Annotated in this window: 51 protein-coding genes (1 of these 51 running past the window's edge); 36 read left to right on the top strand and 15 right to left on the bottom strand. The window is 72.4% G+C overall.

The window, feature by feature from the left end; translation table 11 throughout:
* The 7 genes from EST54_RS03660 to EST54_RS03630 all read left to right on the top strand — a co-directional run.
* Window positions 1-1,007 carry the final stretch of a type I polyketide synthase gene (locus EST54_RS03660; protein WP_129244936.1) on the top strand. 5,833 nt of this gene lie to the left of the window's left edge, so only the last 1,007 of its 6,840 coding nucleotides appear in the window; its start codon lies beyond the left edge, outside the window; its stop codon occupies window positions 1,005-1,007.
* A gap of 1 nt (window position 1,008) precedes the next feature.
* The gene (locus EST54_RS03655) at window positions 1,009-5,595 is read left to right on the top strand and encodes a type I polyketide synthase (RefSeq protein WP_129244934.1); all 4,587 of its coding nucleotides are present in this window, start codon (window positions 1,009-1,011) and stop codon (window positions 5,593-5,595) included.
* Between the two features lie 65 nt (window positions 5,596-5,660).
* A complete protein-coding gene (locus EST54_RS03650) occupies window positions 5,661-5,915 on the top strand; it encodes an acyl carrier protein (RefSeq protein ID WP_239012217.1) in 255 nt (84 codons plus the stop codon).
* A 3-nt stretch (window positions 5,916-5,918) separates the two neighbouring features.
* Window positions 5,919-6,740: an alpha/beta fold hydrolase gene (locus EST54_RS03645; RefSeq protein WP_129244932.1), complete on the top strand. Its 822-nt coding sequence runs from the start codon at window positions 5,919-5,921 to the stop codon at window positions 6,738-6,740.
* On the top strand, window positions 6,737-7,918 hold the full coding sequence (locus EST54_RS03640) for a glycosyltransferase (protein ID WP_129244930.1): 1,182 nt from the start codon (window positions 6,737-6,739) through the stop codon (window positions 7,916-7,918). Before EST54_RS03645 ends, EST54_RS03640 begins: the two co-directional genes overlap by 4 nt.
* Window positions 7,918-8,985 (top strand): class I SAM-dependent methyltransferase, encoded by a 1,068-nt coding sequence (locus tag EST54_RS03635; RefSeq protein WP_129244928.1) that lies wholly within the window; start codon window positions 7,918-7,920, stop codon window positions 8,983-8,985. The genes EST54_RS03640 and EST54_RS03635 overlap by 1 nt, the downstream gene beginning before the upstream one ends.
* Window positions 8,986-9,227: 242 nt before the next feature.
* A complete protein-coding gene (locus tag EST54_RS03630) occupies window positions 9,228-10,319 on the top strand; it encodes a PP2C family protein-serine/threonine phosphatase (RefSeq protein ID WP_129244926.1) in 1,092 nt (363 codons plus the stop codon).
* A gap of 16 nt (window positions 10,320-10,335) precedes the next feature.
* Here EST54_RS03630 and EST54_RS03625 read toward each other — a convergent pair whose 3' ends face one another.
* Window positions 10,336-11,043: an AAA family ATPase gene (locus EST54_RS03625; RefSeq protein ID WP_129244924.1), complete on the bottom strand. Its 708-nt coding sequence runs from the start codon at window positions 11,041-11,043 to the stop codon at window positions 10,336-10,338.
* 137 nt (window positions 11,044-11,180) lie between these two features.
* Between EST54_RS03625 and EST54_RS03620 the strand changes: the two genes are divergently transcribed.
* Both EST54_RS03620 and EST54_RS03615 read left to right on the top strand, forming a co-directional pair.
* Window positions 11,181-12,887 (top strand): sensor histidine kinase, encoded by a 1,707-nt coding sequence (locus tag EST54_RS03620; protein ID WP_129244922.1) that lies wholly within the window; start codon window positions 11,181-11,183, stop codon window positions 12,885-12,887.
* On the top strand, window positions 12,880-13,572 hold the full coding sequence (locus tag EST54_RS03615) for a response regulator (protein ID WP_129244920.1): 693 nt from the start codon (window positions 12,880-12,882) through the stop codon (window positions 13,570-13,572). The genes EST54_RS03620 and EST54_RS03615 overlap by 8 nt, the downstream gene beginning before the upstream one ends.
* 94 nt (window positions 13,573-13,666) lie before the next feature.
* Here the strand turns inward: EST54_RS03615 and EST54_RS03610 are convergent, their stop codons facing one another.
* The 3 genes from EST54_RS03610 to EST54_RS03600 all read right to left on the bottom strand — a co-directional run bounded on the left by EST54_RS03610 (window position 13,667) and on the right by EST54_RS03600 (window position 16,717).
* Complete coding sequence (locus EST54_RS03610) at window positions 13,667-14,680, bottom strand: serine hydrolase (protein WP_244942432.1); 1,014 nt, start codon at window positions 14,678-14,680, stop codon at window positions 13,667-13,669.
* 361 nt (window positions 14,681-15,041) lie between these two features.
* Window positions 15,042-15,635 carry an HAD family hydrolase gene (locus EST54_RS03605; RefSeq protein WP_129244918.1) on the bottom strand — a complete coding sequence of 198 codons (594 nt, stop codon included), beginning with the start codon at window positions 15,633-15,635 and terminating at the stop codon, window positions 15,042-15,044.
* On the bottom strand, window positions 15,623-16,717 hold the full coding sequence (locus EST54_RS03600) for a zinc-dependent alcohol dehydrogenase (RefSeq protein ID WP_129244916.1): 1,095 nt from the start codon (window positions 16,715-16,717) through the stop codon (window positions 15,623-15,625). Before EST54_RS03600 ends, EST54_RS03605 begins: the two co-directional genes overlap by 13 nt.
* A 147-nt stretch (window positions 16,718-16,864) precedes the next feature.
* Between EST54_RS03600 and EST54_RS03595 the strand changes: the two genes are divergently transcribed.
* The 16 genes from EST54_RS03595 (at window position 16,865) to EST54_RS03520 (ending at window position 37,737) form a co-directional block, all read left to right on the top strand.
* Window positions 16,865-17,701, top strand: a complete 837-nt coding sequence (locus tag EST54_RS03595; protein WP_129244914.1) for an SDR family oxidoreductase — start codon at window positions 16,865-16,867, stop codon at window positions 17,699-17,701.
* Between the two features lie 355 nt (window positions 17,702-18,056).
* Window positions 18,057-20,132 carry an aminotransferase class III-fold pyridoxal phosphate-dependent enzyme gene (locus EST54_RS03590; RefSeq protein ID WP_161989250.1) on the top strand — a complete coding sequence of 692 codons (2,076 nt, stop codon included), beginning with the start codon at window positions 18,057-18,059 and terminating at the stop codon, window positions 20,130-20,132.
* Window positions 20,129-21,037 carry an inositol monophosphatase family protein gene (locus EST54_RS03585; RefSeq protein ID WP_129244912.1) on the top strand — a complete coding sequence of 303 codons (909 nt, stop codon included), beginning with the start codon at window positions 20,129-20,131 and terminating at the stop codon, window positions 21,035-21,037. The genes EST54_RS03590 and EST54_RS03585 overlap by 4 nt, the downstream gene beginning before the upstream one ends.
* Before the next feature lie 22 nt (window positions 21,038-21,059).
* Window positions 21,060-22,457 (top strand): hypothetical protein, encoded by a 1,398-nt coding sequence (locus EST54_RS03580; RefSeq protein ID WP_129244911.1) that lies wholly within the window; start codon window positions 21,060-21,062, stop codon window positions 22,455-22,457.
* The gene (locus EST54_RS03575) at window positions 22,454-23,407 is read left to right on the top strand and encodes a PfkB family carbohydrate kinase (RefSeq protein WP_129244910.1); all 954 of its coding nucleotides are present in this window, start codon (window positions 22,454-22,456) and stop codon (window positions 23,405-23,407) included. Before EST54_RS03580 ends, EST54_RS03575 begins: the two co-directional genes overlap by 4 nt.
* A complete protein-coding gene (locus EST54_RS03570) occupies window positions 23,365-24,180 on the top strand; it encodes an HAD family hydrolase (RefSeq protein ID WP_129244909.1) in 816 nt (271 codons plus the stop codon). The genes EST54_RS03575 and EST54_RS03570 overlap by 43 nt, the downstream gene beginning before the upstream one ends.
* Entirely contained in the window at window positions 24,177-25,151 is a 975-nt protein-coding gene (locus tag EST54_RS03565; protein ID WP_129244908.1) for a glycosyltransferase, read from the top strand. Before EST54_RS03570 ends, EST54_RS03565 begins: the two co-directional genes overlap by 4 nt.
* A gap of 65 nt (window positions 25,152-25,216) precedes the next feature.
* Window positions 25,217-26,275: an ROK family protein gene (locus tag EST54_RS03560; protein ID WP_129244906.1), complete on the top strand. Its 1,059-nt coding sequence runs from the start codon at window positions 25,217-25,219 to the stop codon at window positions 26,273-26,275.
* 113 nt (window positions 26,276-26,388) lie between these two features.
* Entirely contained in the window at window positions 26,389-27,579 is a 1,191-nt protein-coding gene (locus tag EST54_RS03555; RefSeq protein ID WP_129244904.1) for an MFS transporter, read from the top strand.
* Window positions 27,580-27,827: 248 nt separating this feature from the next.
* Window positions 27,828-30,761: a helix-turn-helix transcriptional regulator gene (locus tag EST54_RS03550; protein ID WP_129244903.1), complete on the top strand. Its 2,934-nt coding sequence runs from the start codon at window positions 27,828-27,830 to the stop codon at window positions 30,759-30,761.
* A gap of 554 nt (window positions 30,762-31,315) precedes the next feature.
* The gene (locus EST54_RS03545) at window positions 31,316-31,786 is read left to right on the top strand and encodes a hypothetical protein (protein WP_239013636.1); all 471 of its coding nucleotides are present in this window, start codon (window positions 31,316-31,318) and stop codon (window positions 31,784-31,786) included.
* An 11-nt stretch (window positions 31,787-31,797) separates the two neighbouring features.
* Complete coding sequence (locus tag EST54_RS03540) at window positions 31,798-32,319, top strand: hypothetical protein (protein ID WP_129244901.1); 522 nt, start codon at window positions 31,798-31,800, stop codon at window positions 32,317-32,319.
* Window positions 32,320-32,342: 23 nt separating this feature from the next.
* Window positions 32,343-33,476, top strand: a complete 1,134-nt coding sequence (locus EST54_RS03535) for an MAB_1171c family putative transporter (RefSeq protein WP_167511472.1) — start codon at window positions 32,343-32,345, stop codon at window positions 33,474-33,476.
* The gene (locus tag EST54_RS03530; RefSeq protein WP_129244898.1) at window positions 33,451-34,635 is read left to right on the top strand and encodes an amidohydrolase family protein; all 1,185 of its coding nucleotides are present in this window, start codon (window positions 33,451-33,453) and stop codon (window positions 34,633-34,635) included. Before EST54_RS03535 ends, EST54_RS03530 begins: the two co-directional genes overlap by 26 nt.
* Window positions 34,636-34,795: 160 nt before the next feature.
* On the top strand, window positions 34,796-35,335 hold the full coding sequence (locus EST54_RS03525; RefSeq protein ID WP_129244896.1) for a hypothetical protein: 540 nt from the start codon (window positions 34,796-34,798) through the stop codon (window positions 35,333-35,335).
* Between the two features lie 182 nt (window positions 35,336-35,517).
* On the top strand, window positions 35,518-37,737 hold the full coding sequence (locus EST54_RS03520; protein WP_129244894.1) for an NADP-dependent isocitrate dehydrogenase: 2,220 nt from the start codon (window positions 35,518-35,520) through the stop codon (window positions 37,735-37,737).
* Between the two features lie 147 nt (window positions 37,738-37,884).
* Here EST54_RS03520 and EST54_RS03515 read toward each other — a convergent pair whose 3' ends face one another.
* The 5 genes from EST54_RS03515 to EST54_RS03495 form a co-directional block, all read right to left on the bottom strand.
* On the bottom strand, window positions 37,885-38,592 hold the full coding sequence (locus EST54_RS03515) for an HAD family hydrolase (protein WP_129244892.1): 708 nt from the start codon (window positions 38,590-38,592) through the stop codon (window positions 37,885-37,887).
* Complete coding sequence (locus EST54_RS03510; RefSeq protein WP_129244890.1) at window positions 38,580-39,323, bottom strand: phosphatase PAP2 family protein; 744 nt, start codon at window positions 39,321-39,323, stop codon at window positions 38,580-38,582. Before EST54_RS03510 ends, EST54_RS03515 begins: the two co-directional genes overlap by 13 nt.
* A 94-nt stretch (window positions 39,324-39,417) precedes the next feature.
* Window positions 39,418-40,353 (bottom strand): M56 family metallopeptidase, encoded by a 936-nt coding sequence (locus EST54_RS03505; protein ID WP_129244888.1) that lies wholly within the window; start codon window positions 40,351-40,353, stop codon window positions 39,418-39,420.
* 138 nt (window positions 40,354-40,491) lie between these two features.
* Entirely contained in the window at window positions 40,492-41,061 is a 570-nt protein-coding gene (locus tag EST54_RS03500) for a DUF5134 domain-containing protein (protein ID WP_129244886.1), read from the bottom strand.
* Between the two features lie 223 nt (window positions 41,062-41,284).
* Window positions 41,285-41,671 (bottom strand): VOC family protein, encoded by a 387-nt coding sequence (locus EST54_RS03495; protein ID WP_129244884.1) that lies wholly within the window; start codon window positions 41,669-41,671, stop codon window positions 41,285-41,287.
* 141 nt (window positions 41,672-41,812) lie between these two features.
* On the opposite strand from EST54_RS03495, the gene EST54_RS03490 reads away from it, so the two are divergent.
* Window positions 41,813-42,346: a GNAT family N-acetyltransferase gene (locus EST54_RS03490; protein WP_129244882.1), complete on the top strand. Its 534-nt coding sequence runs from the start codon at window positions 41,813-41,815 to the stop codon at window positions 42,344-42,346.
* 82 nt (window positions 42,347-42,428) lie between these two features.
* On the opposite strand, the gene EST54_RS03485 is transcribed toward EST54_RS03490, so the two are convergent.
* From EST54_RS03485 to EST54_RS03470, 4 genes are all read right to left on the bottom strand, one after another.
* A complete protein-coding gene (locus EST54_RS03485) occupies window positions 42,429-43,241 on the bottom strand; it encodes an amino acid ABC transporter ATP-binding protein (RefSeq protein WP_244942431.1) in 813 nt (270 codons plus the stop codon).
* The gene (locus EST54_RS03480; protein ID WP_174857383.1) at window positions 43,238-44,128 is read right to left on the bottom strand and encodes an amino acid ABC transporter permease; all 891 of its coding nucleotides are present in this window, start codon (window positions 44,126-44,128) and stop codon (window positions 43,238-43,240) included. Before EST54_RS03480 ends, EST54_RS03485 begins: the two co-directional genes overlap by 4 nt.
* Window positions 44,125-45,006, bottom strand: coding sequence for an ABC transporter substrate-binding protein (locus EST54_RS03475; RefSeq protein WP_129245041.1), 882 nt, complete (start codon window positions 45,004-45,006; stop codon window positions 44,125-44,127). The genes EST54_RS03480 and EST54_RS03475 overlap by 4 nt, the downstream gene beginning before the upstream one ends.
* 214 nt (window positions 45,007-45,220) lie before the next feature.
* Window positions 45,221-45,904, bottom strand: coding sequence for a glycerophosphodiester phosphodiesterase (locus tag EST54_RS03470; protein ID WP_129244878.1), 684 nt, complete (start codon window positions 45,902-45,904; stop codon window positions 45,221-45,223).
* 643 nt (window positions 45,905-46,547) lie between these two features.
* On the opposite strand from EST54_RS03470, the gene EST54_RS03465 reads away from it, so the two are divergent.
* From EST54_RS03465 to EST54_RS03445, 5 genes are all read left to right on the top strand, one after another.
* Complete coding sequence (locus tag EST54_RS03465; protein ID WP_129244876.1) at window positions 46,548-47,945, top strand: DUF6421 family protein; 1,398 nt, start codon at window positions 46,548-46,550, stop codon at window positions 47,943-47,945.
* Window positions 47,942-48,766, top strand: coding sequence for an SDR family NAD(P)-dependent oxidoreductase (locus EST54_RS03460; protein WP_129244874.1), 825 nt, complete (start codon window positions 47,942-47,944; stop codon window positions 48,764-48,766). Before EST54_RS03465 ends, EST54_RS03460 begins: the two co-directional genes overlap by 4 nt.
* The gene (locus EST54_RS03455; RefSeq protein WP_167511471.1) at window positions 48,745-49,833 is read left to right on the top strand and encodes a threonine aldolase family protein; all 1,089 of its coding nucleotides are present in this window, start codon (window positions 48,745-48,747) and stop codon (window positions 49,831-49,833) included. Before EST54_RS03460 ends, EST54_RS03455 begins: the two co-directional genes overlap by 22 nt.
* Before the next feature lie 85 nt (window positions 49,834-49,918).
* Window positions 49,919-50,497, top strand: a complete 579-nt coding sequence (locus EST54_RS03450; protein ID WP_129244869.1) for a transglutaminase domain-containing protein — start codon at window positions 49,919-49,921, stop codon at window positions 50,495-50,497.
* 43 nt (window positions 50,498-50,540) lie between these two features.
* Complete coding sequence (locus EST54_RS03445; RefSeq protein WP_129245040.1) at window positions 50,541-51,239, top strand: B3/B4 domain-containing protein; 699 nt, start codon at window positions 50,541-50,543, stop codon at window positions 51,237-51,239.
* A 67-nt stretch (window positions 51,240-51,306) separates the two neighbouring features.
* Here EST54_RS03445 and EST54_RS03440 read toward each other — a convergent pair whose 3' ends face one another.
* Window positions 51,307-52,023 carry a lysophospholipid acyltransferase family protein gene (locus EST54_RS03440; protein ID WP_129244866.1) on the bottom strand — a complete coding sequence of 239 codons (717 nt, stop codon included), beginning with the start codon at window positions 52,021-52,023 and terminating at the stop codon, window positions 51,307-51,309.
* A 430-nt stretch (window positions 52,024-52,453) separates the two neighbouring features.
* Here EST54_RS03440 and EST54_RS03435 point away from each other — a divergent pair, with 430 nt between their 5' ends.
* The 4 genes from EST54_RS03435 (at window position 52,454) to EST54_RS03420 (ending at window position 55,536) form a co-directional block, all read left to right on the top strand.
* Window positions 52,454-52,795 (top strand): TlpA family protein disulfide reductase, encoded by a 342-nt coding sequence (locus EST54_RS03435; protein ID WP_129244864.1) that lies wholly within the window; start codon window positions 52,454-52,456, stop codon window positions 52,793-52,795.
* A gap of 224 nt (window positions 52,796-53,019) precedes the next feature.
* Window positions 53,020-53,526 carry a flavin reductase family protein gene (locus tag EST54_RS03430; protein WP_129244862.1) on the top strand — a complete coding sequence of 169 codons (507 nt, stop codon included), beginning with the start codon at window positions 53,020-53,022 and terminating at the stop codon, window positions 53,524-53,526.
* A gap of 212 nt (window positions 53,527-53,738) precedes the next feature.
* The gene (locus EST54_RS03425; protein ID WP_006607345.1) at window positions 53,739-54,524 is read left to right on the top strand and encodes an electron transfer flavoprotein subunit beta/FixA family protein; all 786 of its coding nucleotides are present in this window, start codon (window positions 53,739-53,741) and stop codon (window positions 54,522-54,524) included.
* A gap of 49 nt (window positions 54,525-54,573) precedes the next feature.
* Window positions 54,574-55,536 (top strand): electron transfer flavoprotein subunit alpha/FixB family protein, encoded by a 963-nt coding sequence (locus EST54_RS03420; RefSeq protein WP_129244860.1) that lies wholly within the window; start codon window positions 54,574-54,576, stop codon window positions 55,534-55,536.
* A 109-nt stretch (window positions 55,537-55,645) separates the two neighbouring features.
* Here the strand turns inward: EST54_RS03420 and EST54_RS03415 are convergent, their stop codons facing one another.
* Window positions 55,646-56,161: a DinB family protein gene (locus tag EST54_RS03415; protein WP_129244858.1), complete on the bottom strand. Its 516-nt coding sequence runs from the start codon at window positions 56,159-56,161 to the stop codon at window positions 55,646-55,648.
* 197 nt (window positions 56,162-56,358) lie between these two features.
* Here EST54_RS03415 and EST54_RS03410 point away from each other — a divergent pair, with 197 nt between their 5' ends.
* A complete protein-coding gene (locus EST54_RS03410) occupies window positions 56,359-57,669 on the top strand; it encodes a DUF6986 family protein (protein ID WP_129244856.1) in 1,311 nt (436 codons plus the stop codon).
* Window positions 57,670-57,671 lie beyond the last annotated feature (2 nt).

Genomic DNA, 57,671 nt, shown 5'->3' with positions numbered 1-57,671 from the left:
TGGCCGGCGAGTTGCCGGCCACCGACCGCGCCCCGGTCGTCCTCCGGTCCGCCGGCGCTCGGTACGGCTTCGAGCTGACCGAGACCGCCCTCGGCCGGCTGGGCACCACGGGAGCCGGGCCGGCCGGCGACGGTGCGGCCGAGGCCACGGCGATCGGCCTGGACCGGGACGCCGTGGTGCTGTTGGTGGGCGGAGCCCGGGGCATCACGGCACGCTTCGCCGCGACGCTGGCGGCGGCCGCCGGCTGCCGGATCGAGCTGGTCGGCAGGACCGCCGCGCCGAGCGGCCCGGAAGACCCGGCCACGCGGTCGGCGCCCGACCGCGCGACGCTCCGGGCCACCCTGGCGGCGCTCGGAAACCGCACGCCGGCCGAGATCGAGCGGACCGTCGGGCAGATCCTCGCGCAGCGCGAGATCAGCGCCACGGTCGAGGAACTGCGCTCCCTCGGCAGCGCGGTGCGCTACCACTCGGCGGACACCCGGGACACCGAGGCGGTGCACCGGGTGGTGAAGGACATCTACGCCGAGCACGGCCGGCTGGACGGTGTGGTGTACGCCGCCGGGGTGATCGAGGACCGGATGCTGGCGGAGAAGGACACCGAGTCCTTCCGCCGGGTGTTCGACACCAAGGTCGACGGCGCCCGCACGCTGCTGGAGGCGGTGGAGGGCCTGCCGACCCCCCCGCGCTTCACGGTGTTCTTCGGCAGCATCTCGGCCGTTCTGGGCAGCCGCGGCCAGGTGGACTACGCCGCCGCGAACGACGCCTTGCAGAGCATGGGCAGCCGCTGGGCCGCCCGCACCGGCTGCCGGCTCCTCACGGTCCACTGGGGACCGTGGGCCCCCACCGGGCAGCACGCGGGCATGGTGACCCCCGAGCTGGCGCGGGAGTACGCCCGCCGGGGCATCCGGCTGATCGACCCCGAGGAAGGCACCCTCTGCCTGCTGCGCGAGCTCGCCTGGGGCGAGGAGTCGGCCCGTGCCGTCGTCTACACCGCGTCGGGGTGGTGAGATGACCAGGGGGGAAGACGGCGCGGGCGCACAGATCGCCATCGTCGGCATGGCGGTCCTGCTGCCGGGCGCGGCAGACCTCGACGCGTACTGGCGCAACCTGGTCGCCGGGGTGGACGCGATCACCGACGTCCCGGCCGGCCGCTGGGACGCCAGCTTCTACGATCCGCAGGCGGTGGGGCGCTCGGACCGCGTCTACTGCCGGCGGGGTGGATTCGTCGACGAGCTGGCCGAGGTCGAGGTGACCCAGTTCGGGATCATGCCCAACTCGGTCGCGGGCACCGAACCCGACCAGCTCATCGCGCTGAAGGTGGTCGCGGACGCGATCGCCGACGCGGGCGGCGAGGACCGGTTGCCCGACCGCGACCGGATCGGCGTGATCCTGGGGCGCGGGGGCTACCTGACCCCCGGACTGTCCCGCGGGTCCCAGCGGGTGCGCACGGCCAACCAGCTCGTGCGCACGCTCGGGGAGTTGCTGCCCGACCTCGGCGGTGACCACATCGAGCGGGTACGGCAGGCCTTCGTCCAGCAGCTCGGACCGGACGACCCCGAGCAGGCGATCGGCCTGGTGCCGAACCTCACCGCCTCCCGGGTCGCCAACCGGCTCGACCTGCGCGGCCCCGCGTACACCGTGGACGCCGCCTGCGCGTCCTCGCTGGTCGCGGTCGACCAGGCGGTGGCCGAACTGGCCGGTGGGCGCTGCGACCTGATGCTCGCCGGCGGCGTCCACCACTGCCACGACATCACGCTGTGGAGCGTGTTCGCCCAGCTGCGCGCGCTCTCCCCCAGCCAGCGGATCCGCCCCTTCGACCGGGCCGCGGACGGCCTGCTCATCGGTGAGGGCTCCGGCGTCGTGGTGCTCAAGCGGCTCAGCGACGCGCAACGCGACGGTGACCGGGTCTACGCCGTGATCCGCGGCACCGGAGTGGCGAGCGACGGCCGCAGCGGCAGCCTCGTCAACCCGGACTCCGGGGGGCAGGTGAAGGCGGTACGACAGGCGTGGCGCGCGGCCGGTCTCGACCCCACCCGGCCGGGTTCGATCGGGTTGCTGGAGGCCCACGGGACCGCGACCCCTTCCGGCGACGGCGCCGAACTGGCCACCGTGCAGGAGGTGTTCGGCACCGCTGACGGCGCGGACCGGGCGGTCATCGGCTCGGTGAAGTCGATGATCGGCCACACCATGCCGGCGGCGGGCGTGGCCGGCCTGGCCAAGGCGGCGCTCGCCGTCCACCACGCGGTGCTGCCGCCCACGCTGCACTGCGACGATCCGCACCCCGCGCTGGAGCGGACCCGGTTCCGGACGATCCCCGCGGCGCAGGCGTGGCAGACCGAGGGCGCGGACGGGGTCCGGCGGGCCGCGGTGAACGCCTTCGGCTTCGGCGGCATCAACGCGCACGTGGTGCTCGAAGCCCCGCCCGAGGGCGCGGCGGGCCGGCGGAACCGGCCCGCGGTGTCGGTGCGGGAGCAGGAACGCGTGCTGCGGCTCACCGCCGACAGCCCCGAGCGGCTGGCCGGCCTGCTGGACGCCGACGACTCGGCGGTGCTCGCGGCGGGTCTCGACGACCGGGATCCCGGCGAGGGGCGCAGCCGGCTCGGCATCGTCGACCCGACGGCCAAGAGCCTCGCCCTGGCGCGCAGGGTGCTGGCCAAGGGCCGCCCGTGGCGGGGCCGCGGCGATGTGTGGTTCACCGCCGATCCGCTGCTCGGCGGGGACGGCGGTTCCCAGGTGGCCTTCGTCTTTCCGGGGCTGGAGGCCGAGTTCCGGCCGCACGTCTCCGACGTCGCCCGGCACTTCGGGCTGGGCGCCCTGCTCCCCACCCTCCCCGCCGGGCAGCCGACCGAGGTGGCGGACGTCGGGCGGCACGGGGGCGAGGTGGTCGCGGTGGGCCGGGTGCTGGACGCCGCCCTGCGCCGGATGGCCATCGTGCCGGACGCGGTCGCCGGCCACAGCGTGGGCGAGTGGACCGCCATGGTCACCGGCGGGTTGTTCGCCGGCCGTGCGGTGGACGAGTTCATGGCGGACTTCGACCCGGACGAATTGCGGGTGCCGGGCCTGGCCTTCGCCGTCCTGGGCGCCCCGGCCGACCGGGTCGCGGCCGCCCTCGCGGACCGTCCCGAGATCGTGCTGTCCCACGACAACGCGCCGGACCAGGCCATGGTGTGCGGTCCGCCGGGCCCGGTGGACGAGCTCGTGCGCTGGTTCCGTGCGCGGAACGTCGTCGGCCAGGTCCTGCCGTTCCAATCCGGCTTCCACACCCCCATGCTGGCCCCCTACCTCGACCCGATCCGCCGTGCCGCGAGCCAGTTCGCGCTGTATCCGCCCACCGTTCCGGTGTGGTCGGCGACCACGGCGTCGGTGTACCCGCCCACCGAGGCCGAGGTCCGCGAGCTGTTCCTGCGGCATCTGCTGGAGCCCGTGCGCTTCCGCCCGCTGATCGAGGCGATGTACGCGGCCGGCGTCCGGGTCTTCGTTCAGGCGGGAACGGGCCAGGTCGGCACGCTGATCGGCAACACGCTGCACGGCCGGCCGCACCTGGCGGTGGCCGCCAACTCCCCGCACCGCAGCGGACTCGCACAGCTGCACCGGGTCGCCACCGCCCTGTGGGCGGAGGGCGGCGCGCCGGACTTCCGGCCGCTGCGGGCCGGCCGCGGCGCGGCGTCGAAGCGCCCGCCGGTCCGGCTGGACCTCGGAGGACCGCTGGTCTCCTTCGACGAGGAGACGCTGGGCGGCCTCCGCTCGGCACTGGCGGCCCGGCCCGCGGTGCGCACGGGGGGCGAACTGTCCGCCCTGGAGGCGGTGGCCGACCGGATTCCGGTAGCCGGCGAACTGAGCGCGCTGCTGAGGGACACCGCGGACACCGCCACGGCGGTGCTCGGCGCCGCCCGCACGGCGGCCGGGAGGCCCGCGGCGGCGACCTCCGTACCGGCGACCCCGGTATCGGCGCCCGCTGTACCGACGGCTCCCGTACCGACGGCTCCCGTACCGGCGACGGTACCCGGCTCGCCGTCCCCCGGCGGGGGAGAGTTCCGCACCGTGCTGCGGGTGTCCACGGACACCATGCCGTACCTGCTGGACCACTGCTTCTTCGCGCAGCGCCCCGGCTGGCCGGACGAGGCCGACCGCTGGCCGGTGGTCCCGGCCACCACGGTGATCCACCACATGATGGAGTGCGCCGAGCAGGCCGCGCCCGGCTCCTCCGCCGTCGCGGTGCACGGGGTGCAGCTGAACCGGTGGGTGACCGTCAGCCCGTCCGCCGACGTGCCCGTCACCGTGGCACCGCAGGGGCCCCGGCGGGTCGGCGTGACCTTCGGCCGGTTCGCCCGCGCCGAGGTCGAACTCGCGGCGGGCCACCTGGAGTCGCCGCCCCGCCCGTGGACCTGGGACCCCGCATCAGAACGGACCCCGGAGATCACCGCCGAGGAACTCTACGCGGACCGCTGGATGTTCCACGGCCCGCTGTTCCAGGGCGTCACCGAGCTCACCGCGGTCGGCCCCCGCCACGTACGCGGGAAGCTCACCACCCCGCCCGCCCCCGGCGCCCTGCTGGACAACGTCGGTCAGCTGCTCGGCTACTGGATCATCAGCACCCTGACCGAGCGGACCGTGGTGTTCCCGGTCCGCATGCGGCGGATGCGCTTCTTCGGCCCGCACCCCGCGACCGGCACCACGCTGGACTGCCTCGTCACCATCTCCTCCGTCACCGAGACCGCGGTCGAGGCGGACATCCAGCTCGTCGCCGACGGCCGGGTGTGGGCGGAGATCCACGGCTGGCAGGACCGCCGCTTCGACAACCGCGAGGAGACCAGGGTCCAGGAACGGTTCCCCGAGCGGAACACCCTCTCCCGCGTCCAGGAGGGCGGCTGGTCGCTCGTCCACGACCGGTGGCCGGACCTGGCCTCGCGCGACCTCGTCATGCGCAACCACCTGAGCAGCGCGGAGCGCGAGGACTACGAGCGGCGCCCGCCGCGCGGCCGTGCGCAGTGGCTGCTGGGCAGGATCGCGGTCAAGGACGCCGTCCGCCAGTGGCTGTGGGATCACGGCGAGGGGCCTGTCTTCCCCGCGGAGATCCGGGTCGGCAACGACGAGGCCGGCCGTCCGCGGGTCGCCGGCCTCCACGGCCGGGACCTGCCCGAGCTGGACGTCTCGCTGGCGCACTGCGCGGAGACCGGCGTGGCCATGGTGCGCCCCCGTTCCGGGCACGGCCCCGGCGGGATCGGCATCGATGTGGAGGAGATCACCGAACGCCCGGAGCCGGCCCGGGCGATGGCGCTCGGCCCGGCCGAGCGCGCGCTCCTCGGCGCGCAACGGACCGAAGCGGGTGAGCCCGAAGGCCTGTGGTTCACCAGGTTCTGGGCGGCCAAGGAAGCGGTGGCCAAGGCGCGCGGCACCGGTCTGCAAGGGCGGCCGAAGGACTTCGCGGTGGTCGCCGCGCAGCCGGAAGAACTGCTGGTGGAGGCGGCAGGCCGGCTGCACCGGGTGTGGTGCCGCCGGATCGGCAACCCGGCGGACCTGCCGGGCAGGGAGTACGTCGTCGCATGGACGACGGAATCGACGGAATCGATGGACGAACGGGAGACGACGCGGTGAACAGCGGTCAGACACAGCCACCGGTGCGCGCGGACGAGACAGTGGTGTTCGACGAGATCACCGGAATGCTGCGGGCCGTGCTCGACGATCAGGGGCTGGACGAGGTCGAGATGACCCGGGACACCCGGTTCCACGACGACCTGGACCTGGAGAGCATCGACCTGGTCACCCTCGGCGGCCAGTTGGGGGCGCGGTACGGGGAGCGGGTGAACTTCGCCGAGTTCCTGGCCGGCCTCGAACTCGAAGAGATCATCTACCTCACGATCGGCCGGCTCGTGGACTACGTGGTCGGATGCCTGCGCCAGACGGGGGAGTGCTGAACGGTGGCGGTGATCAACGCCAACGGCATCGCCCTGCACGTGGAGCAGATGCCCGCCCGGGACCCCGCGGACACCGCGCCGCCGCCCACGGTGGTGTTCGTCCACGGCATGCTCGTGGACAGCCTCGTCAGCTACTACTTCACCCTGGCCCCGGCCTTCGCCGCCGAGGGGATGGACGTGATCATGTACGACCTGCGCGGTCATGGTCACAGCGAGCGGGTGTCCAGCGGCTACCTGCTGGAGGACTTCGTCGGGGACCTCGACGCGCTGCTCGACCGGCTGGAGGTGGCCGGACCGGTCCACCTGGTCGGCAACTCCTACGGCGGCACCATCGCGTTCAGCTACGCGGCCCGCCGCCCCGAGCGGGTGGCCAGCGTCGCGATGATCGAATCGGAGCCGGCCACCGAGTCCTGGTCGCGCAAGATGGCCGTCAACCTCCGGCGCGCGGCCGACGAGTTCGCCCGTACCGACCTCCACGAGCAGCTGACCCGGGAGCACGGGGCGCATGTGACCCGCCGGGTGAAGTCGGCGTCGCGGCTGCTGAATTCCAGCACCATGGCCCGGGACATCCCGGCCAGCCGGCTGCTGGACGAGGACGAGATCCGCGCGCTGCGCTGCCCGGTGCTGGCCGTCTACGGCAGCGAGTCGGAACTCGCGGCCCAGGAACCGTGGCTGAAGTCGCTGCTCCCCGACTGCCGGACCGTCGTGGTGCCGGACCAGGAGCACTGGGTCCTGATGGGAGCCACGGACCTGGTGCGCGACCTGATCACCGAGTGGGTCCGCGCGCACGACGCGGCCGGGGCGGCGGAGGTCGGCGGCCGGTGAGCAGATTCCTGTTCGTGGTGCCGCCGCTGGTCGGCCACATCAACCCCACGCTCGGCGTCGGGGCGGAGCTGGTCCGGCGGGGGCACGAGGTGGCCTGGGCCGGACTGCCGGACGTGCTGCGACCGTTGGCCGGCGAGCGGGCCACGGTGTTCCCGTGCGCCGCGCCGCCGCTCGACGACCCTGCCCTGCTGCGGCCGCTCTCGCTGCGGGGACCGGCGGCGCTGAAGTTCCTCTGGGAGGAGTTCCTCGTCCCTCTGGCGGAGGAGATGGCCCCGGGGGTGCGGACCGCGGCGGAGGACTTCCGTCCGGACGTCCTGATCGCCGACCAGCAGGCCGTCGCCGGCGGGCTGCTGGCCGAGCGGCTGCGCATCCCCTGGGCCACGTCGGCGACCACCTCGGCGGGGTTCACCGCCCTGGCCGACATGCCCAAGGTGGAGGAGTGGATCACCGACGTGCTGCACGCCCTGCGGCAGCGGATCGGCGATCCGGCGAGCGAGGTGGACCCGCGGCTGTCCGACCGGCTCGTGCTGACCTTCAGCACCGAGGAACTGGTCGGGCCGGCGGATTCCTTCGGCGACCAGGTGCGGTTCGTCGGCCCGTCCCTCGCCTCCCGGCCGGCCGCCGACGACTTTCCGTGGGACCGGCTGGACCCCGGGCGCGCCACGGTCCTGATCACCCTCGGCACGGCCAACGCCGAGGTCGGGGCGCGCTTCCTCGACGCGTGCGCGCAGGCGGTGCGGTCCCGGTCGGACCGGCTGCAGGCAGTGGTCGTCGACCCGTCGGGAACCCTGGACGGCAGCGGCGACGGGCTGCTGGTGCGCCCGAGCGTGCCCCAACTGGCGCTGCTGGAGCGGTGCGACGCCGTGGTCTGCCACGGCGGGCACAACACCGTCTGCGAGGCGCTGTGGCACGGGCTGCCCCTCGTGGTCGCCCCCATCCGGGACGACCAGCCCACCATCGCCGCCCAGGTGGTCGACGCCGGCGCCGGCGTGCGCGTCCGCTTCGGCCGGGCGACCGCCGACCAGCTCGGCACGGCACTGGACTCCGTGCTCGACGAACCGGGCTACCGCGCCGCCGCGGAACGGGTGGGCCGGTCCTTCCGCGCCGCCGGGGGCGCGGAAGCCGCCGCGGCACACCTCGAACACCTCGCCGCGCCCCCAGCTACAGGAAGCCGTTGATGATGAGCAGGGCCGATCAGGTCGCCGCGCTGCGCTCCCGCTACCAGGACGACCTGGCGCACGGGCCGGCGCGGTTCTTCCAGCCGCGACGCACCGACTGCCCGTGGTGCGGCGCGGCCCGGCTGAAGGTACGGCTCAGGACCCGTGACCTGTTGCAGGGCAAGCCCGGCAGGTTCGTCCTGGAACAGTGCCAGGACTGCCGCCACGTCTTCCAGAACCCCCAACTCAACGCCGAGGGGCTGGAGTTCTACTACCGCGACTTCTACGACGGGCTCGGTGAGGAGAACCTCGCCGCGCTCTTCAAGGGGCACGACGCCCGCTACCCGCTCAGGGCGCGGGCCGTGCTGCCGCACGCCGAGCCGGCGAACTGGCTCGACGTGGGGACGGGGCAGGGGCACTTCTGCGACGCGGCGCGTGCCGTCCTGCCCCGTACCGTCTTCGACGGGCTGGACATCAGCGCGGGCGTCGAGTCGGCCCAGCAACGAGGCTGGGTGCAGCGGGGCTACCGGGGCGCCTTCGTCGAGCTGGCCGGGGAACTGGCCGCGCACTACGACGTGGTCAGCATGTTCCACTACCTGGAACACAGCACCGATCCCGAGGCCGAGCTGATCGCCGCGCACCGGGCGCTGCGCCCCGGCGGGCATCTGCTGATCGAGGTACCGGACCCGCAGTGCCGGTTCGGCCGGCTGCTCGGCCGCTGGTGGCTGCCGTGGCTCCAGCCGCAGCACCTGCACTTCATCCCGGTGGGGAATCTGCGCGAGAGACTGACCGAGCTGGGGTTCACGGTGGTCGCGGAGGAACACGCCGCACCGCACGACCCCGTCGACCTGCTCGCCGCGGCCTGGCTGGCCCTGAGCGGCCTGGCTCCCCGCAAGGACGAACCGTGGTACGCCGAGGCCCCCGGCGCCGTGAGCCGCGTCCTGCGGGCCACCGTGCTCGCCGCGGGCGTTCCCCTCCTCGTGCTGGGCTGGCTGCTCGACCGCCTGATCACGCCCGCGACCCGGCGGCGGCCCGGCTTCTCCAACGCCTACCGGATCCTGGCCCGCCGCGACGACGGGCCGTGCTGACCGACCGCGCTGACGCCCCCCACCGTCACACTCGGTCACCGACCGCGGAACGCCGATCCCCACAGCCGCTTCTCCGGCACCGGGCCAGGTGGTGCGGCGGTGCCGCGCGCACCCCGTATCTGTTGCGCATGCGGCGCATGTGTGAAGCGATGGGCATACCGAGGTAGCAGGTGAGGCGCATCGTGTCGTGGCTTGAGTTTCCTTCCGCGTCGCGAGCACGGCCCGGCAGCAGGAGCGGAGCTGTGCAGGGCTTGCGGCCCGCGCCGGTGAAGGTGCCGTGGACGCTCGTGGCGCTGGCCCTGGTGACCGGCGTCCTGCTGGACCTTTTCGGGCCCGAGCCGTACCTGGGACTCCCGCTCCTGGCGGCCGGGCCGCTGATCGCGGGCGCCATGCTGCCCTACCGTTCCGCGGTCGCTGTCGTGGCCGTGACGTGCGGGCTCTCGGTGGGGCTGGACATCGAGCGCGGGCGGCCGGCGACGCCGCTGCTCGTCGATCTGGCGGTGGTCGGCCTGATCGGTGGGCTGGCGCTGGCGATCAACGGGCTGATCGCGCGCCAGGGGCGTGATCTGGCGCTGACCCGGGACCTCGCGGAGGCGGTCCAGCTGGCGGTGCTCCCGGACCCGCCGGAGCGGGCCGGTCCGCTGGCCGTGGCCGCCGGATATGTCGCGGCGCAGGCGGAGGCGCGGATCGGCGGTGACCTGTACGCGGTACAGGAGACGCCCTTCGGGGTGCGAATGATCATCGGCGATGTCCGCGGCAAGGGCATCCAGGCCGTCGCCGCCGTCTCGGTCGCCATCGGCGCGTTCCGGCAGGAGGCCGAGTACGCTCCCACGCTCGACACGCTGGTGCGGCGGCTGGACGAGGCGATGGCCAGGGCAGGGGCCCGGAGCGGCCCGATCACGTCGAACGAGGGCTTCACGACCGCCGTACTGGCCGAGGTGTCCGCCGACGGCCAGGCGCTGAGCCTGGTCAACCGCGGGCACCCGCCCCCGTACTTGGTCCACGGCGGGCAGCTGGTACGACTCGATCCGGCCGTCCCGCAGCTGCCCCTGGGCATGGGGCTGGCCGACCTCGCTCCCGTGGGGCACCCGCCGGCCGACGTGGTGCGCCTGCCCCCGGGCGCCTCGCTGCTGCTGGTCACCGACGGTGTCACCGAGGCGCGGGACGCACAGGGAACGTTCTACGACCCACTGCGTTCCCGGCGCATGGGCCGGCGGTTCACCCACCCCGACGCCCTGGTGGACGCCCTGACCAAGGACGTCGGCCGCTGGACCGGCGGCGAAGGCCAGGACGACATGGCCATCCTGGCCGTCACCCGCGACCGCGCTCCCTAGGGGGTGTCGGGGCGTCTCAGTCGAGGACGTGCCGCAGATAGGACCGCGGGTCGCCGAGATAGCGTCGCCAGTGGTCGACCAGGGCGAGTTCATGCCAGGCCACGTTGCGCATGCCGTGTTCGCCGATCTCGACGATGTCCGCACCGGGCAGCGCGGTCAGCAGCGGAGAGTGGGTGGCGCAGACGACCTGACCACCGTTCTTCACCAACTGGTCGATATGGCCGAGCAGTTCGAGGCAGGAGGTGAACGACAGCGCGGCTTCCGGCTCGTCCATCACATACAGCCCGGGCCGGAGGAACTTGGACCGGAACGCCTCCAGGAAGCCCTCGCCATGGCTGACGGAATCCGGCGCGAACCCCTCCCGCTCCAGCGCGTTCAGCGCCGTTTCGGCGCGCAGGAAGAACCCCTTGCGGGCCGACCAGCTGCTCAGCATGTGCCGTCCACGCGGCGCCGCGTCGAAGCGGATCCGCTCGCCCAACGCCGATTTGGCGCGGTGGCTGGCGTAGCGCCAGTCGTGGGAACCGCCCCAGGGGTCCAGGCCGAAGCCCTCGGCGAGCGCCTCGACCAGCGTCGATTTGCCCGAGCCGTTCTCGCCGACGAGGAAGGTCACCGGTGCGGTGAAGCGCAGCCCGTTGGCCAGGAGGGCGCGAACACAGGGCACGGACCAGGGCCACTCCCGGTCGTCACCGGAGGCCACGTGTGCGTACGCACGTTCGATAATCACCCGTCGAGTCTCGCACGGGGGCCCGGGAACGAGGAGGACCGGCGCGCCCGCCGTGCAGGGGCCTCTGCCTTTCGGTAGAGGCGGCTCCGCCTCAAGGGGCAGCGGAGTCCCGTGCACGGCCCCCGATAATCGTCGTTATGTCGTCCAGCGCCTCGCCCGTGTCCGAGCACCACACTCCCCGGAGCCTCTTTGCGGAGCCCGGGGAGCAGGGGCGGCAGCTGTGGCGGGCGGCCGGTGAGGCGGTGCTGGCCGCGGTGCTCGTGCTGCTCACCTACTCGGTCGATTCGGGGATCCACACCCGGCTGGGGGTGGGCTGGCCGGCGGTGCCTCTGGGGGCCGTCGGCGTCGCGCTGGTGCTGGTGCGGCGCCGGTACCCGGTGGCCGCTGTGGTCGGGCTGGCCGCGCTGATGGGGGTGGTGCCCTGCGTGGCGCTGCTGACCGCGGTGGCCGCCCACACCGCGACCCGGCAGCTGAGGACGCCGCGGCGGCGATTCGGGGTGCTGCTCGGGGCGGCCGCCGCGGCGATGCTGACCTGCGCGGCGTTCGCTCCTGTGCTGGAGCTGGGCAGCCAGCTCTTCGGCCTGGCGCTGGCCGCGGTGCTCGCCGTCGCCACGGTCGTGGTGCCCGGGCTGGTCGGTACCGCCGCCGGGCAGAGCGACCGGCTGCTGCGGGCGCTGCGGGAGCGCGCCGCCGCCGCCGAGGAGGCGCGGCGCCTGGCGGACAGCGAGTCCCGGATGCGCGAGCGGTCGCGGATCGCCGCGGAGATGCACGATCTGCTCGGGCACCGGCTGAGCCTGGTCTCGCTGCACGCGGGCGGGCTGGAGATGGCGCTGCTCAAGGAGGCGCCCGAGCTGCGGGACGAGGCCGCCGTGGTGCGCCGTACCACCCGGGACGCGATGCAGGAGCTGCGGGAGGTGCTGGGCGTCCTCGGGCCGTTGGGGGGTGGCACCGGCATCGGCGCGCTGACCGATGCCACGGGCACCCGGGCGGACGTCGAGGCGCTGGTCGAGGAGTCGCGCGGCGGCGGCATCCCCGCCGAACTGGTCTGGGAGGGCCCGGACCTCGACACCCGGCCGGCCCGGGTGCGGCGGGCGGTGCACCGCGTGGTGCGCGAGTCGCTCACCAACGTGCACCGGTACGCGGCCGGGGCCCATGTGACCGTGACCGTCCGGCACACCGGCGAGCGGGTGGAGGTACGGGTGCGCAACGGCGCGCCGCCCACGCGGCCGCCCCTGACGACCGGGCTCGGCTCCGGGCGCGGGCTGACCGGGATGCGGGAGCGGGTGGCGCTGCTCGGCGGCGACCTGGAGGCCGGCCCGACGCCCGGCGGCGGCTTCGCCGTTGCGGCCGGCCTCCCCGCCGACCCCGGGCCCGGGGCGGAGACGGTGGAGGCGGCGCCGGACGACAGCGGACCGGTCGCCGTCGACGAGCCCGGCAGCGGGCTCTCCGTCCTCCAGCGGCGCATCGCCGGCGCCGTTACCGGGCTGCTCGGCCTGGTGGGGGTGAGCGCGATGATGCTGTTCGGGGTCCTGCTGGTGAACCATTCCCGATACGACCTCGCGTATCGGAGCCCGCAACCGCCCCGGGTGGGGATGACGAGGGAGCAGGTGCAACGCGCCGTGGCGCTGGACGACCCCGCGTCACGCGCGGCCGCCGCCGGGCGCGAACCGCCGCGGCCGGGCTCCGCCACGGACTGCCTGTATCCGTACGCGGGCGGGAAGCCCGAGCACGGGCGGCTGGAGATCGTCCGCTACTGCTTCCGGTCCGACACTCTGATCGCGATCGACCGCTTTACCGTTCCGCTGGTGACCGAACCGCACGGTGGGAGAAGGACGCATGACTGACCAGGCCGACTCCGCGCACCCGGAGGCGGGTTCCGCGATCCGGGTGCTGCTCGCCGACGACGAGGAGATGATCCGGCACGGCGTCCGGCTGGTCCTCCGGCACGCCGAGGGCATCGAGGTGGTGGCCGAGGCGGCCAACGGCGCCGAGGCCGTCCGGCTCGGTGCCGAGCACCGGCCCGATGTGGTGCTCCTCGACGTCCGCATGCCCGTACTCGACGGGCTCGCGGCCGTCGCACCGCTCGCCGCCCTCGACCCCGCGCCGACGGTGGTCATGCTCACCACCTTCGGCGACGAGGAGAACGTCATCCGGGCCCTGCGGGCGGGCGCCACCGGCTTCCTGCTCAAGGACGAGGGGCCGCAGGAGCTGATCAGCGCGGTACGCAGGGCGGCCGCGGGGGACGCGGTGCTCTCGCCCGGCGTCACCGGGACCGTCATCCGGCAGATGCTGAGCTGCGGCGGAAGCGGGGCGGCCGCCGCGGACAACAGGGTGGCGGACCTGACCGGCCGGGAGCGGGAGGTGCTGCGCATGCTGGGGGAGGGGCTCTCGAACCTGGAGATCGGCAGGCGGCTCGGCATCGGTGTGGGCACGGTCAAGAGCCACGTCGGCTCGATCCTGGGGAAGACGGGGTGCGACAGCCGGGTGCAGGCGGCGCTGCTGGCGCACCAGGCCGGGCTGATGGGCTGAGCCCGGCCTGGTGCGGCTCGGCTGTTGACCCGTCGGGGGGCTGAAAGCCTTTGTCTCAGGCCCCCGTTGGCCCTCGGGCCGCGACGGACCTGCCCTACCCGGCTGCCGGTGGCGTGGCAGCCGGAGCCGGCGAAACAGGCGGAACGGGCGGCCTGCTGGGGTTGTAGCCCTCAACGCCGGGATAAACGTCCTGGTATATCGCGCGGGAAATCGTCTCTATCGTCTCGATCCCGTAATCCATCCCCTCTTCCTTCGGGTGCCCTTCGGGAACTCTGTTGTTCTCGGTGAGGACGACCATGCCGGAGTCGTAGCCGTTATCCGTGAGGACGGCCATGCTGTTCACCTTCCAGTCGCCCCGGTCGAAGAGATCGACGTCGGGGTGGTAACTCCGTTGCATCCAGCCGTTCTTCACATGGATCACGGCATCGACCGGAGCGCCGGCCGTGGCGCCCCAACGCTGAGTGCTCTGCACGTCCTTCATGAGGTCGAGTGCGTAAGCGCGCGCCTTGCTCCCGAGAACCGCATCGTCGTTACCCGAGAAGAGGTGCAACAGCTTGGTCTGGTCGTTCGCGGTGACCTGGGAGGTGCCCCAGAACCCTTCCTTGTCGAGGACGGTGTCGTGCATCCCGGCCTTGTCCAGGAATTCCTGGATCTTGACCGGGTCCGGCTTCTTGGGATCCGTCAGATCGGACAACTGCTTCCACAGGGCGATTGCGGCGTCGTTGTCCGAAGCTGTGATCATCTTGCGCGCGAGCGCGTCTTCTTCCGCGGTGAGGTTGCCGTCCCGCTGGTAGAGCAGGGCGCCGAGAATGATGGTCTTCACCACGCTGGCCGCGTCGTACTGCTTGTCGGCGTCGGAGGTGCACCTGGTTCCGGTGGGCTCGTCGTAGAAGGAGACCGAGGCCATGCTCTTCCGGCTTTCCAGCGCCTTGGCGATGTCGTTCGTCAGTTTCGTGGCCAGCTCTTGATTCCTGGAGGTGCATTGCACCGCCGTGGCGGTGGCCGTGGCGCTCTGCGATGCCGCGACGGAAGGTGAAGCCGCCGCAATGGGCCCGGCAACCGCCCCGGCTCCCAGTGCTGCCGCGGTGAAGGTGGAAAGCCATTTCATACCTGATCGTTGTCCTTTCGGGGGGTGTGAACAATCGGTTCGAGGGGTGGGGGATCGTCGTCGGTCCTGGTCGTCGGGCAGGACCGACGGGGGTGTTGAGGCATGGCCGAGGTCAACTCGGGGAGAGGGAGCGGCAGATGGTGTGGCGCGGGCGGGCAGGGGCGGCAGGGTCGTCGCGGGAAGATCGACGGCCCCGACCATCGTGGCCGCGGTACGCCCTCCCCTCATCGCTCTCAGGTCGGGGAAGCACCGCCCGACCCAGGGCGGACGTGCCGCGGCCGGGTCCCCCTCTGGGACCACGGCCGCTCTGTCCGAAGAGCGAGCCGACGGCCCGGGGCCCCGGTTCTCCAGGGCGGCTCCCTCACGGAAGTCCCGCCTCGGCGATGGCCCGACGGGCCTCGGCCGGTCCGGTCCAGTGCCGGGCGGGTATCCCCGCCGCGCGGGCACTGTCGATGTTGATGTGCCGGTCGTCGAAGAACAGACAGTCGGCAGGTGCGCAGCGCAGACGCTGGAGCAGGACGTTCCACACGTCGCTCTCCGGTTTCGCGACCCCGACCTCCCCGGAGAACACCAGGTGGTGAAAGAGCGCGGACCACGGCTGGCGGCGGAAGAACTGGCCGTGCGAGCGGGGCGCGTTGGACAGCAGGGCCAGGGCGGCCCCCTCCTGGTTCAGCTCGCCGAGCAGCGTCACCACCTCCGGTGCGGTCTGCCGCCACCCGTCGAGGTCGACCCTGGTGAGCTGTGCGGCCTGCCGTACGGTGACGCGCTTGCCGGCGGCGTGGCCGACGGCCCGCCAGTAGCGAAGGTCCGTCCAGCCCCGGTCGTAGACGTCCCGGAACCTCCAGTAGCCGTCCGCGAAGGATTCCGGCTCCACGTCCAGGAGGGCGGCGAGCTCCGGCACGACCTCGCTCTGTTTGCTGATGACATTGCCGTAGTCGAAGATCAGCCAGCGCAACGGGATTCCTCCCCCGCCCGGTCACCGGGGAGCAGGAGCACCTTCATGGCCGCGTACGAGGACGGTGCCGACCGGGTGTCCGCCAACGGGACGTGGAGGGCGGCGAACGCCTCGGCGTAGCGGTGCAGCGGCAGCGTATGCGTGACCAGGCTGTCCAGGGGCAGGTCCCGCGCCAGGTCCACCGCCGTCTGGAACAGGTGCGGGGGATAGGGGCCGGCGCCCACGAGACGCACTCCCCGGGTGACGAGCGAGCGCACGGGAATCGTGGCGGTGGCGGTCTCCCGTTCGCCCATCGCCACCACCGTTCCGCCGGTCGCGACCACCTCCAGGGCCTCGGCCGACAGCACCCCCGTGGTGTCGACGACCACGTCCGGCCCGGCGTCCGAACCGGCGACCGCCGGCCACAGGTCCCCGTCCCGCGCCGGCACCACCCGTGCCGCGGCAGGCAGGACGCGCCGCGCCAGTTCCACTCGGACGGCGTCGCGTTCCACCACGGTGACGCGATGGCCGCGGAAGGCGAGCACCAGGGCGCACAGCGTTCCGATGGGGCCGGCCCCGAGGACCAGGCAGCGGTCCGTCCAGCGCGGGGACGCGGCAGTGAGGTTGTTCAGTACGCACGCCAGCGGCTCGACGAGCGCGGCGCGGCGGTAGGAGACCCCCGGCGGCAGGGGGTGCAGGAAGGGCGCCGGGACCACGACGTACTCCGCCAGGGTGCCGTCGTGGTCGACCCCGATCTCGCGCCCGTCCTTCGCCGTGCAGTGGGCGGCCATCCCGCGACGGCAGTACCGGCAACGTCCGCAGTGGTAGGTCGGATTGATCACCACCCGCCCGCCCGGAGCCGGCGAGCCGACGGCCGGACCCGTGGCCACCACCTCGCCGGCCGCCTCGTGTCCGAGCACGACGCCGGAGCGGGCGGGGAAGTCGCCCAGGACGATGCTCCGGTCCGTTCCACAGATACCGCCGGCGGCGACCCGGACCACGACGTCGTCCGGTCGGCACGGCGCGGGCAGCGGACGGCTGCACAGCCGCAGTCGCCCGCCCTTTTCGAAGACCAGGGCCTGCATCGTCGTCGTCGCTTTCAACGTTCATGCTCCTTGGGCTGGATGTATGGTCTGGGCTCTCGCCGGTTGCTGACATGCGGAGGCGTGGTGCGGACCGGTGTCGGTGAATTCCCGCAAACCGTGAGCCCGTCCGGCGGGTTCCGAGAATGAGGACCCGGGTGATGACCGATGAAAATCCTGCTGCTCGGTGCGTCGGGCTATGTGGGCGGAGCCCTGTGGAAGAGCCTTTCGGCCCGCCACACCGTGGTGGGTACCTGCGCGCAACGGGCCGTGCCCGGTCTGGTGACGGTGGATCTGCGCGACGAGGCGGCGCTCTGCGCACTGCTGGATCAGGGCTTCGACCTGGTGATTCACGCCGCCGGCCTGGTCGACCTCGCCGCCGCCGAGGCGCAGCCCGCGCTCGCCCACGCGCTCAACGTCCGCTCCGTGCAGGTGCTGCTCGCGGCGGTCCGGGACACCGGGACCAAGATCCTCCTGCTGTCCAGTGACAACGTCTTCGACGGCACGGGGGAGGTGTACACCGAGGAGGACCCGCGCTCGCCCGTGAACGTCTACGGGCGGACCAAGTGCGCGGCGGAGGACGCGCTGCTGGGCCCGGGCGGTCACCTGGTGGTGCGCATTCCCCTGGTCTACGGCCGCAGCCCCTGGGCGGACAGGTTCATGGCGCGCTTTGCGGGCCCCGTCACCCGGGCACAGACGGACGTGGTCTGCGCCCCGGTGTATTTGCCGAGCCTCGCGCCGGCCTTGGCGGAACTCTGGGACCGCCAGGGGCTGTTGCACTTTGCCGGCACCGAGGTGGTGACCCGCTTCGAGCTGATGTCGAGAGTCGCCGAGGCGCTGCGACTTCCCACCCGGGTCGTACCCGTCCGGAACGACGACGTTTTCACCTCGCCGCGCCGCCCCAAGCGGCTGGTATTGCGCAGTGTGCATCACGATTTCCTGGGTCCTGACGTGGCGGCGGCGCTCGCCGACCTGGCGAGCGACAGCACGGAAGAAACAACCTGAGCCCCCGGGCGAAATCGCTGTGTGTGCCGACCCGACTGTGCGGGACTTCCTGAACAGCTCGTTCCGTGGCGGGAGACGACCAACGCTAGGGCCTCCACCGGCGGTTATGCCCGGTGCGGAGGGGAATGCCGGGGCGCCCGCCCGGTTGATTGCGGTGCGGTGCCGGGCAATTTCGTGGTCACGACGGACCGGTGTACGGGGTGACCGAAGCATTAGCCCCAGCTGGTTGATTCGCGGCCGGGCGCTGCCTTCAATGAGGGCTCATTGAGCCATGGGTGGCTGAAACCTTGTGCCGCCACTTCGCACATCACGGGGGGCCGTTGTGCCGCATCCTTTTCCGTCTGCCGATTCCGCCGTGCGCACCGTGCCATTGCGCGCGGTCTTCTTCGATTTCGACGGCACCTTGTGGGATCCCGAGCCGCATATCTTTCATGCGTACGCGGAGGTGTTCCGCCGGCACGGCCAGGTGCTCACGGGAAGCACCTGGTCCACCGTGGTGGGCACGGTCGGCTTCGACCTGTGGACCGAACTGGAGCGGCTGACGGGCGGCTGCGTCGATCGGGAGGCGGCCGACGCCGTGGTCTCGCTCAGCACCGAGGAGCGGCTGGCGGGACTGGGATCGCGCCCGGGAGTACACCGGTGGCTGGCCGAGCTGGACCGCTCGGGACTGGCCCGGGCGCTGGTCAGCAACAGCCGCAGGCCCTGGATCGCCCGGTATCTCCGGCAGTGCGGCATCGACCGGGGCTGGCAGGCCATCCACAGCTCGGACGGGCGGCCCGACCGGGCCAAGCCGGCGCCGCACCTCTACCAGGAGGCGCTGGACCGGCTCGGGCTGCGGCCGGACGAGGCGATGGCGTTCGAGGACTCGCCCAGCGGCATCACCGCGGCCAAGAGAGCCGGCCTGCGGTGCGTCGCGGTGCCCAACGCGATGACCGCCGGCCTGGATCTGAGCGAGGCGGACCTGACCCTGGCGTCCTTCGCGCACATGGACCTTCCGCAGCTGCTGCATTCAATGGGGCTGCGGGCCGGGAGCGGGCCCCCGCCGCGGGGTTCCCGCGCGCGACGGGCGACGCGTGGTGCGGACTCCCCCGAGGCAGGCCGAAGTATTCCGGAACACAGGCAAGGAGCGTCGAGCATGACCGTGTTGCCGTCAGCGAACTCTTGCGGCGAGGACGTCGAGGACGTCCTGCACCACTACTACAACCCACCGCATCCCTTGAAGGCCGCCCGGGGCGAGGGGGTTTACCTCTGTGCGGACGACGGGACGCGGTATCTGGACTGCTCGTCGGGAACCTTCAACCTGACGCTCGGCTACTCCCACCCGGAGATCGTGGAGGCGGTCCGCGCACAGGCGGGCGAACTCATCCACGTCACCTCCAAGTTCCAGTCGGGTCCGGTGAACGAACTGGTCAGCCGGCTCGCGGAGATCGCACCGGACGGCCTGAGCCGGGTCCACCTGAAGTCGTCGAGCGGCTCGGACGCCAACGAGGGCGCCATCAAGATCGCTCAGCACCACACCGGGAATCCGGACATCGTCTCGCTGTTCCGCGCGCACCTCGGACAGACCATGGGGATGATCGGTGCCTCGGGCGCCGCGTTCCGCCGGGCTCCCTTCCCCTCCCAGATACCGGGCGTGGTGCACGTCCCCGACCCGTACTGTGCGCGGTGCTTCTACCGCCAGGAACGCGCCACCTGCGGTCTGTTGTGCGCGGAGCGCATCAACGACTTCATCGACTACGCCAGTTCCGGCCGGGTGGCGTGCGTGGTGGTGGAACCGATCTCCGGGAACGGGGGCAACGTGGTGGCCCCGGACGGCTACCTTCAGGCCCTGCGCGACCTGTGCGACGAACGCGGCATCCTGCTGGTGTTCGACGAGATCCAGACCGGCTTCGGGCGGACCGGCCACATGTTCGCCGCCGACACCTACGGCGTCACGCCCGACATGCTCACGTTCGGCAAGGGGCTGGGCGGCTCGGGCCTGCCGATCGCGGGGATCCTCGCCCAGGAGCGGCTGACCGGCCTGGAGGGGCACCACATCAGCTCCACCTTCGGCGCCAATGTGCTGGCGGCCGCCGCGGCGGTCAAGACGATCGAGATCCTCCGCCGCCCGGGGTTCCTGGAGAACGTGCGCGCCGTGGGCGCCCACGTCATGTCCCGTCTGCGGGAGCTGGCTCCCCAGGTCCCCTTCATGGGCGACGTACGGGGCGAGGGTCTGATGATCGGCGTCGAGATCGTCGACCGCGACGGAGCACCCGACCCCGCGCTCACCAACCACCTGGCCGAACGCGGCATGGCACACGGCCTGTTGCTGCGCACGTCCCTGTACGGCTTCGGCAACGTCGTCAAGGTCAGACCGCCGTTGATCATGACGAGGGAGGAGGCGGACGACATGTGCGACCGCCTGCGGCGACTGTTCCTGGACGCCTCATGAGGGACCTGATCCACGGCCTGGCCGCGCACATCCGCCACGTCGTCCGTGCCGACCGGGCCGGTGCCGGCGGCCGCTACGTGGACGGCACCACCGCCGGCGGAGACGCGGAATTCCCGGTCGACGTCATGGCCGAGGAAGCAGCCTGGGACTACCTCGTCGCGGCCGGCGTCCCGCTGGCCGTCTACACCGAGAGCTACGGGCTCCGCCGGATCGGCGCCCACCCGCGGCATGTCCTGGTGATCGACCCGATCGACGGCACCCGCGGGGCGGCGGCCGACATGGAGCCGGCGTGCGTGTCGATCGCCGCCGCGCGCTATACCGACGCCCCCACCATCGGGGACATCGACAGCGCGATGCTCATGGAGATCAAGACCGGTCACTGGATGTACGCCGACGACGCGCTGCCGGGCATCCACAGCAGCGGCTATCCGGGACGGCTGCCGTGCCTGGGGACCACCACGGATCCGGAGCGGATGTTCTGGACCCTGGAGTTCAACGGTCACCCGGCCCAGCTGATGGTGGGCGCCTACGGGCACCTGATCGACGCCTCGGCCAACCGCGGCGGCGTCTACGTCGTCAACAGCGCCTCCTTCTCCCTTTCCCGGATCATCACGGGTCAGATGGACGCCTACGTCGACATCGGCAACCGTCTGCTGCGCGACCACCCCGAGACGGAGGCCGCCTTCCGCACGGTGGGGCACGGAAGCATCCTGCATCTCTTCCCGTACGACATCGCGGCGTCGGTGTACCTGGCCGAGCGTGCCGGAGTCGTCATCACCGACGCCTACGGGGAGTCGCTGCACGACACCCTCCTGCTGGACATCAGCGCCGACAACCAGCGCTCCTGCATCGCCGCGTGCACGCCCGAACTCCACCAGTCCCTGCTGTCCGCCATCCACTGGTGAGCGCCGACGCCCGGAGGACACCATGAGCACCCACCAGCCCCGCACCACGCCGGGGCCCCCTTCCACCGCCGGCCCCGACGAGTGGCGCGCGATCCAGGAGGCCGCACAGCGACTCGGCCTCGACGTGGGCGAGGAGATCCTCGACGGTGGCTCGCCGGCCCGCGTCCACCGGGCGTGCACGGCCGACGGCACCGAGCTGGTCCTGAAGGTCCTGACCGCGGCGAGCGGCGCCGTCGACGGGCACGACCTGTCCTCCTTCCGCGGCAAACGCGAGCAGATCGCCCTCATCCGCCGAGCGGCACCGCAACTGGGCGCCCACTACCTGCCCGTACTGAACAGCATCGAGGGCAGCGGATGGGCCGCCTGCACCACGCCGTACTACCCGTCCCGGGATCTGGCCGCGTGCCTGCGGGAGGGGCCGGACGGAACGCGGCGGTTCTTCGCCCACCACGACGCCGTGGTGCACGGCATGTTCGTGCACGGCTACGCCACCCGCTCGGTCCCGGCCCCGGCCGACCACCTCCCCGAGGTCAACCTCGGGAGGTTCCTGCGCCGGCTCCCGGTGCTGGCACGCCGGCTGCCCGAGGTCGCCGCGGCCGACGAGCTGGTGATCAACGACCGGCGCTGCGTCGCGCCGGCCCGGCTGCTGCAGCACCTGTCGGACGAACACGGCGCCCTGCTGGGGCGGTTGGCCCCGCCCCGGCTGATGTTCCCCGCCCACGGCGACGCCAACGTCCGCAACATCCTGGTCGGACGGGCCGCCGGCACCGGGACTGACGACGGTCCGCAGGTCCACTCGGAGACGGCCGCGCGAGCCCACCCGGAGACGGATGCCCGGGCCCACCCGGAGACGGGCGCCCGGGCCCACCCGGTGACGGACGCGCCGCCCGACCCCGTGACGGACTACCGCATCATCGATCCGCGCGGCTCCGTGGACCACTGGGATCCCGTCTACGACCTGGCCAAGACCCTGTTCAGCCTCACCGTGTGGGATCCCGCCCTCCGACTGGGCTTGGCCATCGACGGTGCCACCGTGCACGGCACGCCGCGCTACCGGGTCGGGTTTCGCCGGCCCGTCTACCCGGGCTACCGCTCGGCGGCCCACGGCTTCCTGCCGTACCTGGAAAGCTCCGAGATATCCGGGCTGCTGGAGGGGGACCCCGGCTGGCGGCAGCGTCTGCTGCTCACTCACGATCTCCACGTCCTCGCGGAGGCCCCCTGCCGCCTGTCGGACCTCAAGCCGAAACCGGACGCCGAGGGCCGGTGCACGCCGCCCGAGGAACTCGCCCTGGGCCACTACCTGATGGGCACCCTCCTCCTGGACGACCTGTTCCGCCAGCTGACGGGACCGGCGGAACCGGACGTGGACCGGCACCTGGCACTGGTGACCGGCGGGCCCGGCCGGGAGACCGGCTCATGACCGGCCCGCCGGCCCCCCGGCACCCGCCGGCCGCCGCCGTACCCCGCCTGCGGGCCGCGGTGGTGGGACACCTGGAATGGACCACCATCGCGCGGGTGCGGCAGCTGCCGGCCCGCGGCGACATCGTCCACGCGGAGGTCCTCTGGGAGGGGCCGGCCGGCGGCGGAGCGGTGGCCGCCGTGCGACTCGCGGCCCTGGCCGGGGCGTGCACCTTCTTCACGGCGCTCGGCGACGACCAGGCGGCCGGTCGCTCCCGGGAGGTGCTCGGCCGGCTCGGCGTGGAGGTGGTGGCCGCCGTACGGGACCGGCCCACCCGGTCCGCCGTGAGCCTCGTCGACGCCTCCGGCGAGCGGACCACGACCACCCTGGGGGCACGGCTCCAGCCGGAAGAGGCGGACGACCTGCCCTGGGAAACCCTCCGCTCCTACGACACCGTCTACTTCACCGCCGGCGGAGCGGGGGCCCTGGCGCGGGCACGGCAGGCAGCGGTCCTCACCGCCACCAGCCGGGAGTTCCCCCTCCTCACCACCGCGGGGATCCCCGTGGACGCCATGGTGGGCAGCGCGGACGATCCCGCGGAGCGCTGCGACCCGACGGGCCTGCCCCGGCCACCGGGCCTGCTCGTCGTCACCGAGGGCGCGCAAGGAGGCGTGTACCGCGCACGGGACGCAACCGCCCGACGCTACCGGGCCGTCCGTCCTCCCCGCCCGGTGGTGGACTGCTACGGCGCGGGCGACAACTTCGCCGCCGCACTGGCCTTCGCACTGGGCACCGGCAGCGCTGCTGCCGAGGCCGTGACGTTCGCGGCGGCCACCGCGGCCCTGTGCGCGGCCACCCGCGGCCCCTACGCGGTGCCCCGGAACCCGGGCCCCACGGGGCCGCACCGATCCACCAACCGAGGAGCACCATGTGCACCACCCTCGTTCTCTGGGACATCGACCACACCCTGATGGTCAGCGGGCCGGCCGCCACGTCCGTGTACCCCCGGGCCTTCACCCTGCTGACCGGGCGTGCTCCCACCGCCACCGTGGAGACGGAAGGCCGCACCGAGCGCGCGATTCTGCAAGAGCTCCTCGCCCTCGAAGGGGTCACCGGCATCGCCCAGTCCGCGGCGGACCGGGCGATGGTGAGGTCCCTGCGGGCGGTCGCGAAGGAACTGCGCGACCACAGCCACGCCTTGCCCGGCGCCCGCGAAGCGCTCACCGCCCTGCGCGCCGAGCCCCGGGTGATCCAGTCCCTGCTGACCGGCAACCTGCTCCGGAACGCCGTCCGCAAGCTCCGCGCCGTCGCACTGCACGAATGCGTGGAGGTCGGGATCGGCGCCTACGGGTCCGACAGCGCCGTGCGCGCCGACCTGGTGGGCATCGCGCAGCAACGGGCGCGGCACCGCTGCGGAGCCGTCTTCGGACCGGACAACACGGTCGTGATCGGGGACACTGTCCGGGACGTGCAGGCCGCACGCGCCGGCGGAGCCCGGCCGATCGCCGTGGCGACGGGCACGTACACCCTCGCGGAACTACGGGCGGCCGGCGCCGAGTCGGTGCTCCCCGACCTGCGGGACACCGACGCCGTGCTCGCCGCGGTGCTGGGCGGTCCCCCGCCGGACGGCCCACAGCCGGAAGACCCGCGGCCGCGGGACCAGCAGGCCCCCGCGCCCACGGATGCCACGACCGACGCGGCCACCGGCCCCACCGGCCCCACCGACACCGGGAGACGGCCGTGACGGCGGCACGGAACCAGCAGACCGGCGGGCAGCCGGCACCGGAACCGGAGCCGGCACCCGAACCGGCACCGGCGCAGGAAGCGCAGCCGGTGCGGCCGCTCCCCCTGGTCTCCGTCGTCCTCCCCGCCCGCAACGCCGCCGCCACGCTCGGCCGGCAACTGGAGGCCCTCGCCGGCCAGGACTACACCGGGCCGTGGGAGGTCATCGTCGTCGACGACGGCTCGCAGGACGGCACCGGGGAGGTCGCCGCCGACTACCGGCCCCGGCTGCCCCGGCTGCACGTCGTCCGCACCCGGGGAACCGGGGGAGGGGGAGTCAACCGTGCCCGCAACACGGGCTGCCGGCACAGCACGGGCGACGTCCTGGTGTTCTGCGACGCCGATGACGTCGTCGCCCCCGGCTGGCTCACCGCGATGGAGGAGGCGCTGCGCCGGTCACCGGCGGTCGGCGGCGCCCTCGAACGCGTCTCCCTGAACGATCCGGTGGCGCTGGCCGCCCGCCCGCCCAAGCCGACCGCCTGTCTCGCCGATACCTTCGGATTCCTGCCCTACCCGCTCGGCGCCAACTGCGGTGCCCGACGGGAGGTCTGGGCGCTGCTCGGCGGCTTCGACGAGCGGTACCTGTACGGATCCGACGACGTCGAGTTCTTCTGGCGTGCGCAGCTCGCCGGCCGGGAACTGGCCTTCGTCCCGGACGCCGTCGTGCACTACCAACTGCGCTCGACCGTCCGGCAGATGGTGCGCCAGGCGTTCCGCTACGGCAGGTCCCACCCCATGCTCTTCCGCACCTTCGCCGCCCACGGCATGCCCCGCTCCTCCCTCCCGGGCCTCGCGCGCGAGTGGGGGTGGCTCCTGTGCCACGGGCTCCACCTCGTGGGCCGCACCGACCGCCGGGCCGCCTGGCTTTCCCGGGCCGCCCTGCGGTCCGGCCGGCTCGTCGGAAGCGTCCGGCATCGCGTGCTCTACCTGTAGGGCCGGCGCCCCGCCTCCCGCGCCCGGCCCTTCCGGCCTCGTCCACCACCCTCAGCGGAGTAGTGATGACCCGTACCCCCCGCGCCCTGACGACGGACTCCCGCGCGGCCCGGCCCGCTCCGGGGCCGGGGGAGGACGCACGCCCGGTCCTGGCCCTCGACATCGGCGGCACCAAGATCGCGGCGGCACTGGTGGACGCGGCGGCCCGGGTGTCGGCCCGTACGCAGATACCCACTCCCACCGGGAAGGACCCCGACGCGGCATGGTCCGCCGTGGCCGGCGCGGCCGCTGTCCCGCTGTCGCAGGCGGGCGCCCACTACGGCGGGGTGTGCGGCATCGCCGTCAGTTCCGCCGGGCCGCTCGACGTGGCCCGCGGCACCATCAGCCCCGTCATGATCCCGGTATGGCGGGACTTCCCGGTACGCGACCGGGCGGCCGCACTGGTACCGGGATGCCCCGTCACCCTCGTCGGCGACGGCATCTGCGCGGCCGTCGGCGAACACTGGGCAGGCGCCGGCCGCGGGGCCGACCACATGCTCGGCTGTGTCGTCTCCACCGGTGTCGGCGGCGGTCTCCTCCTCGACGGGCGTCCCTGGACGGGCCGTTCCGGCAACGCCGGGCATATCGGCCACACCGTCATCGACCTCGCCGGCCCGCCGTGCCCGTGCGGCAGCCGCGGCTGCCTGGAGCTCTACGCCAGTGGCACCGCCCTGGTCGCCTGGGCCCGCCGGGCCGGATGGCGCGGGCCCGGTTGGCAGTCCACGGCGCGCGACCTGAGCACCGCGGCCCGCGCCGGCGACCCGGTGGCCTCGGCCGCGTTCGAGCGCGCGGGCCGGGCCCTCGGCGCCGCGTTCGCCTCCGTGTGCGCGGTCTGCGATCTGGACCGGATCGTGATCGGCGGTGGCGTCGCACAGGCCGGCCGGGTGCTGTTCGAGGCCATCGAGGCCGGGATGGGGGAATTCGCCGGGCTGGCTTTCGTCCGTGGCGTATCCCTCCACCCGTCCGCTCTGGGCGCTGACGCCTGCCTGGTGGGCGCCGCGGCAACCCTCCTCGCCCCCGACCGTTACGCGCGACGGCCCCCGTCCGCCGCGGCCGACGGCGCCCCTGCCGCCCCGGCCCCCTGACCGGCGGTGCACCGGCGAGAAGGCACGGCAGGACCTTCTCCCCGCCGGTGCACCGCCTCCCCTTCTTCCCCGTACGCAGGCAGCCGGACCACCGAACCAAGGAGTTGCTCTTCATGTCTCTCGGCGGGGAACGGCGGCTGCGCGCCGCTCGGCTGGCGACCTTCGGCTATTTCGCGCTGAACGGATTCCTCCTGGGGATGTGGGTCGTCCACATCCCCGTCGTCGAGCACCGCACCGGGATCAGCCATGCCGTCCTCGGCTGGCTCCTTCTGCTGCTCGGCGGGGGAGCCTTCCTCGGCATGCAGGCCGCCGGGCCGCTCACCGATCGCCTCGGCCCCCGCACCGTCGTACCGTGCGGCGCCGCGCTGTGCAGCGCGGCGCTGATTCTGCCGGGGCTGGCCACCGGCGCCTGGACGCTGGGGGCGGCGCTGCTGGTGCTCGGCTTCGGCAACGGCTGCCTGGACGTCAGCATGAACGCGCACGCCGTCCAGGTCGAGCGCGGATGCCAACGCCCTGTGATGTCCGCCTTCCACGCCACCTTTTCCGTCGGCGGCGTGCTGGCCGCGCTGCTGGGTGCCCGCGCGCTCGGCTGGGGCTGGAGCCCCGTGGCGGCCCTCGGCGCCACGGCGGTCGTCGGCCTCGTGACCGCCGTACTGGCGGCCCCCGCGCTGCTCGGGCCCGAGCCTCCCCACACCGACGTAGGGCCGGCGGCCGCCGCGGGGACGCGCCGCCGCACACCACGGCGCATCTGGATGCTGGCCGCCCTGGCGCTGGTCCTGATGCTGTCCGAGGGCGTCGCCTACGACTGGAGCGTGCTGCACCTGCGGGACGTCCTCGACGCGCCCGCTTCCACTGCTGCCCTCGCCTACGGGGCTTTTGCGACCGCCATGACGGTCGGCCGCCTGCTCGCCGACCGCGTGGTCGCGCGCTGGGGTCCGGTGGCGGTCCTGCGGTACGGGGCGTCGACGGCCGCACTGGCCCTGACGGTGGTGGCGTTGTCCCGCTCGGTCCCGCTGGCCCTGCTCGGCTGGACCGTGTGCGGTGCCGGGCTGGCCGGATGTGTCCCGCAGCTCTTCAGCGCGGCGGGCCACGCCGACCGCGCCGCCACCGGCGCCAACGTCTCCCGCGTCGCCGGCCTCGGCTACCTCGGCATGCTCGCCGGGCCGGCCGTCATCGGGCAGCTGACCCGCTTCGCCCCGCTCAACCTCACGTTCTTCGTGCCGGTTGCGTGCTGCCTCCTCGCGGCGGGCACGGCCGGCATCCTGCGCGCCCACAGCACGGATTCGGATTCCGGCCGGCTCTAGGGGGTGTCTCCCCAACTGGTTCCGCCCCACGGAACGGTGCCGCTCTCCGTCACACCCCGTGACCGCCCGGGACCACGACGGGTGGGCGGCACGACCACGACACCGGGCCGCCCGTACCACGACACATGCGGTCTCCACCTCGCCGAACAGGGCGATCACTTACCGAAATCCGATCCGCGCCGCCGCATGTGCAACCTGCTTAAGCAAGCAAGCGTCTGACACACCGAGCGACAGAAGGTGAGCACCGGATGGACAGGCGCCGACGCGACACGATGGATCCGGGTCTCCCGCTGCGCGCCGAGCCGCCGCAGGACCGTGCGTCCGAGCAGGCCGCGTGGCCCTTCGTGGGACGTGCCGCCGAGCTGACCGCGCTGGAAGCGGTGGCCGGGGAAGTCCGCAACGGGGGGCTGCGGGTCGTACAGCTCGACGGGGACGCCGGCATCGGCAAGACGACCCTGTTGCACCACTGGCTCGACGGGCTCCCCGACTTCCTGGTGCTGCGGGCACACTGCCACGCGCTGGAGCGTGACTTCGCCTTCGGGACGGTCCGGCGGCTGCTGCGTTCGCTGCTGGCCGCCGACCCCGGCTTCGAGCACGGGCATCCGTTGAACGGCGATGCCGACTCGGTCGTGCGCATGCTCTGCCTGCCGGACCGCCCGCACCACGTGTCCGGCGCCCGCCCCGACGGGGCCGAGGCGATACGGAGCCTGACCCACCTCGCCTTCCGCCTCGCGCGTCGTCGGCCGCTGCTGCTGGCGATCGACGACGTGCAGTCGATCGACCCGCCGTCGCTGCGGTGGCTCGCGGGCCTGGTGCACCAGGCCGACGCCCACCCCGTGCTGCTGGCCGTCACCACGCGCACGGGCGAAAGGCCCGCGCCCGAGGCGTTGTTCAACGAGCTGGCCCACCCCTCGATATGCCGCACCATCCCCCTGAAGCCGCTGGCTCCGGGAAGCGTGGAACGCCTGGTCGCGGAGGTGTTCGACACCCGACCCGGAGATCCGTCCTTCGCCGCCGCCGCCCACGCCGCAACCGACGGTCACCCGCTCTTTCTGCGGGCGCTGCTGTGCGATGCCCGGCGCAGCGGCGTACGGCCGGACAGCAAGGGGCGCGAGAGCATCACGACCTTCGGCCTGCACACGCTGCACCGGGAGATCAGGGACCGGCTCTGCCAGGGGTCCGAGGACACCGCCGCACTCGCCCGTGGGCTGGCCATCCTGGGCGACCGCCGGCCGCCGGAGCTGCTGGCGGCCTACTGCGGCAAGGGCGAGGCCGTGATCCGGTGCGCGGCGGCGGAGCTGCACGCCCTCGGCCTGCTGCGCGCCGGCGACGACCTGTGCTTCACGCACCCCGTGGTCCGGGACACCGTGCGGGCCCAGTGGTCCCCCCAGGAGGTGGGGGAGGCCCATGCCCGGGCGGCCCGGGTGCTCCACCTGGGCGGGCGGCCCGACGAGGAGGTGGCCGCACACCTCCTGGCCGCCGGTCCGGTGCAGGGCGGCTGGGCGGTGAGCGTCCTGCGCCGGGCCGCCGAAGAGGCGGTGCGCAGGGGCGCCGCCGAGACCGCCGTGACGTATCTGCGCCACGCCGTGCATCAGCCGATCACGCCGGACGAACAGGCCCAGGTCCTCCTGCAACTCGCCACCGCCGCCAGCCACTACGACCCGACCCTCGCGGTGTCGTACGCGGCGGGGGCGCTGGAGGGGCTGAACGACGCCTCGCTCCGCACGAAGGCCGTCGGCGTGATCACGTACTCCTCCCTCCTGACCCGGGACCACCGCGGGCTTGCCGTGGGGCTGGCCGGCCTGACCGCCGAACTGTCCACGCAGGAGCATCCGGCGCCGAGCGCCCGCGAGCGGCGGCTGCGCAAGGAGGCACTGCGCTGGTGGCTGGAGTTCGAGCGGCCCTCGCTGCGGAGCGCGCCAGGACAGCCGAGCGTGCGGGTCGACGAGGAACTGACGGGCAGCACGCCGGGGGAACGACAACTGCTGGGCATCCGGGCGTTCGACGCGCTGCGGGCGGGCAAGCCGGCCGGGGAGGTCGTCGAGCTGGTCAACCGCGCCGGGGTCAATCTGCCCACGTTCTCCCTCGACCTGTTCCCGCTGCACTACTGCGTGGCCCGCTCCCTGCTCCATCTGGACCAGCTCGACCGGGCCGAGCAGTTCTGCGGAAACCTGCTGCGGGAGACCCGGGCCCGGCGCCTCGACCTGCTGTCCTCGTCCCTGCTCGTCTACAAGGCGAGCATCCTGTGGGCGCGGGGGGACATCGGGGAGGCGGCCGCCACGGCCGGTGCCGCGGCCGAGGGGCCGTGGCCGAAGGGCGAGCCACCGTTCTGGCTGTCGTTGGAAGCCATCAGAATCGACACCCTGGTGGAGCAGGGCGATCTTGAGACGGCCGAGACCCTCGCCGCCCGGCACGCCGGCACCGACCCGGCCGACGTCTCCTGGGAATGGAGCCGCTTCCTGATGAGCCTGTCGGCGCTGCGCACCGCGCGGGGCGACCTCTACGGCGGGCTGTCGCTCCTGCGGGAGTGCGGTCACCACCTCGCGACGTCCGGCGCCCTCAGCCCGGTGATCGCCCCCTGGCGGTCCCGTGCCGCCGTCCTCCAGCTGGCGCTGGGCCGTCGTCGCGACGCACACGCCCTCCTGGAGGAGGAGCTTGCGCTCGCGAGGCGCTGCGAGATCCCGCGCGCCCTGGGAGTGGCGCTGCTCGCCCAGGGCGCGATGACGGACGGGCCGCGAGGGCTCGCCCTGCTGGCCGAGGCCGTGAGCACGCTGGAGCGCACCCCCGCCCGTCTTGAGCTCGCCCGCGCCCTGCACGCTTACGGGCGCGCGCTGATGCAGCGCGACGACAGGGCCGGCGCGCGTACCGCCGTACGCCGCGGACTGGACATCGCCACCGCGTGCGGGGCCACTTCGCTCGCCCAGCGCCTGCAGAAGAGGTTGCACGACGCGGGCGGCCGGGCCACCACGCGCACGGCGCACCCCGGTGGCAATCTGACGGTCAGCGAGGAGAGGGTCACCGCGCTGGCCGCCCAGGGCTACAGCAACAAGCAGATCGCGCAACGCCTCTTCGTGTCCCTCCGGACCGTGGAGACCCACCTCACCCGTGCCTACCGGAAGCTGCACATCGCCGGGCGCTCCCAACTCGTCGCCGCGCTCGGCAACGCCGGCGGGAGCAGCTAGGGGGTGTCTCTTCGATCTCCGTGGATCAGCCTGCGGCGTCTGGTACCGCGCCTCGCGGCGTTGTCGCATCACCCACGGACACCCAGTCCGAGGGAGACGCTCCGCCTTGCGATGCACGGCACCAGACGCCGCAGGCTGATCCACGGAGATCGAAGAGACACCCCCTAGGGAGAGACACGTCCCGGCTCGGCGCGCAAGGATCCGGCGGAGGGACGTGAGCGCGAGCCGTTCCCCTGTGACGGCTCGAACCACTTCCTCCACCGGACCGCGGATTCCGGTGTACGGCCGCCCAGAGCTGCAAGCGGTCGGCGCGGGCAGGCCCACTCCTCGGTCACCGGTCTCGTGCGCGACGGGCTGTCGTGGGAAGCACGGCCTCCAACATGCCTGCGGAGAGGGCGTGTTCTCTGACGTCAGCCGGTGTCATGCGCGAAGCGTCCAATATATTGGCACCCTGTGGAGTACAGGGTCAAGTAGTCTTGTGTAGTGGCCAATCGGCTAGTACACAGTGGCTGACACAGGGGATGACGGGCGGGTCCGGCCGGGGGAGCGTGGGCATGGTGGCAGAAGCTGACCGAGGCAGCGAGCGGTCGCTGGCCGAGCGGCTGAACGCATTGTTCGCGAGGGTGCGGTGGACCGATGCCCATGGCCGGCAGCGGGAGTACTCCACTGCCGAAGTGGCCAAGGCGGTGACCGCCGATCCCTCGCACCCGGCGACGCTCTCGCGGAGTTATCTGGCCATGCTGCGCAACGGGTCGCACACCAACCCGACGCTGAGCGTCCTGGAGGGGCTTGCGAAGTTCTTCGACGACCACCGCGAGCCGGAGTCGCGGCCGATCACGGTCCAGTGCCTGGTCGCCCAAGAGGACCCCGAGGACGCGCTGTTGCGCGAACGGCTCGCCGGTCATCAGGTGTGGAAGATCGCGATGAGGGCGGGCGCGATGACGCCGGCGATGCGCGAGCAACTGCTCAAGATGATCGAGACATTCGATCAGGACGGGACCCCCGGCACCGGCGCCGGGGCGTGAGAAAGGACGTCGTGGCCGTACGCGAACGCGAACTCCGCCGCTCTTGCAAGCATCTGCTGCGGCAGCTCGACATTCAGCCCCCGCTGGAGGTGCGCGAGTTATGCCGCCGACTCGGTGAACTCCGGGGCAAACCCATACGGTTGATTCCCTGGGCGCTGCCGATACCCGGCCCGTTCGGGGTGTGGATGTCGCGGCCGCACGAGGAATGCATTTTCTACCAAGAGGAAACGACCCGCGTACATCAGGACCACATCATCCTGCACGAGATCGGCCACATCCTCGCCGACCACCAGGACGACGGCGGTTTCGAGGAGGAACTGCCGGACCTCGGTCCCGATTACCCCGGCGATGAGGTCCCCCGGGGATTTCGCCGCACCTGCTACACCGAGGACTATGAACGCGAGGCCGAACTGGTCGCGACCATCATCCAGGAGTGGGCGGTGGTCATCGACTACGCCACCCCACGCACCCCTGAGGATTCCGCGCTCGGCCCGCTCAGTTCCGCGCTGAACCCCCGCTGGGGGTGGACGTAATCTTCCAACAGCCAGTGACCCTCATGCTGATCGTCGGGGCGATATGGAAGATCGTCGACCTGACCCGCGCACCACGGGACCGGGTGCTGCGCCTTCTGGTCGCCTGCCTGCTCCTGCTGGCTTCCGGGCAAATCCTCAGCTTTCCCGATGTCCTCCTCGCGGTCGATTCCGCCACGGCGGTCGGCGTCGGAAAGATCGTGTTCAACGCGGTCCACATGTCCGGCCTCGGCGCGCTCATCCTGGTCTTCCTCTTCTCCATGCCCGGCCCGGACGCCGCCGGGCGGCGCCAGGTCCGGCTCCACGCGGGCCTGCTCGCCGGTGTCCTGACCGTCCTGGTCATCGACATGATCGCGACGCCGCCGGCGCTGCGCGGGCACACCTTGACCACGGCGGACATGACACAGCCGGCCATCGCCGCGTTCTACCTCATCGGCAACGCCTATTTCGTCTACGCCTATCTCACCCCGGCGCTCTGGGCGTTGCGCTATGCGCGCCTGGCGAACCGGCACCTGGCGGTCGGCCTGCGGGCCATGGCACTCGGCCTGTTCGTGCTGGCCCTCACCTCGGTCAATCGGGTCGTCTGGGTCTTTCTGCGCATCGACGATCCCGGCTCGCATCAGGCGTTCAACACGGTGAACTGGTCGATGAACGACTGGGCGCTGGGCATCGTCCTGCTCGGGTTGACCTATTCCGCGGGCATGCAAGTAGCCGCCCATCTGCGGTCAGTGGTCCATCACCGCCGTATGTACCGCGAGCTCACCCCGTTGTGGACCGCCCTTGCCGCGGCTTATCCGGAACTCGTCCTGAACGTCGAGCCGAGCGGTTCCAGGTGGCGTCGCTTCCGGTTCCGCCGTACCCACGAGCGGTTCTACCGCCGGCTCATCGAATGCCGCGACGGACTGGTGCGGCTGAGCCCCTATTTGGCACGCGTCGCCCCCGAGGCCGATCTCGCCCGCGGCCCGGCCGATCAACTCGCCCGGCACATCGCCGAGGCGCTCGCGCTGAAGCCGGCCACCGAGGATCCCGATACGGCCTTTTCCGCCACCCGCATCGCCTCCCCTTCCGGCAACGACCTGGGCGCCGAAGCCCGGGAACTCGTCGCCGTCTCCCGTGCCTATGCGAAAGGACATCGTGAACAAGGTACTGATCACCGCTGACCTGGTTCTCACCGGACGTGCTGACCAGGAGATCCGCGACGGCGCCGTCCTCGTCGACGCCGACGTGATCACCGCTGTCGGTACCGCGGCCGAGCTGGAGGCGACGGTGGATCCGGGCGTGCGGCGGCTGCGCTGCCCGGGGGCCACGGTGCTGCCCGGGCTGATCGACTGCCATGTCCACCTCGCCTTCGACGCGGGCCCCGACCCGGTGCGCGCGGTGACCCAGGCCGCCCCGGACGAGCTCGCCGCCGCCATGGCGGACCGCGCCGGACAGTTCCTGGCCGCCGGGGTGACGACCGTACGGGACCTCGGCGACCGCGACGACCTCACCATCGCGCTGCGCGCGGCCATCGCGTCCGGGAAGACGACCGGGCCGCGCATCCTCGCCGCGACCGCACCCCTGACCCTCCCCGGAGGGCACTGTGGATTTCTCGGCGGCGGGGTCACCACCGACGACGACATCCGCAAGCAGATCGCCCGCAACGCGGCGGCCGGAGCCGACCTGATCAAGGTGATGGCCTCCGGCGGCGCCCTCACCCCCGGGGGCCCGCGGATGTGGGAGTCGCAGTTCACCCGCGCTCAACTGCGCCTGATCGTCGAGGAGGCCGCCTGCCACGGCCTGGAGGTGGCGGCACACGCCCACGGCACCGCCGCCATCACCGACTGCGTCGAGGCCGGCGTCCGGACCCTTGAACACTGTTCCTGGCGCACCGCCGAGGGCGTCACCTACGATCCGGAGATCACCCGCCGCATCATCGAGAACGACATAGCCGTCTGCCGCTGTGTCTCCGGGGACTGGCAGCTGTTCCTCCAGCAACTCGGCCCCGACCGCGCCGAGTCGATGACCAGGGTGATCCGCGAGATGCGGGAGGCCGGTGTCCGGTTCATCGCCGGCACCGACGCCGGTGTGCCGGGAGCGCGGTTCGGCGACTACGTCGGCATGCTCGAATTCTTCGCCTCGCTCGGCTTCACCCGTGCCGAGATTCTCGATATGGCCACCGTCGACGCCGCCCGCGCCCTGGGGCTGACCGACACCGGCGCCCTCCGTCCCGGCCTGCGCGCCGACCTCCTCGTCGTCGACGGCAACCCGCTGCACGAGCTGGACGTCCTCCGCCGCGTCCGACACGTCTTCATGAACGGTCGCCAGGAGATCGTCTGAGGGGCCGCCCCGGCCCGCGGGCCGGGGCGTCGGCGCACCCCGTTCCGGCGGGGGCGGGCGAGCGCGCGGCGAGTGGACGACGACCACCCGGGATTCCGTACAACCTTCAACGGCATTGAGCGGTCTTCACCACACCATCACAGATGCTGGGGGAACGTTCATGTCGCACTCGCAACAGCAGCCCGCGTCCTTCGGTCAGCAGCTCCACTCCTTCGCTGTGCCGCCGGCCGGGCAACCGCCGCGGAAGGAGCGCGCCGCACTCAAGATCGCAGTGGGGGCGGTGTGCGCGTGCACCGTCCTCGGGCTCGGCGCGGCCGTCGGAGGCGACGGCGGTGGCGGCACGAAGCCCGGGGCGAAGCCGGCCCCCACGGTGGCGGTCACCTTCACCGCCAAGCCGGTCAGGGCCTCGGTGGGCAAGCCGGAGAAAGCCGCCGGAAAGGCGGCCGTCGCGGGGTCCGGCGCCACGATCGGCCAGGGCAGTCATCGGGTGGGGGAGGACATCGCCGCCGGTACGTACCGGACCGGCGGCCCCGCCGCGTCCGGCATACCCCGGTGCTCCTGGGCACGCGCGAAGGACTCCAGCGGTGCGAGGGGCAGCCTCATCGCCCACGGCACACTCCGGGGCCCGGCCCGCATCACCCTCACCAAGGGCGAGACGTTCGAGACCAGCGGCTGCCGGCGGTGGACGAAGGTGGGCTGACCGATCGCCCTGCCGGCGGGCCGTTCCAGGGGGTCGCCCGCCGGCCGGCGCGAATTGGACCGGCCGAAACCGTTCGGAACGGATTCCTCCGGATTTGCCCGTGGCGGGGTCATGTCGAGACGGAGCCGCCCACGAGATATCTTGATGTCGAGCAATGTTGCAGACGTGGAGCGGAGCACCCGGTGACTGACTCGACCATCATCTACACCCACACTGACGAGGCCCCGGCCCTGGCGACGTATTCGTTCTTGCCGGTGATCCAGGCATACGCGTCGACGGCCGGCGTCAGCGTGGAGACCCGTGACATCTCCCTGGCCGGGCGCATCATCGCGAGCTTCCCCGAGCACCTGGAGGAGGGCCAGCGGATCGACGACGCCCTCGCCGAGCTCGGTGAGCTGGCCAAGACTCCCGCGGCGAACATCATCAAGCTGCCGAACATCTCGGCCTCGATTCCGCAGCTCAAGGCGGCCATCGCCGAGCTCCAGGAGCAGGGCTACGCGCTCCCGGCCTACCCGGACGACCCGAAGACCGACGAGGAGCGGGACATCCGCGCCCGTTACGACAAGATCAAGGGCAGCGCCGTCAACCCGGTCCTGCGCGAGGGCAACTCCGACCGCCGCGCCCCCGCGTCGGTGAAGAACTACGCCAAGGCGCACCCGCACCGGATGGGCGCCTGGACGTCCGGTTCGAAGACGAACGTCGTGCACATGGACACCGACGACTTCCGCTCCACCGAGAAGTCCGCGGTCATCGCCGACGCCGGCTCCCTGCGCATCGAGCTGTCCGGGGACGACGGCAGCACCACCGTGCTGCGCGAGTCGGTACCGGTCCTCGCGGGCGAGGTCGTCGACGCGTCCGTGATGCGCGTGGCCGCGCTGCGCGAGTTCCTCACCGCGCAGGTCGCCCGCGCCAAGGCCGAGGGCGTGCTGTTCTCCGTGCACCTGAAGGCCACGATGATGAAGGTCTCCGACCCGATCATCTTCGGCCACGTGGTCCGCGCCTTCTTCCCGAAGACCTTCGCCCAGTACGGCGAGTCGCTCGCCGCCGCGGGCCTGACCCCGAACGACGGCCTCGGCGGCATCTACAAGGGCCTGGAGTCGCTGCCCAACGGTGCCGAGATCAAGGCGTCCTTCGACGCCGAGCTCACCGAGGGCCCGGAGCTCGCCATGGTCGACTCCGACCGCGGCATCACCAACCTGCACGTGCCGAGCGATGTCATCGTCGACGCCTCCATGCCGGCCATGATCCGCACCTCCGGCCACATGTGGGGCCCGGACGGCGAGGAGGCCGACACCCTCGCGGTGCTCCCCGACAGCAGCTACGCCGGTATCTACCAGGTCGTCATCGACGACTGCCGTGCCAACGGCGCCTACGACCCGTCGACGATGGGCTCGGTGCCGAACGTCGGCCTGATGGCGCAGAAGGCCGAGGAGTACGGCAGCCACGACAAGACCTTCGAGATCCCCACCACGGGCACCGTGCGGGTCCTCGACGCGGCCGGCAACGTCGTGCTGGAGCAGGCCGTGGGCGCCGGCGACATCTTCCGTATGTGCCAGACCAAGGACCTGCCGATCCGCGACTGGGTCAAGCTCGCCGTCACCCGCGCCCGGGCGACCGGCGACCCGGCGGTGTTCTGGCTCGACGAGGAGCGCGCCCACGACGCGCAGCTGATCAAGAAGGTCAAGGCCTACCTCCCCGAGCACGACACGGACGGCCTGCAGATCGAGATCATGGCGCCGGTCCACGCGATCAAGTTCTCCCTCGACCGCATCCGCCGCGGCGAGAACACGATCTCGGTCACCGGCAACGTGCTGCGTGACTACCTGACCGACCTGTTCCCGATCCTGGAGCTGGGCACCAGCGCCAAGATGCTCTCCGTCGTCCCGCTGATGAACGGCGGCGGACTGTTCGAGACCGGTGCCGGCGGCTCCGCGCCGAAGCACGTCCAGCAGCTGGTCAAGGAGAACTACCTGCGCTGGGACAGCCTGGGTGAGTTCCTCGCGCTCGCGGTCAGCTTCGAGCACCTCGCGCAGAAGACGGGCAACGCGCGCGCCCAGGTGCTCGCCGACACCCTCGACCGCGCCACCGGCACCTTCCTCAACGAGAACAAGTCGCCCAGCCGCAAGCTCGGCGGCATCGACAACCGCGGCAGCCACTTCTACCTCGCGCTCTACTGGGCGCAGGAGCTGGCCAAGCAGACCGAGGACGCCCAGCTCGCGGAGGCGTTCGCGGCGCTCGCCAAGACGCTTACCGAGCAGGAGCAGGCCATCGTCGACGAGCTGATCGCCGTGCAGGGCTCGCCGGCCGACATCGGCGGCTACTACCAGCCCGTCGTCGCGAAGGCCTCGGCGGTCATGCGCCCGTCGGCCACCCTCAACCAGGCCCTCGCGACCCTCAGCTGACGCGCAGCCGCGGAAGCCCCTTCCGCCCCGGCCGGCACCCGCCGGCCGGGGCGGTTCCGTTTTTCCGTCCGGGTCCGGCACACGGGCGCTCCCGGCGAAGCGGTGGAGCGGCCGGCGCCGCGGGCGGCGGACCGCCCCCGCCGCTCCTCAGCCCACCAGGTCCAGCACCGGCCGCAGGCCGTCCGGGCGCCCGTCCGCCGGCAGGCGCTCCACCGGCAGGAAGGCGCAGCCCACCGCCGTCGCGCCGCCGTCCGCCGTACGGTCGTCACCCACCATCAGGACCGTGGACGGGGCGAGCCCCAACTCCCGGCAGGCGAGGGCGAAGAGCTGTGGATCGGGCTTCTGGAGGCCGTGCTCGCAGGACAGCACGCAGGTGTCGACATAGCGGTCCAGGCCGTGGGCGCGCAGCACCGGCCGCAGGTCCCAGCCGATGTTGCTGAGGACGCCGATCCGGATGCCGCGCCGGTGCAGCTCCGCCAGTACCTCGGCGGCGTCCGGGTAGGGCCGCCAGGCCTCCGCGGTCTTGTGGCGCTCATAGAGCGCGTCGTACAACTCCGGTGCGGGCAGCGGTACTTGGCGGGCCAGTCCGGTGTACACCGCGCGGTGGAGGCGGGCGTCGCGGTCGCGGATCTCCCACTGCCCGGCCAGATCGGCAGGGATCTCGACGGGCGGGGCGCCGCCGGGCAGCGCACCGGCCCGTTCCAGTGCGGCCGCCCGCCGGGCGAGCTCGGCCTCGTCCATGGCCGTGCCGGACGCGGTCAGCGCCGCGCGCAGCCAGGACTCGGCGGGCTCGATGTGCAGCAGGGTCCCGGAGAAGTCGAAGAGCACACCTGTGATCGTCGTCATGACCGCCATCCTGTCTCCTGCGCGCAGCCGGGTCGATCCCACCTGGCCGGATACGCGTGGTACGCCGCCACCGACCCCGCCACCAGGGCGCCGCCCAGCAGCCAGCCGCCGACGACATCCGACGGCCAGTGCACCCCCAGGAACACCCGGGTGAAGCCGACGCCGACGACCGAGACCGCCACCACCGCCCGGGCCGCCCACCGCCACCGCCGCGACACCCCGTGCAGCCGCAGCAGCCACAGCACCAGGGCGCCCGCGACCAGCGCGGACAGTGCGTGCCCCGAGGGGAAGGCGGCATAGCCCGCGGAGTCCACCGGGTCCGGCCAGACCGGGCGTTCCCTGCCGACCAGCGCCTTCACCGCCTGCTGGACGCCGGTACCCAGCAGCGAGGTGGCGGCCACCCAGGCGGCGAGCAGCCGTTCCCCGCGCCGCAGCAGCAGCCAGACCGCCGCCGCCAGCACCGCCCGCATCGTCCACGGGTCCCACACCCAGTCGCTGAGCACCCGGTTGCGGTGGGTCCAGCCGGGCTCGGCGACGGCCGTCCGGTGCAGCGCCCCGGCCAGGTCCGTGTCCAGGGAGATCAGCGGGCTCCAGCGGAGCACGACGAGGGTGAGCAGCAGGCCGAAGAGGACCGTGCACAGCAGGGCGGCGGCGACGGCGGGGCGCGGCGGGGCGGACGCGGCGCGGCGTTCGCCGTCCACGGCGGAAATCCGGGCGGCGGGAGGCGGCGTGGTGGGCATGGGACGATCCTCGCCCACGCCGGGCGCCCGGGGCGAGGGGCGGAGGGCCCGTCCGGTCATGGCCGGGCCCGCGCCCAGACCCGTCGGACCGGCCCTACGTCAGTGCGCGCAGCCCGGGAATGAAGGTCACCAGCAGCGGTACCGCCGGCACCAGCGCGGCCACCGCCGTCATCCGCAGCCGTCGGCCGGGGGTGAAACGGGGTGCGGGGGACAGCAGCCGGTCCACCCGCTCCGGCACCTGGGCCAGTTGGGCCGGGCACGGGCCGAACACCCCGCGGTCCTCGTTGAGCTCGACCAGCGCCAGCGCGATCGTCAGCCGGCCGAAGCGGCGCGAGGCCACATCGTCGGCGGCCAGCTCGACCAGCCGGTGCACCTGATCGCGGAACGCGGCGAAGACCGGGATCTGCGGGAATCCGACGGCCAGCGCCGAGGCGCAGTGCAGCAGGAGGTCGTGCCGGGCCCGCGCATGGCCCTGCTCGTGTGCGATCAGCGCATCGAGCTGACGGTCCTTCAGGCGCCGCAACGCCGAGGTGGTGATGACCAGTTGGGGTGAGGAGTGCGGCAACCACCAGGCCTCCGGGCGGTCGCCCTCCAGGACGACCAGGCGCTCCCCGGCCGGCTCCTCACCGGGCAGCAGCGGCGAGCGGCGCAGGAGTTCGGCGCGGCGCTGCCGGCGGCGGGCGCGCGCCGCCCGCACCTCGCGGGTCAGGGTGACGGCGGTCCAGGCGCCCCCGCCCGCCAGCAGGAGGGCCAGCGCCCCGGCCCAGGGCCCGTACCCCTGGAGCGCATACGCCTCGACGACCACATGCGGGGCGAATCCGAACACCGGGCTGCGCACGGCCTCCCAGGCGGCGGCCGCGCTCAGCGACATCGCGAGCAGGCAGCACAGCAGGACACCGGCGACGACGCACTGCCACACCCACAGGGCGAGCACCGGCTCACGGTCGGGCCAGTCGGAACGGGCCATCAGCCGCGGCGCCATTGCCGCGGCCAGCACGCCGAGAATCATCAGCGCGAGGGGGACCATCATGGCGTCAGCCTATGAGCGGGCGCCTACCCGTTGGTACGGGCGCGGGCCGGAAGTGACGTATGCCACCCGCGCAACGGGTGTGAACCGCGGACCGGGCGTGCGGGCGGCGCACCACGGGGCGGCAGGCATCGCCGCAGTTCACAGCGCCAGCAGCATCGCCAGCATGCCGATCCCCATCGCCACCCGGCAGGCCCGCAGCACCCCGGGCGGCCCGCCGTCCGCCGCCGGCCCGTCCGGCCCCGTGGTCACCGCCGCCGGCACCAGCCGGACGCCCGCCGCGATCACGTACACCGTGAAGTAGAGAAGCAACAGCCCGGTCAGCAACGGCACTCCGCCCGGCACCGGGTGCCCCATCGGGCTCATCCCGTCCGGGTGCCCGGCAGGGCCCCACTGCCCGGCGGGCAGCGCCATCGCGAGCGCCATGTACGCCATGGCCCCCGCGCCCACCGCATGGTGCAGATGGCGCCGGGCCAGCGCCCACAGCCCCGCAACCCCGAACACCGCGGTGAACAGCCACGGCGACCACGCCAGGGGCGCCGCGGCGGACGCCGGCCACGCCATCGCCGCCATCCCCAGCGCCATCAGCCCCTCACCGCGCGCCGCACCCCGCTCGGCGGCCGGGACGGTACGCGACCGCACCAGGCAGTACGCGCCGGCCGCGGCACACAGCAGCACCAGCGGCCAGCCGACCCACGGTGGTCCGTGCACCGAGCACCTCCCCTTGGACCCGTACGCAACGGGGGCAGGATTCCCGCCCGGTGACCCGCACACGGGAGCGCACGGACGCACGGGGGGCGCGGGTGCGGGGGCCCGACGGCTCCGGGCAGGCGGCTCCGGGCACGACGACTCCAGGCCCGGCGGCTCCGGGCCCGGCAGCGCACGCGCAAGGGCACCGCGGACCGCGCCCGGCCCCGCTTCCGCCGGACAGGCCTCAGGGGCGGTAGCGCAGCGGATGGTCTGCCGGGACCTGCGTCAGCACGATCCGGTGGCCGTCCGGGTCGGCGATCCACAGCTCGATCAGGCCCCACGGCTCCTGCACGGGCGGCCGCAGCACCTCGACGCCATGGGCCCGCAGTTCTTCGTGTGCGGTGGCCACGTCCGCCACCTGGAGCCACAACTGGAGGGTGTCCGTGGCCGGATCCGCGGCGCGTCCGGAGACCTCCAGGAAGCCACCGCCCAGGAAGTAGACCGTGCCACGTTGGGGCCCCGTGCCGAATTCCCGGTAGATCTCCAGCCCCAGCGCCTCGCCGTAGAACGCCCGCGACCGCTCGGGGTCGGCCGGCCGCAACAACACCCTGCTGCTCAGTACGTGCACCATGCCGGGACCCTACGGCCCGCGGCCGGGCGCGGCCTTTCGCCACCGCCGAAAAGCCGTGGCGAAAGGCCCTGACACGGCAGGCATACCACTTGTTAGCCTCCATGCAGTCATTCGTGCTGCTCTGAGAGGACTCCGCGCGCCATGCCCACCAGCGAGCTGACCTTCCGTACCGCCCTCGACGCCGACGTCCCCGGGCTCGTCGAGCTCATCGAGTCGGCGTACCGCGGCGATACCAGCCGGGCCGGCTGGACGACGGAGGCGGACCTGCTGGCGGGCCAGCGCACCGACCCGGACGGCGTGACCGCCGTGGTGCGCAAAGCGGACGGCCGGCTGCTGATCGCCGAGCGGGACGGGGAACTGATCGCCTGCTGCCAGCTCGAACACCGCGGGGACCACGCGTACTTCGGGATGTTCGCGGTGCGCCCGCAGCTCCAGGGCGGCGGCCTCGGCAAGGTGATCATCGCGGAGGCCGAGCGGATAGCGCGGGAGACCTGGGGCGTCCGCGAGATGCGGATGACGGTCATCCGGCAGCGCGACGAGCTGATCGCCTGGTACGAGCGCCGCGGCTACCGGCGCACCGGACAGCTCACCCCGTTCCCGTACGGCGATGAGCGATTCGGCATCCCGCAGCGCCCCGACCTGGAGTTCGAGCTGCTGGTCAAGCCGCTCGGCTAGGGCACGCCGGGCGCGGCCGCGGCGCCCGTCCGGTGGACGGGCCCCCTTGGGCGTGCGGCCGGGCGGTGCCGACGGCCGGTGCTCACAGCCGTCCCGCCTGGATGATCCGCCGCAGGAACTGCCGGGTGCGGTCGTGCTGCGGATCCCCGAAGACCTGCTCGGGCGTGCCGCGTTCCACCACCACCCCGCCGTCCAGGAAGCACACCTGGTCGGCGACCTCCCGCGCAAAGCCCATCTCATGGGTGGCGATGACCATGGTCATCCCCTCCTCCTTCAGATCGCGGACGACGCCGAGCACCTCGCCCACCAGCTCCGGGTCGAGCGCCGCGGTGACCTCGTCCAGCAGGAGCAGCCGGGGCCGCCCGGCCAGTGCGCGGACGATCGCCACCCGCTGCTGCTGGCCGCCGCTGAGCCGGTCCGGGTACTCGCCGCCCCGCCCGCCGAGCCCGAGCCGCTCCAGCAGCTCGCGGGCCCGCGCCTCGGCCTGCGCGCGCGGCATCCCGTGCACCCGGCGGGGCGCCAGCGTGATGTTGTCCAGCACGGTCATGTGCGGGAAGAGGTTGTAGGCCTGGAAGACCACGCCGATCCGGCGGCGCACGGAGTCCGCGTCGCTCCGCGGATCGGTGATCTCCGCACCGTCCAGGAAGATCGCGCCGTCGTCGATCTCCTCCAGCAGGCCGGCGCAGCGCAGCAGCGTGGACTTGCCCGACCCCGAGGCGCCGATCAGCGTGGTCACGGTGTGCGCGGGGACCGCGAGGTCCACATCCCGCAGCACGACCGTGCCCCGTCCGTACGTCTTGCGCACGGACTCCAGCCGCAGCACCGGGCCGTCGCCGGGCGCCTCGTGGCCGACGGCCCCGTCGGCCGGCCGCGGGGTGTCGTCGGTCGTGCTCATACCAGGCCTCCCTGGGCGCGCTTGCGGTCCATGCGGGCCGTGATCCAGTCCGTGCCGCGCGTCATCGGGATCGTCAGCGCGACGAAGACGAGACCGGCCACGACGTACGGCGTGAAGTTGAAGTCCCTGCCGGCGATGATCTGCGCCGCGTAGACCGCGTCCACCGCGCCCGCGATGGAGACCAGACCGGTGTCCTTCTGCAGCGAGACCAGATCGTTCAGCAGCGGCGGCACCACCCGCCGCACCGCCTGCGGCAGCACCACGAAGCGCAGCGTCTGCCCGCCGCTCAGCCCCAGCGACCGGGCCGCGGCCCGCTGCGAGGGGTGCACCGACTCGATGCCGGCCCGGAAGACCTCGGCCACATACGCCGAGTACGTCAGGACCAGCGCGGTGCCGCCGAGCATCACCGGATCGGTGGTCACGCCCTGGAGCCGCAGCGCCGGCACCCCGAAGACCACCATCAGCAGACAGATGATCAGCGGCAGTCCGCGGAAGAAGTCGGTGTATGCGGTGGCCAGGGCGCGCAGCGGGAAGAACACCGGGCCGCGCAGCGTCCGGGCCACCGCCAGCAGGAGCCCGAGCACCAGCACCGCCGCCCCGCACACCACCAGCAGCCGCAGATTCAGCAGCAGCCCGTCCAGGACCTCCGGCAGCGCCTTGCGCGCATACGCGGCGCTGAAGAAGGTCTCTCGGGTGCGCGGCCAGCCGGGGGAGCGGGTGATCACGAGGAACAGGACGACGGCGGTGACCAGGGTGCTCAGTGCGGCGACGCCGACCGCGCGCCGGGCCCTGGCCCGCTTGAAGCGCTCCCGCTCCACCCGCCGCTGCGAGGGCACGTACCCGCCCTCCTCGAAGGAGCCGTTCACCACGCCTTTCGAGGACGTCATGTGAGCACCGGGACGGACACCGCGTCGGTCAGCCACTTCTTCTCCAGCGCGGCGAGGGTGCCGTTCCTGCGCAGCGCGTCCACCGCGGCGCTCACACACCCGGTGAGCCGGCTCTCCTTGTCCAGGACCAGGCCGAACTGCTCCTTCGCGGCGCCGGTGGCGGCGAACTGCCCGACCACCTCGGCGTCCTTCACCTCGGCGGAGGTGATGAAGAAGGCCGTCGGCAGATCGGTGAGGATCGCGTCGACCTGACCGTTCCTCAGCGCGGACTTGGCGAGGTCGTTCTTCTGAAAGACGGCCGGGGGCTGCGTCGGCCGGACGGTGTCATGGATGACGTCCAGGCTGGTACTGCCCACCTGGGCGCCGAGCTTGAGCCGACGGAGACCGGCGATGCTCCTGGCGTGCGCGGCCTTGGAGCCCTTCAGCGCGATGACCGCCTGCCGTACGTCGTAGTAGCCGGAGGAGAAGGCGACGGCCCGTTTGCGTGCGGCGTTGATGGAGACCTGGTTGATGTCGAAGTCGAACTTCTTCTCGCCGGGCGCGAAGGCGTTGTTGAACGGCACGGTCTGCCAGTGCACCGCGCCCTTGTCATAGCCCAGTTGCCGGGCGACGGCGTAGGCGACCGCCGATTCGAAGCCCTTGCCGCTCGCCGGGTCGTCGTCGTGGAACCACGGCGCGTAGGCGGGCTTGTCGGTGCCGATCGTGAGCGTGCCACGGGCGACGGTGGGCAGTTTGCCGCGGTCACAGCTCTGCGTGCCCCGCCCGGCGGCCCGTGGGCCACCGGGGGACTCGTCCTGTGGGGCACAGCCGACGGCCGCCGCGAGCAGCACGACGGTGGTGCAAGCGGCAAGGCGGAGGGGGCAGTTGGCGAGGCGCATGGCGGGAGAGTGGCAGTGCGCGAGGCCATCTGTCGAGATCACCGGGCGAAACGTCCGCATGGTGGAAGCTCGTTGCGCCGCTGTGAACTGCGGATTTCCCAGCTGACAGACGACGGGCACCGAGGCGCGCGACGGGATGGAGGCCCGGCTCGTACCGGCCGGCCCGTACCACCTGGCGCAGTCCGTCTAGTTCCTCGCCGGGGGCTTGGCCTCCTCACGCCGTGAAGCGCACCGCCCGCCGGATCTCCGGCAGATCGGTCACCACGCCGTCCAGGCCCAGCCCGCGCGCCAGCCGGAGCTGGTCGTGGGTGTTGACCGTCCAGCCCAGGACCTTCAGATGGGCGGCGTGTGCCCGCTCGACCAGCTCCAGGGTGAGCCGCCGGATGTTCAGGGACAGCATCGTCGCCCCGACGGCCTGTGCACGGTCCACGACATCGGCGCCGTACCGGCTGGCGACCAGCGCGGTGCGCACGCCGGGCAGCAGGGTGCGGATGGCGGCCAGCGCCTCGTCGTGGAAGGAGATCACCTCGACCCGACCGGTCAGATCGCGCGCCCGCATCACCTCGGCCAGCGCCTGCGCGGCCGCCACATCCTTGATCTCGGCCTGCAACGGTGCCTTGACGGCCTCCACGACCTCCTCGAAGACGGGGATCCGCTCGCCCCGCCCGGCATCGAGTTCACGCAGCTCGGCGAGGGTGCGCTCGGAGATCGGGCCGGCGCCGTCGGTGGTCCGGTCGACATCCGCGTCGTGCATCACGACCAGCGAGCCGTCCTTGCTCAGATGCAGATCCAGTTCGATGACATCGAGGCCTTCGTGCTCGGCGCGGACGAAGGAACGCAGGGTGTTCTCCGGCTCGACGCCCATCATCCCGCGGTGTCCGATGGTGAGAAAGGACAAGGCTGCCTCGCTTCTGTCGGCTCGGTGCTGCTGTCGGCTCTGGAGCATGTCGACCGTCGACCGTCGGCCACGGCGTACGTCGGCCACGGCGTACGAAACGGCGCACAGCCTAACGGGACCGGGCGGGGAAAGAAGGGGTGCCGAACGGACCGCGGTGTGTCCAGTACGGGTACCCGCCAGATCCGGCGTCAGACCACTTCACCCTCATGTGGGCGATTCCCCGGTGCGCTGACGACGTCCCGGGGCCGGGGCGCGGCGTCGGACGCGTCCGACGCGGGGATGCCCCCAGGGCGCGGCAGCACGCCGCGACCCGTTGTCCGAGCGGGTGTGGCATATGCCACAGGAGCTGGGGAGGGGGTCGCGCGGCCCTGTCCGGCGCGGTGTGCCCAGGGGTCCTCCCAGGGCTTCTCCGGACCCCGTCCAGGGCCCGCTCGCGGCTCTCTCACGGGGTTGTGGGCTCCCGGAGGAAGCGCGGCGAGGGCTGGCGCGGCTGGTAGGAAGTGGCGCTCAGGGCGTCACGCACAGGAAAAATCGGCGTGTGTACGGGGTGTCAACGGGATAATTTTCAGCTAGCCCACTTGAGTGGACGATCCTTGGCTGGTTACCGTGTCCTGACAACACGATCTACCGCCGGAGGGCAGTCATGACGGAAATTCTTTCGCCTGTGGGTGTCCAGGGGGGCACCACGACCGCAGGGAGTGTGGTCGGGCACCCGGCGTGGCCCGTGCTCAAGAACGCGGTCGAGACCATCCGCCCCTGGCAGTCCAAGGACGGTTCGGTCGACCTGGAGGCGGAGGGCGCGCCGAGCGCCGACGCCGTCCGTACGGAGGTCGACCGCGTGATAGCGGCCCTCGCGGAGCTCGCCCCGCTGCTCCCGCACAACGCCGCCTACCACCAGGCGCTCGCCGCCGACCTGCGCCGCTGGGCCGACGGCGGCTTCGGCGTGCCGGACTTCCTCGACTCGCTGCTCGCCTTCCAGCCCGCCCAGCAGCGCGCCGACGGCCTCCAGCACCTCGTGCTGTTCCCCATGTACACCCAGAACGGCAACCCGGACCGCAACTTCGAGGCCGTCGTCCTGCGCATGGTCTGGCCGGACTGGCTCGCCGAGCTGGAGCGCACCCGCTACGACAACGCGCTCTTCTGCGGCATCGCCTTCGAGGACTTCACGGCCGGCTACGACACCAACTCCGCGGTGCTCTTCCCGGAGACCATCGCCGTGCGCGAGGCCCCCGAGCGCTTCAGCTGGGGCGGCATCTTCTGCGACCGCGAGGCCGCCCGCTTCCGGCGGGTCAGCCAGGCCGCCGTCGAGACCCTGGGCCTGGAACTCCCCGAGGACATCAGCGAGATGCTCGCCGACCAGAAGCGCTGCCAGGAGGCGTTCGTCCTGTGGGACATGGTGCACGACCGCACCCACAGCCACGGTGACCTGCCGTTCGACCCCTTCATGATCAAGCAGCGCCAGCCGTTCTGGATGTACGGCCTGGAGGAGCTGCGCTGTGACCTCACCGCCTTCAAGGAGGCCGTGAAGCTGGAGGCCGAGGGGCACGCGCAGGCCCGCGACGTACAGTTCGCGGTGATCTTCGACCGGATGTTCCGCTTCCCGGTCACCGGCGACCGCGTCCGCAACTACGACGGCCTGGGCGGACAGCTGCTCTTCGCGTACCTCCACAAGCACGACGTCGTACGCTGGACGGACAACACACTGCACATCGACTGGGAGCGGGCGCCCAAGGTCACCAACGAGCTGTGCGGCGAGATCGAAAAGCTCTACCGCGACGGCATCGACCGGCCCAAGCTGGTCCACTGGTTCGCCGCGTACGACCTCGTCTCGACCTACCTCGCACCGCACCCGGGGTCGGTCTGGGCCAAGGGACCCGACGCCCTCGACCTGGACCAGCCGCCGCGCAAACTCGTGGACGACGTGCTCCCCGACGAGTTCCCGCTGAGCATGTTCTACGAGGCGCTCGCCAAGAAGCTGCGTGCTGTGATCGCATCCACCAAGGGCATCACGGCCCACAGCGATGAATTGGCGGCGGCATGAAGACCGACCGGAACACCCGGCGGACGGCCGTCCAGGAGCAGGACGAGGAGGCGACGGAGATGGTGACGTCGACGGGCGGCCAGGGGCCGCTGGAGGGTGCGGTCATCGCAGTGGCGGGCGCGGCCGGACCGGCCGGCCGGGCGACCCTGCTGCGGCTGGCCGAGGCGGGCGCGGTGGTGGTCGGCTCGGACTCCAACCCCGAGCGGCTGGCGGAGGCCGTGGACGCGGCCCGGTACGCCCACGGGGGCGCCACGGTGATAGGGGAGACGGTGGACCTCCTCGACGTGGACCAGGCCCGGGAGTGGGCGGCCCGTACGGAGAAGGAGTTCGGCCGGGTCGACGGCCTGGTGCACCTGGTCGGCGGCTGGCGCGGCTCGTCGACCTTCGCGGAGACCGACCTCACGGACTGGGAAACGCTCCATAAGCTGCTGGTCCGCACCGTGCAGCACACCTCCCTCGCGTTCTACGAGGCCCTCGAACGCAGCGGCAACGGCCGCTTCCTCCTCACCAGCGCGGCCGGCGCCAGCAAGCCCACCGGGGGCAACGCCGCCTATGCCGCGTCCAAGGCCGCCGCCGAGGCCTGGACGCTCGCCATGGCGGACGGCTTCCGCAAGGCGGGGGGTGAGCAGGGGCCGCGCGCCGCGGCTGCCATCCTGATCGTGAAGGCGCTCGTCAACGACCAGATGCGCGCCGAGCGACCGAACGCCAAGTTCGCGGGCTTCACGGATGTCACGGAGCTGGCCGAGGCCATCGCCGGGGTCTGGAGCCGGCCCGCCCAGGAAGTGAATGGACAGCGTCTGTGGCTGACCCCCGAGCCGTGACCGGAGCGAAGACCGACGCCCGGCCGCACCACGACCCCGAGATACGCGGCTTCGCCAGCGACAACTACGCGGGCGCGCATCCGGAGGTCCTCGCCGCGCTCACGCTCGCCAACGGCGGCCACCAGGTCGCCTACGGCGAGGACGACTACACCGAGCACCTCCAGCGGGTCGTCCGCAGCCATTTCGGGCAGCGCGCCGAGGCGTTCCCGGTGTTCAACGGCACCGGCGCCAATGTCGTCGCGCTGCAGGCCGTGACCGACCGCTGGGGAGCGGTGATAGCGGCCGACACCGCGCACATCCATGTCGACGAGTGCGGTGCGCCCGAGCGGGTCGGCGGGCTGAAGCTGCTCACCGTACCGACCGAGGACGGCAAGCTCACCCCCGAGCTGATCGACCGCGAGGCGTACGGCTGGGACGACGAGCACCGCGCCATGCCGCAGGTCGTGTCGATCACCCAGAGCACGGAGCTGGGCACGGTCTACACGCCCGACGAGATCCGGGCGATCTGCGAACACGCCCATGAGCGCGGCATGGTGGTGCATCTCGACGGCGCGCGGATCGCCAATGCCGCGGCGACGCTCGACGTCCCGATGCGGGCCTTCACCAACGCGGTGGGGGTCGACATCCTCTCGTACGGCGGCACCAAGAACGGCGCGGTCTTCGGCGAGGCCGTGATCGTGCTCAACCCCGACCGGGTGCGCGCGATGAAGCATCTGCGCAAGCTGTCGATGCAGCTGGCTTCCAAGATGCGCTTCGTCTCCGTCCAGTTGGAGGCGCTGCTCGCCAAGGACCTGTGGCTGCGCAACGCCCGGCACGCCAACACCATGGCGCAGCGGCTGGCGGCCGGGGTGCGGGACATCGACGGGGTGGAGATCTGCTACCCCGTGCAGGCGAACGCGGTCTTCGCCCGGCTGCCGCACGATGTCAGCGAGCGGCTGCAGAAGCGCTACCGCTTCTACTTCTGGGACGAGCAGACCGGCCAGGTGCGCTGGATGTGCGCGTTCGACACCACCGAGGCGGACGTCGACGGCTTCCTGGCCGCCCTCCGCGAGGAGATCAGCCGCTGATCCGGACGTCCACGCTCTGCATAGCTATGCGCCCGACCGAGAAGTCATTGACTCCCAGCCGGGCGCATCGCTACGCTCTCCGTGCATGGAGCTGATCCAGAACACCCCGGATATATCCGCCTACTTGGCCGCCTGCGCGGTCATCGATCACGGACATCCGCTCGTCCGCTCCACTGCCGCGACGCTCGCCGCCGACGCCCCGGATGCATACACATACGCCAAGGCCGCCTTCACCTTCGTCCGCGACGCCATCCCGCACAGTGCGGACACCGATGATCCACGGGTCACCTGGCGCGCCTCGGGCGTCCTCGCGCTGCGCACCGGTATCTGCTACGCCAAGGCGCACGCCCTCGCGGCCCTGCTGCGGGCCGGGGGCATCCCTGCCGCGCTGTGCTACCAGAAGCTCGACACCGTCCACGGTCTGGTGGCCCTCCGGCTGCCCGGTGCGCACCGTTGGGCCCGGCAGGATCCGCGGGGCAACAAGCCCGGCATCGACGCGCAGTTCCGTCTCGACCGCGAGCAGCTCGCCTACCCCGCGCGGACCGAGTGCAACGAACTGGACTACCCGGTGCTATTTGCTGAACCGCACCCCGTCGTGCTCCAATGCCTCCGCGAGGCCGTCGACCGGTCTCACCTCTGGCAGACGCTCCCCACCGACCTCTGAGGACGCCCCCGTGCCCGACTCTTCGCACGTTCCCGTTTCCGGCATGAGCTGCGCCCTGCACGTCTCCGACGAGGTGCGCGCCCTGGCGCCCGGCTTCGGCTACCTCGCCGTCGAGGCCCACGGCCTGACCAACGGGCCCAGCGACGACGCCGGCTCGGCGCTCCTGGACGAGGCCACCCGACGGCTGGCAGCGCGCCTCGACGGGCGCGCCCCGCAGGACGACCCGCACCTCGCCGCCTGGCGGGCCGCGTACACCGCCTTCGGCAGCAAGCCGTCGCGCACCCGCAACTCCGCCGAGGCGCTGGCCAGGCGGGCGCTCGCGGACGGCGGCCTGCCGCGCATCAACCGGCTGGTCGACCTCTACAACGCGATCAGCGTCGCCCATCTCATCCCCGTGGGCGGCGAGGACCTGGACCGCATCCAGGGCGGGATGCGGCTGGTCAGGGCCACCGGCGAAGAACCCTTCGCGACCGCCGCCGGTGGCGCCGAGGTCATCGAGCACCCCGATGCGGGCGAGGTGGTCTGGTGCGACGAGGAAGGCGTCACCTGCCGCCGCTGGAACTGGCGTCAGGGCGTACGCACCCGCCTCACCGAGGACTCGGTCAGCGCGCTGTTCCTGCTGGAGCGGATGGCCCCCATGCCGCTCGATGCCCTGTCGGCCGCCGGCGCCGAGCTGGCCGAGGCGCTGCACAAGGCCTGCCCGGACGCCCGTATCGAGATCGGCGAGATCTGGTCGCAGTGACCCGGGCTACCGGCAGCCCGGCAGACGGCAGGCCACCAGCAGACCGGCGGCCCGGTCCGGTGTCGGGCTAGGCGATGCTCCCGGGCGCGGCGGGTGCGGTGCCGCCGAGATGGGCCGGCATCCACCAGGTGTCGTCGGGACCCTTGGGGCGTACGGGATAGGCGCGCTGGGCCGCCTCCAGGAGGTCCTGCACCCGGGACCGCAGCCGGTCGGTGATCTTCTCGGCCGCCTCGGCCGGATCGGCCTCCATCGGCTCGCCCACCCGGATCGTTATCGGCAGGTGGTTGCGGCCCAGATCGCGCTTGTGGCCCTTGGTCCACAGGCGCTGGGTGCCCCACAGCGCCACCGGCAGCAGCGGCACCCCGGCCTCCTGGGCCAGCCGCGCCGCACCCGACTTGAAGGTCTTCAGGGTGAAGGACTCGGAGATCGTCGCCTCGGGGAAGACGCCGATGATCTCCCCCGAACGCAGCGCCGACAGGGCGTGCTTGTAGGCGTCCATGCCCTGCGCCCGGTCCACGGGGATGTGCTTCATCGCGCGCATCAGCGGCCCCGACACCTTGTGCCGGAAGACCGACTCCTTCGCCATGAAGCGCACCAGCCGCTTCGCCGGCCGTGCCGTCAGACCGGCGAAGACGAAGTCCAGATAGCCGATGTGATTGCTCACCAGCACCGCCCCGCCGCGGCGCGGAACATGGTCCGTCCCGGCGATGTCGAATTTCAGATCGAGCGCCTTGAAGAGGGTGCGGGCGGCGCCGATCACCGGCGGATAGACGAGCTCTGCCATTGTCCGGAGGACCCCTTTTGCCACGCCTGGGGAGGGTTCTCCCGGCGGAAACCTACGCAGCCGTAACTGCGGCTTTCGGAGATCGTGCCCGATGTCGGCCGTGGCGGCCAGCGCGGCAGCCGCCACGGCCGGGAGATTCTTGTCACGTGTAAGGGCCGCCGGGCCGCCCATCCGCAGTGGCACACGGCGCCGATCGCACCGCGGGAGTACCCCGACGCGGCCGGGGAAAGGCGTCATGAGGACCGACCGCCCGGGGGAGCTGCGTCACGCGGACCGACCGCCCGGGAATCTTTACGGCCCCGCGGACGCTGCACCCTGGACGACCGGACAGGTGGTGCGGGTCGCGGCGCCCACGGCGGCGAGCTCCTCGGACCGAGGGCACCACTACGCAGCAAGCCGATGACCACTACACAGCAAGGGGAGGGCGACGGTGCAGGAGCGGGACGACCGTGGCGGGGCGGCGCGGCTGGGCGCCGCCGAGATCGGCGCGGCGCTGGGGGAGCGAGCCACCCTGCTGCAGTTCTCCAGCGCCTTCTGTCAGCCCTGCCGGGCCACCCGGCGCACCCTCGCCGAGGTCGCCGGCATGGTCGAGGGGGTGGCTCATGTCGAGATCGACGCGGAGGACCATCTCGCGCTCGTACGGGAGCTGGAGGTGCAGCGCACCCCGACGGTGCTGGTGCTCGACGCGGAGGGCGCGATCGTGCGCCGCGCCGCCGGGCAGCCCCGCAAGGCCGATGTCATCGCCGCCCTGGGTGCGGCCGTCCGTGATTGATCTCCCAGATGGCGGGCGCCCCTTGACGCTGTGGGTCACGCGTCGTCACTCTGACGTGATGCGGCCAGGATTCCTTCTTTGCGGACGCGCCCACGTCGACCTGCTGCGGACTGCCAGCTCCCGCTGTCCGGGCACGTGAGCAGCGACGACCTCACAGCCGCCGGCCGCGGCCCGGTGCCGGCGGCCCCGCCCGGGCCCGTACACCACATCTGAAGGACAACTCCATGACGGCCTCGCCCGGCCTCGGAACGCCCCGTACCGCCTCTCCCGAGCTGCTGCGCTCGGTCTTCCGGCAGCATGCCGCGGGTGTCGCGGTGATCACCGCGCACGGCTCCCGCCCCGTCGGCTTCACCGCCACCTCCCTCACCTCCGTTGCCGCCGACCCGCCGCTGCTCTCGTTCGGCATCGGTACCGGCTCCTCCAGTTGGCCGACCGTCTCGGAGGCCGAGCACATCGGCGTCCACATACTCGGCGAGCACCAGCAGGAGCTGGCGGCCACGTTCGCGCGCAGCGGAGCCGACCGTTTTGGTCCCGCCACCTCCTGGCGCACGGGTCCCGCGGGAGTGCCGCTTCTCGACGGCGTCCTGGCCTGGCTGGTGTGCAAGGTCGTGGCGCGGGTGCCGGCCGGTGACCATCACCTCGTGCTCGCCCAGCCCGTGGTCGGCGACCCCGCGGGGCCCGGCCGTCCGCTGCTCTATCACCAGGGCCGCTTCAACGCGCTGCGGGACTGACGGGTTCCCGCTCCGCCTCTTCGTCGCCCGGTCAGGGTCGTTGGCAACGTCACATTTCGACGGCCTTGATTCGGGGCACGAGACTGGATGTACTGGCGAGTAATATGACGGTCGGCGTGGGGAACCGCTTCCGCCCGGGAGCCGCCCCCAGTGACGCCTATGCTGCCAGCACCAGGCAGTTCTGAAGAGACGAAGCAGGTAGGAGAGTCGGCGTGAGCTTGAGGATCGTTGTCTGTGTGAAGTACGTGCCCGACGCCACCGGCGACCGGCACTTCGCCGAGGATCTGACCGTCGACCGTGACGATGTGGACGGTCTGCTCTCGGAGCTCGACGAGTACGCCGTCGAGCAGGCCCTGCAGATCAAGGAAGCGGCCGACGACGCGGAGATCACGGTCCTCACCGTGGGCCCCGAGGACGCCAACGACGCGCTGCGCAAGGCGCTGTCGATGGGCGCCGACAAGGCCGTCCACGTCGAGGACGACGACCTGCACGGCACCGACGCGCTCGGCACCTCGCTCGTGCTCGCGAAGGCCATCGAGAAGACCGGTTACGACCTCGTCGTCTGCGGTATGGCCTCCACCGACGGCACGATGGGTGTGCTGCCCGCGCTGCTCGCCGAGCGGCTGAACGTCCCTCAGGTCACCCAGCTCTCCGAGGTTTCCGTCGCCGACGGCAAGGTCACCGGCCGCCGGGACGGCGACACCGCCAGCGAGCAGCTGGAGGCCGCGCTGCCGGCCGTCGTGTCCGTCACCGACCAGTCGGGCGAGGCGCGCTACCCGTCCTTCAAGGGCATCATGGCCGCCAAGAAGAAGCCGGTGGAGTCCCTGGACCTGGAGGACCTGGAGATCGAGGCGGACGAGGTCGGCCTCGAGGGTGCCTGGACCAAGGTCGACGACGCCACCGAGCGTCCGGCCCGTACGGCGGGCACGATCGTCAAGGACGAGGGCGAGGGCGGCAAGCAGCTCGCCGAGTTCCTCGCGGGCCAGAAGTTCATCTGAGCCGCAGCCCTTACCACCGCCCTCATTCTTCCCGCAGGAGAGCAATCCCATGGCTGAAGTCCTTGTCTACGTCGACCACGTGGACGGCGCCGTCCGCAAGCCCACCCTCGAACTGCTCACCCTCGCCCGCCGTATCGGCGAGCCGGTAGCCGTCCACCTCGGCGCCAACGCCGAGGAGGCCGCGAAGGTCCTCGCCGAGCACGGCGCGGTGAAGGTGCTGGCCGCCGACGCGCCCGAGTTCGCCGAGTACCTCGTCGCCCCCAAGGTCGATGCGCTGCAGGCCGCTTACGACGCGGTCTCCCCGGCCGCCGTGCTGCTGCCGTCCTCCGCGGAGGGCAAGGAGATCGGTGCCCGCCTCGCGGTCCGCATCGGCTCCGGCATCATCACCGACGCCGTCGACCTGGAGGCCGGCGACGAGGGCCCGGTGGCCACGCAGTCCGTCTTCGCGGCCTCGTACACCACCAAGTCCCGTGTCTCCAAGGGCACTCCGGTCATCACGGTCAAGCCCAACTCCGCCGCCCCGGAGGCCGCGCCGGCCGCCGGTACGGTCGAGCAGCTCGCGGTGACCATCGCCGACTCCTCCAAGGGCACCAAGATCGTCTCGCGCACGCCGCGCGAGTCGACCGGCCGCCCGGAGCTGACCGAGGCCGCGATCGTGGTCTCCGGTGGCCGTGGCGTCAACGGCGCGGAGAACTTCCCGGTCATCGAGGCGCTCGCCGACTCGCTCGGTGCGGCCGTCGGCGCCTCGCGCGCCGCGGTGGACGCCGGCTGGTACCCGCACACCAACCAGGTCGGCCAGACCGGTAAGTCGGTCTCGCCGCAGCTGTACATCGCGGCCGGCATCTCCGGCGCGATCCAGCACCGCGCCGGTATGCAGACCTCGAAGACCATCGTCGCGATCAACAAGGACGCCGAGGCGCCGATCTTCGACCTGGTCGACTACGGCGTGGTCGGCGACCTCTTCGAGGTCGTCCCGTCCCTCACCGACGAGGTCAAGACCCGCAAGGGCTGAGCCCGCAGTGCGCGCCGGAGCCCGCTTCGGCGCGCGCACGAGGCCCCGTACGCGCGCTGCGTACGGGGCCTCGTGCTGTCGGCGGCCGGGTCCTGGGAGGGCGGCGGTCTCAGCCGCCCGTCACCCCGTCGATCCGCTCCCGCAGCAGATCCGCATGGCCGTTGTGGCGGGCATACTCCTCGATCATGTGGACGTAGATCCAGCGCAGATTCCGCGTCACCTGGTTGCCCTGGAAGGTCTCGTCCAGCCCCCGGTCCGCCACGGCCTTGTCGCAGGCCTCGATCTCGGCGCGGAACGCCGCGAATTCGCGCTCGGCGGCGGCCGGGTCGAGGTCGTCGAAATCGGCGTCGATGTTGTCGTCGGTGATGTAGGGGGAGCCGATGTCCTCACCGACGAAGCGCCGGCGGAACCAGGAGCGTTCCACCTCGGTCATGTGGCGTACCAGCCCGAGCAGCGTGAGGTTGGACGGCGGGCTGCTCGCCTGGACGAGCTGCTCGGCGGTGAGCCCGGCGCACTTGGTGAGCAGGGTGTCGCGATGGAAGTCGAGCCAGCGCTGGAGCATCTCCCGTTCGCCGGCCGCGGCGGGAATTTCTCTGCGCTCGATGGAGGGTGCGATCCACGTCATGCGGCCGATTCTTTCGGCACCCGCACCGGGGTGCCACGTGTTTTCGGGGACCGGTCCCGCGCCCGTGGCCTGCGCCGTCTCGGGCGAGGGGTGTTGACCGCGCCAAACCGACACCGATAGCTTCGCCATACGGATTGTTGATTCCATTGAGCGGAAAATGGCTCGTATATCGGGCGTGTGCACCGGGAGGGTACCGAATGGGGCAGCAGGAGACCGTGGCGACGAGCCTCGCGGACGCCGTACGTGCGGGCATCGGAGCCGCCCTCGCCGAGGTGGACGCGGATCTGGCGCGGCGCTACCCGGGCGACCCCGGCACCCGGCAGCCGGTCCACACGGTCTACGTCCCCGGTGACGTCTTCGCCGCCGACACCGTGCGCTCCTGGGGCGACCAGGCGCTCGCCGCCCTCGATGAGCACGCCCCGGACGCCGCTGCGCTGGCCGCCGTCCTCGGCCTCCCCGACGCGCTCGCCGCCGACGTCCACGACCGCGTCCGCGCCAAGCTGACCCGCGAGCCGGTCGAGGATCTGCGCATCGACTTCGAGGACGGCTACGGCCCCCGCCCGGACGCCGAGGAGGACGAGGCCGCGGCCCGCGCCGCCGCCCTGGTCGCCGCCGCGTACCGTGGGGGCACCTCCGGGCCGGAGGCCGGGGGAGGCACCGCGGCCCCGTACGTGGGCATCCGGATGAAGTGCATGGAGGCCGCCGTCCGCGACCGCGGTATCCGCACCCTCGACATCTTCCTCACCGGCCTCATGCGGGCCGGCGGTCTGCCCGACGGCCTGCTGCTGACGCTCCCCAAGGTCACCTACGCCGAGCAGGTCACCGCCATGGTCCGGCTGCTGGAGGCCTTCGAGAAGGCGCACGGCCTGGAGAGCGGCCGGCTCGGCTTCGAAATCCAGATCGAGACCACCCAGTCGATCCTGGGGGCCGACGGCCGCGCCACCGTCGCCCGCATGATCGAGGCCGCCGAGGGCCGGGCCACGTCGCTGCACTACGGCACCTTCGACTACAGCGCCTCCTGCGGGGTCAGCGCGGCCTACCAGTCCCTCGACCACCCGGTGGCCGACCATGCCAAGGCCGTGATGCAGGTCGCCGCCGCAGGTACCGGCGTCCGCCTCTCCGACGGCTCGACGAACGTCCTGCCGGTCGGCCCGACCGAGCGGGTCCACGACGCCTGGCGGCTGCACCACGGCTTGGTACGCCGCTCGCTGGCCCGCGCCTACTACCAGGGCTGGGACATGCATCCGGGTCATCTGCCCACCCGTTACGCGGCGGTGTACGCCTTCTACCGCGAGGGCCTGGAGCAGGCCGCGGCCCGGCTGGCGGCGTATGTCGCCAAGGCCGGCGGCGAGGTCATGGACGAGCCCGCCACCGCCAAGGCGCTCAGCGGCTATCTGCTGCGTGGCCTGGACTGCGGCGCCGTGGACCCGGAAGAGGTCGCTCGGCTCACCGGTCTTACGCGCACCGATCTGGACGTGCTGGCGGGGCGGTTGGTGGGGGAGGGCTGAGG

It is taken from the genome of Streptomyces sioyaensis (assembly GCF_004122735.1).
Lineage (GTDB): Bacteria > Actinomycetota > Actinomycetes > Streptomycetales > Streptomycetaceae > Streptomyces > Streptomyces sioyaensis.
Note: the sequence above shows the minus strand (reverse complement) of the source record. Positions and strands in the feature narration are given on the sequence as shown.

Excerpts from the sequence above, each read along its gene's own strand:
- EST54_RS03650 (WP_239012217.1), top strand. The coding sequence starts at position 5,661 with ATGCTGCGGGCCGTGCTCGACGATCAGGGGCTGGACGAGGTCGAGATG.
- EST54_RS03525 (WP_129244896.1), top strand. The coding sequence starts at position 34,796 with ATGTCGCACTCGCAACAGCAGCCCGCGTCCTTCGGTCAGCAGCTCCAC.
- EST54_RS03610 (WP_244942432.1), bottom strand. The coding sequence starts at position 14,680 with ATGAAATGGCTTTCCACCTTCACCGCGGCAGCACTGGGAGCCGGGGCG.
- EST54_RS03655 (WP_129244934.1), top strand. The coding sequence starts at position 1,009 with ATGACCAGGGGGGAAGACGGCGCGGGCGCACAGATCGCCATCGTCGGC.
- EST54_RS03475 (WP_129245041.1), bottom strand. The coding sequence starts at position 45,006 with ATGCGCCTCGCCAACTGCCCCCTCCGCCTTGCCGCTTGCACCACCGTC.
- EST54_RS03510 (WP_129244890.1), bottom strand. The coding sequence starts at position 39,323 with ATGCCCACCACGCCGCCTCCCGCCGCCCGGATTTCCGCCGTGGACGGC.
- EST54_RS03460 (WP_129244874.1), top strand. The coding sequence starts at position 47,942 with ATGAAGACCGACCGGAACACCCGGCGGACGGCCGTCCAGGAGCAGGAC.
- EST54_RS03480 (WP_174857383.1), bottom strand. The coding sequence starts at position 44,128 with ATGACGTCCTCGAAAGGCGTGGTGAACGGCTCCTTCGAGGAGGGCGGG.
- EST54_RS03560 (WP_129244906.1), top strand. The coding sequence starts at position 25,217 with ATGACCCGTACCCCCCGCGCCCTGACGACGGACTCCCGCGCGGCCCGG.
- EST54_RS03515 (WP_129244892.1), bottom strand. The coding sequence starts at position 38,592 with ATGGCGGTCATGACGACGATCACAGGTGTGCTCTTCGACTTCTCCGGG.
- EST54_RS03410 (WP_129244856.1), top strand. The coding sequence starts at position 56,359 with ATGGGGCAGCAGGAGACCGTGGCGACGAGCCTCGCGGACGCCGTACGT.
- EST54_RS03635 (WP_129244928.1), top strand. The coding sequence starts at position 7,918 with ATGATGAGCAGGGCCGATCAGGTCGCCGCGCTGCGCTCCCGCTACCAG.
- EST54_RS03620 (WP_129244922.1), top strand. The coding sequence starts at position 11,181 with ATGTCGTCCAGCGCCTCGCCCGTGTCCGAGCACCACACTCCCCGGAGC.
- EST54_RS03545 (WP_239013636.1), top strand. The coding sequence starts at position 31,316 with ATGGTGGCAGAAGCTGACCGAGGCAGCGAGCGGTCGCTGGCCGAGCGG.
- EST54_RS03585 (WP_129244912.1), top strand. The coding sequence starts at position 20,129 with ATGAGGGACCTGATCCACGGCCTGGCCGCGCACATCCGCCACGTCGTC.
- EST54_RS03580 (WP_129244911.1), top strand. The coding sequence starts at position 21,060 with ATGAGCACCCACCAGCCCCGCACCACGCCGGGGCCCCCTTCCACCGCC.
- EST54_RS03555 (WP_129244904.1), top strand. The coding sequence starts at position 26,389 with ATGTCTCTCGGCGGGGAACGGCGGCTGCGCGCCGCTCGGCTGGCGACC.
- EST54_RS03535 (WP_167511472.1), top strand. The coding sequence starts at position 32,343 with ATGCTGATCGTCGGGGCGATATGGAAGATCGTCGACCTGACCCGCGCA.
- EST54_RS03575 (WP_129244910.1), top strand. The coding sequence starts at position 22,454 with ATGACCGGCCCGCCGGCCCCCCGGCACCCGCCGGCCGCCGCCGTACCC.
- EST54_RS03570 (WP_129244909.1), top strand. The coding sequence starts at position 23,365 with ATGTGCACCACCCTCGTTCTCTGGGACATCGACCACACCCTGATGGTC.
- EST54_RS03595 (WP_129244914.1), top strand. The coding sequence starts at position 16,865 with ATGAAAATCCTGCTGCTCGGTGCGTCGGGCTATGTGGGCGGAGCCCTG.
- EST54_RS03420 (WP_129244860.1), top strand. The coding sequence starts at position 54,574 with ATGGCTGAAGTCCTTGTCTACGTCGACCACGTGGACGGCGCCGTCCGC.
- EST54_RS03415 (WP_129244858.1), bottom strand. The coding sequence starts at position 56,161 with ATGACGTGGATCGCACCCTCCATCGAGCGCAGAGAAATTCCCGCCGCG.
- EST54_RS03505 (WP_129244888.1), bottom strand. The coding sequence starts at position 40,353 with ATGATGGTCCCCCTCGCGCTGATGATTCTCGGCGTGCTGGCCGCGGCA.
- EST54_RS03445 (WP_129245040.1), top strand. The coding sequence starts at position 50,541 with ATGAGCTGCGCCCTGCACGTCTCCGACGAGGTGCGCGCCCTGGCGCCC.
- EST54_RS03465 (WP_129244876.1), top strand. The coding sequence starts at position 46,548 with ATGACGGAAATTCTTTCGCCTGTGGGTGTCCAGGGGGGCACCACGACC.
- EST54_RS03430 (WP_129244862.1), top strand. The coding sequence starts at position 53,020 with ATGACGGCCTCGCCCGGCCTCGGAACGCCCCGTACCGCCTCTCCCGAG.
- EST54_RS03495 (WP_129244884.1), bottom strand. The coding sequence starts at position 41,671 with ATGGTGCACGTACTGAGCAGCAGGGTGTTGTTGCGGCCGGCCGACCCC.
- EST54_RS03450 (WP_129244869.1), top strand. The coding sequence starts at position 49,919 with ATGGAGCTGATCCAGAACACCCCGGATATATCCGCCTACTTGGCCGCC.
- EST54_RS03490 (WP_129244882.1), top strand. The coding sequence starts at position 41,813 with ATGCCCACCAGCGAGCTGACCTTCCGTACCGCCCTCGACGCCGACGTC.
- EST54_RS03440 (WP_129244866.1), bottom strand. The coding sequence starts at position 52,023 with ATGGCAGAGCTCGTCTATCCGCCGGTGATCGGCGCCGCCCGCACCCTC.
- EST54_RS03485 (WP_244942431.1), bottom strand. The coding sequence starts at position 43,241 with ATGAGCACGACCGACGACACCCCGCGGCCGGCCGACGGGGCCGTCGGC.
- EST54_RS03615 (WP_129244920.1), top strand. The coding sequence starts at position 12,880 with ATGACTGACCAGGCCGACTCCGCGCACCCGGAGGCGGGTTCCGCGATC.
- EST54_RS03550 (WP_129244903.1), top strand. The coding sequence starts at position 27,828 with ATGGACAGGCGCCGACGCGACACGATGGATCCGGGTCTCCCGCTGCGC.